A 56419-nucleotide genomic window follows, 5' to 3' on the forward strand; every position below is an offset into this window, starting at 1 on the left:
TTTCAACGTCCCGAAGGGATGCTCCACAGTCTGCCGCCGTAGTTTCATCGCACCAGGCTGGATATCCAGTCGCCTCTGCATCGCTTCCAATGTGGCTTCATGCTCCCAACGACTGACTCGTCGATAATCACTTGGCGTACACCTTTCTTTGATCGGGCAACGTGGGCAGTCTGAGCTCCAGTAACGATTGATTAGCAGGCCAGACTCAATCCGGGCAAATCGCCATTTCAAGCGACTGCCTGCGGGGCAGACGTATTCGCCAGCTACCGGATCAAACACGAAGTCCTCTTTGTCGAAGCGCCCTTCGGCCTTCGCACCAGAGGTCATCGGTTTTGATACCAGTGCAGTAATGCCGGCCTCTTCACATTTTTGAATTTCTTCGCCTTTAAAGTACCCACGATCTGCAATGACTTGCAGGTCCGTGGTATCCAGTGCCGACTGCGCTTGTATGGCCATCTTGGCCAACTGGCTGCGATCACTGCCGCTATTGGTCACTTCATGGGTAACGATGAGATGGTGTCGGGTATCGACAGCGGTCTGCACGTTATATCCCACCAGCCCACGGCTCGTACTAGTCGCCATGGCGCGGGCATCAGGATCGGTCAAGGAAATCTGTGCCGATGGCTCTTGTTCTAACTGAGCCTGAATCTGCTTCAGTCTTTCCATGCTCTTTTTCAGCGTGGCCATCTTTTGCTGGATTCTGATGGCTCGCACTTCTGCTATCTCTGGCGGTTGGCGATCTGCGGTTTCCAATGCGATGAGATAACGCTCAATGCAGTGGTCGATTTCCTGCATCCGCTTCTCCAGTTTGCCTCGCGTGAAGTTACGGTCATGGGCATTTACCGCTTTGAACTTGCTGCCATCAATGGCGACGACTGCGTGCGTGAACAGATTCAGCTCCCGGCACAGCACAACGAACTGCCGGCAGACATTGCGTATACCGCTGCCATTGTCTCGTCGAAAGTCGGCAATCGTTTTAAAGTCGGGAGCAAGTCGTCCCAGCAGCCACATCAACTCGATGTTGCGCTGGGATTCACGCTCAAGACGCCGACTGGATGGGATGCGGTTGAGGTAACCGTAGATGTACAGCTTGAGCAGGATCGCAGGATGGTAAGACGGTCGCCCGGTGGTCTTGGGTTCGATGCCGGCAAACCCAAGTGCGCGCAGGTCGAGTTGTTCGACAAATGCATCGACAATGCGTACCGGGTTGTCTTCGCCAACATAATCATCGAGCAGCGCTGGCAGCAGTGCAGTCTGCGACCTGCAATCCCCTTGGATAAACCGTGTCATAGCGCACCCCTCGGCATGGAGCTGCAGACATCATAATCCCATGGACGTTTTCACACAGCCTCCGGCCAAAGGAGTCATAGAAAAGGTTAATACCTTACGTCTTCTGCCTGCTAAAAGCAGCCAGTATGGTGTGCCACCAATAGGTGGATGTCTTTCGGTGATCTTCCGCATCCACTCTCTGGTGAAGATGGCGCTACGGCAATGACCAGAATTTTATTCATCCGCCCACGGTGTCGCCCGACCGGCACGAGCCTTGCCGCCTAGCACTTCAATCAGATAATCGACGAAGGACGCGATGCGAGACGACACTGCAGTATTGCGGTAGTAAACGGCTTGGATCGGTTGGCGCACGTCCTGGGTGTGGTCCGCGAGTATCTGGACAAGATGGCCAGATTCACGGTCCTGTGCAGTCATGAAGTCTGACAAGCAAACAATGCCCGCGCCATTGAGCGCCAGCTGCCGGAGCGTTTCTCCGCTTGATGTCCGTACCGATGGCTGGATCTGGTACAGCCCGCCATCTGTATTGAGGATAGGCCATGCATTCAGTGACTCGGGCTGATTGAAGCCAAGCAGCGCGTGCCTGTCGAGGTCCTCTACCGTACGAGGCAGCCCATGGGCCTCAAGGTAGGCGGGGCTCGCCAGCATGCGAACCCGGCTATGGCCGATTGGCCGGCTATGCAACGTTGAGTCCTTCAGATGTCCGATCCGGATTGCGACATCAGTGCGCCTCTCGAGCAGATCGATAATGCCTTCATTGCTGTTCAACTCCAGCTCCACCTGTGGAAACCGTTCAAGATAGCCGCGAACCAGCGGTACGACCACGTGCAGCATGAACGGGGTGGCGGCATCGACCCGCAGGCGGCCCGATGGCATTTCGCGGCGGGCGAGCATCTGCTCTTCCGCGTTTTCGACCGAGTTGATGATCGCCCGCGCATTCTGCAGGAAAGCCCGTCCTTCCTCTGTCAACTCCAATCGACGCGTGGACCGTTGGGGCTGCAGTATCCAGAACCGGACACGCCTGCTGCTGGATATCGTGCAGGAAGTACGCCAGGCGACAGGCAACCGCTTTGCTGTTTCGGTAAAACTCAACTCTGCCGATTTCCAGCGCGGTGGCTTTAGCACCGATGACGCCAAACAGGTGGTGGCCATGCTGAACCCACTGGGCGTGGACCTGATCGAGTTGTCCGGGGGCAGCTATGAAGCACCGGCCATGCACGGCCAGACCCGTGATGGCCGTACCCTGACGCGCGAATCCTACTTCCTGGAGTTCGCTCGCGGTATTGCTGCGGTTGCCGACATGCCCATCATGGTGACTGGTGGCATCCGCCGTTATCCAATCGTCGAGCAGGTATTGCAAAGCGGCATTGCCGTGGCCGGCATGGCTACCGCCTTGGCGATTGATCCGTCCTTGCCTCACACCTGGCGTACCGACACCACAGCCACGGCCCGGCTGCGAGCCATTCCGTGGAAAAACAAAGTGCTAGCCTCTGTTGCCTATATGGCCATGGTGAAGTACCAGATGAGCCGTCTTGCACGGGGCAAACACACCCGGCCTGATGTGGCTCCGGCCATTGCACTGGCACAGCAGCAATGGGATACCACCTTCAAGAACTACCGTTACCGCCGCTGGATGCATACCCAGGCCGTTACTGCATGACCACATCAACAGGTGAAATATGACTACACCGCATGAAGCAAATACTCAGGCGGTATTACCCGATAAGCTCAGCACCTTGTTGAAGTCCTGAACTGGCGGGAAAAGCCCCCCGCCGGAGAGTGTCTTTGCTGTTGCCATGGGGAAATAACCAATTTTCGGCCGAAGCTGTCGTTCAAGCCCATTTTTGCAATGTCTGCTTACATCACAGACCGGATCAATCCCTACGAAGAGCCCAACCGTTCGCGCAGAAACTCAATGAACCGTTGCGTCTTGGCTGGAATGAGCCTGGTCTCGGTGATGGCATAGACCGGAAGCGGTGTGCCATACCAGTCGGGCAAGATGCGACGTAGCTTGCCAGATACAACATCGTCGGTGACGATAGCCTCCGGCATCAGGATAATCCCCATGTCCAGCGTGGCCAGGCGGCGGATCATGCCGACACTGTTGAGAGAGAAGCGTCCGCCCACGCTGACCGTTTGCATTTCACCCTCCCGTCCCAAGGTCCATGAACCCGCGCCGGACTTGAGCATGCTCAGGCACTCATGGTTCGACAAATCGGCGGGACTTTCAGGCTCTCCACTTTGCGCAAGATAAGCCGGTGATGCATATAACTGTGCACGTAGTGATGCCAGTGGGCGTGCGATAAGCTGGGAGTTTTCTGGTTCCCCCATGCGGATGGCTACGTCAAACGGTTCACTGACCAGATCTGAACGCCGGGGGGTCAGGTCGAAATCAAACGTCAGCCCCGGATAACGTCGCGCAAATTCTGCAATCAGTGGTGCCAGGTAGGTGACCGAAAAGTCCACCGGCAGCGATGCCCGTAGTACCCCACTCGGTTGCGCCAGCATCTCACTCAGTTGCTCATGGGCAATCCTGGCCTCTTCTACAATGCGCCGACAGCGTTCGTAGTAAATCTGTCCCGCTTCTGTCAGCTCGACTTTCCGTGTTGTCCGGTGCAGCAGTCTTAAGCCAATCGCTTTTTCCAGTGCACTGATACGCCGGGATAGAGTCGAGTTGGGCACGCCGCTGGCTTCTGCAGCGCCTCGGAATCCCTTGGCCTTTACGACCTCGACAAACAAGGCCATGTCATTGAGAAACTCCATCCTATTGCCTCATTTTTGGATCAATTATTTCCAAAATACCATATTTATCCCGACATGAAATCAGACGATGATGACCTCCATCAGAAACACGGGGTAAGTCAGATGGCGTTGGATAAGAAAGTGGCTTGGCGAGCGAAGCCAGTAGCAGCAAGCACACTGCACGGCAAACAAGTTGCTGTCATCGGAGGAACGGGCGGACTGGGAAGAGCGTTAAGCCGCGAGCTGGCTGCTGCAGGTGCAAGGGTGACTGTTGTTGGCCAAACCTTCCGCGACGGCAACAGCGCCAATATTCACTTCATTCAGGCAGACCTGAGCCTGATGAAGGAAGCACAGCGGGTTGCGGCTTTGCTGCCTGCGGAAGAGCTCGACATGCTGGTTTTCACAACCGGCATTTTTGCCGCACCTCAGCGCCAAGAAACGGCCGAAGGTATCGAGCGAGATCTGGCTGTCAGCTATTTGAATCGCCTGCTGATGCTGCAACAGTTGGCACCCCGTCTTGGCATTCGTCGCAAACAAGCGGCATTGAAGCCGCGTGTTTTCCTCATGGGCTATCCCGGTAGTGGCCAAAAGGGTGTGTATACCGACCTGAATGCAGAGCAGTCCTACAGCGCGATGGCTGCCCACATGAATACCGTGGCCGGTAATGAAATGCTGGTGCTCGATGGTGCCAGACGCTACCCCCATGTGACTTTCTTCGGCCTCAATCCCGGACTGATCAAAACAGGTATTCGAGACAATTTCTTTGGCAAAGGCAGCCTCAAGTCTCGTGTCATGGAGACACTGATTGGGTGGCTAACGCCGACGCCGGAACAATACGCACAGCGGATGCTGCCACTGTTGGTCAGCCCGGATCTGGAACGGTATAGCGGTTCATTCTTCAACCGTAAAGCGCAGGCCATTCTTCCTTCTCCCGGCCTGGATGCACAGCACATCCAGCAGTTCATTGCCGCTTCAGAGCATCTACTAGCGAAAACCGGGGTGTATGAAGCAGAACAATCGCTGCCCCCACTCTCTAGCAACACACATCACTCGATGACAAAGGACTTCCACATGAAACAGATCTTCATCCCGACCAAGCTTGGCCGATACACCCTGAAAAACCGTTTTGCCATGGCTCCGATGACACGTAGTCGTGCGGAATTTGATGGCACCCCTGGCAAACTGACTGCTGAGTATTATGCCCAGCGCGCCGAGGTCGGCCTGATCATTGCGGAAGGCACCCAGCCCTCTGATGATGGCCAGGGTTATCTGATGACCCCAGGCATCTATACCGATGCACATGTTGCCGGCTGGAAGCACGTCTCCGGCGCCGTACACGCCAAAGGCAGCCGTTTGTTCATTCAGTTGATGCATGCTGGCCGTATGTCGCACCCCGACAATACGCCGCACCATCGCCAAGGCGTTGCCCCTTCTGCTATCGCACCTGGTGCACAAATGTTTACGCCGACCGGGATGCAGGATGCACCCGTTCCCCGTGCACTTAGTACTGAGGAAGTACACCAGACCATTCAGGACTTCCGTATTGCAGCACGCCGTGCCATTGAGGCGGGTGCCGACGGCGTGGAAATTCATGGCGCTAACGCCTACCTCATTCACCAGTTCCTGGCACCCAGTGCCAACACCCGTACCGATGAATATGGCGGCTCAATAGAAAACCGTGCCCGCTTTGCCATCGAAGTTGCTGCTGCCATCGCTGAAGAAATCGGCGCTGACCGCACGGCAATTCGCCTTTCCCCGGGCATGAACATGTGGGGCATCGAAGAGGGTGAAAACGGCCCCGCGCTTTACCGTTACATGGTTGCCGAACTGAACAAGCTGGGTCTGGCTTATCTGCACCTGATGCACCTTGACAATGAGGACCTGCTGCAAGACATCCGCATTCTGTGGAAACAAAGCCTGATTCTGAACCGTCCGGGCAAGCCGCGCGAGCAAATCGGGGACGATGTGGCTGCCGGACTGGCGGACCTGGAGTCCTACGGGCAAATGATTCTGGCGAACCCGGACTTCATCACAAGACTGGAAGCCAACGCGCCATTCAACGAGGCCGACCGTAGCACCTACTTTGGCGGCACGGAAAAGGGCTTTACCGACTATCCGGCACTCAGCACCACGCACTAAACGGAAACCGATATGCCAGTTATGGCTCCTTTGCAGCGGATGAATCACGGTGGTCATTTCAGAGCCTATACCCTGCGTGCAGAAGGCAACGTGCTCGCTCCTTTCCTTGGTGTTGACCACGCCTGGATGAGCGGACCGACCTTCCCGCCGCATCGACATGCCGGATTCTGTGCCGTGTCCTATGTCTTTCTGGATTCGGAGACCGGTATCGACAACCGGGACTCGCTTGGCACCCACAATCTCATTCGCCTCGGTGGGCTGCATTGGGCAACAGCTGGAAGCGGGATCATTCACCAGGAAGACCCTGCCGAAGAAGGCAAGACCGTGCACTCCTTGCAGATCTTTGTGAGTCTGCCGCCGGGGCTCGAACAGACGGCACCTTCTGCACTCAGTCTTGAGCCAGAAAACATCCCGATGCTGCGGGTGCCGGGCAGCAAGATTCGTGTGGTGCTGGGATCGCTGTCTGGGGTGACGTCACCGTTAAAGCCGCCAACCAATGTGACTTTGCTGGACATCTCGCTGGAGGACGGTGCGGAACTGGATATCCCGGTCCCCGCCGGGATGAACATGTTTGCGATGCCTATTTTTGGCGAGACCAATATTAACGGTGAAGCCTTCTTCCTTGATGGCCATGGGCTTCCTGTCTACACGGCAAGCGAACACCCACGAGAAGTACGCTTAAAAGCAGAGTCTGGCCCCGCCAAAGTGGTGATGTTCTGGGGCGATCCACGGTATTCCACCGCGAACTGAACTGAGAAAAAATCATGACCTTTAAACGCTTTACCGGAAACGATGCAGCCTTACTATTGATTGACCACCAGGTTGGCACGATGGGTTGGGTCAATTCCTTGCCCTTTGAAGAAATCAAGCGTAATGCGCTGATGCTGGCAAAGTCGGCACAAATCCTGCGTATGCCCGTCGTATTGACCTCCAGCATGGAAGAGTACGCGCAGGGCCCCCTGCTTAGTGAACTGGAAGAAATATTGCCCGCTGAGTTTGCTGCACGCATTAAACGCCTTGGCATCGTCAACGCCATGGACGATGAAAACTTTGCGGCTGCAGTCAACGCTACCGGACGCAAACGAGTCATCATTGCAGGCGTCACCAACGATGTATGTACCGTTTACCCGGCACTGAGTCTGGTTAGCATGGGCTACGAAGTTCAGGTTGTAGCAGATGCTGGCGGCTCGCCAAGCAAGCTGGCAGACGACATGGCTTTGCGCCGCATGGAAAAGGCAGGGGTTACGCTGACGAGTACCAATCAGGTCATTGCCGAGCTGGTCGGCAGTTGGAGCACACCAGAAGGTGGTGAGATCGTGCAGCAAGTGATCATGCCTGCACTACAAGCAGGAAACTAAGCATACGTATTGATGCCAGGATGGCCGCTACCCTTAGAGGTGCGGCCATTTCACTTTTATCTCCGGTAGTCCGTTCTGACCGCACGGTCTCCGACCAGGTTGAAGATCGTCAACTGGTCGGCCGAAACGGACATTCCTTTAGAGGGGTGGATACGTCCGGTATGCATGTCATTGCAGATACCTGCTACCCCAAGCGGCACGCCGGCATTCTCACAAGCAATTACTGCAAAATATGCAGCAATAAACTGCATGGTGGCCATATTGCTTACCTGTGATTACATTTCCATAATCGGGGTCTGAAGGTTACAAGGCCTGCTACACCCCAAGGAGATATCAATGGTTGCTGTTGTCCGGCTTGAGCAATATGGTCCGCCCAGTGTCCTGTACATACAGGAACTGGCTCCCGTTTCGCCCGGGGTTGGTGAAGTGTGGGTCGAGCACACAGCCATCGGCGTGAACTATCTGGATGTAATGCAACGCGCGGGTGCGGTAAAGCTACCGCTGCCATCTAGCCTGGGGCAGGAAGGTGCCGGACATGTTACAGCTGTCGGCGAGGGAGTAAGCCACATCCGGGTCGGTGACCGTGTTGCTTATGCAGCCGGGCCGCTTGGTGCCTATGCTACTGGCCGCTCCTACCCTGCCGAACGGCTGGTCAAACTGCCTGACGACGTGTCCTGTGACATTGCCGCAGCAAGCCTGTTCAAGGGAATGACCGCACAATATCTGCTCAAGAGTACTTATCCGGTCGCACCTGGCAGTTGCATCCTGCTATATGGCGTGGCCGGTGGTGTTGGCGCCATCATGGCACAGTGGGCCAAACAGCTTGGGGCCTTCGTGATCGGTGTGGTATCGAAAGCGGCCAGCGTGCCAACAGCTGAAGCGGTGGGCTGTGATGCGGTGCTGGTTTTCAATCCGGCCACACTGGCTGCTGATGTTGCCCATGTCACCCATGGCAACATGGTGGATGTAGTGTACGACCCGATTGGCCGCCTGACATTCGCGGCATCGCTGGACTGCCTGCGCCCCCGAGGGCTGATGGTATCGTTTGGTGCATCCTCTGGCGTGCCCGACCCGGTTGAACTGGCCACACTGAATGCCAAAGGCGCGTTGTTCCTGACACGGCCGTCCCTGGCTGCCCATACTGCCAGTGTTGCTGAGTACCAGCAGCGCGCGCAGGACGTACTGAACGCATTAGGCCAAGGCCTTATCACTCCCCAGATCCGTGGGCGTTATGCCTTGGCCGATGTGGCCAATGCACATGCCGATCTGGAATCCGGCCGGGTTTCCGGCAGCATTATCTTGCAACCATGATCCACGACATATCCGACACGCAACACAGTGATGAAATCGCAGCCCTGCTGGCGGTGGCTGCGGAAGGTTCTTTCGTTGCCGCAGGGCGCTTGCTGCAACGTCATCCCACCGTGATCTCCCGGCGGGTGGCTGCCATGGAAGCCCGTCTGGGCATTCGTCTGGTGCAGCGAACCACCCGGCAGGTTCGCCTGACCGACGCAGGCATTCTGCTGACGCAGAAATTGCGTACGGCCATCAAGCTGATTACCGAAGCCGAGCAAGAGGCGCAGGCGGGAGCCGCCGAAGTGCGCGGCACCTTGCGGCTTGCCCTGCCGGCCGCGATGGGAAGGCAATGGCTGGCTCCGATGTTGCCTGACTTCCTCGCAGCCTACCCGCAGGTTTCCATCGTGGCTGACTACAGTGAGCGCTTTGTTGACCTCATCGCGGAAGGGTTCGATCTGGCAATACGCATGGGCGAATTGCAGGACAGCCGGCTGCTTGCCAAGAAGCTTGGCGACCACCGCCGCATCCTGTGTGCCTCTCCTGCGTACATCGCCGTGCATGGCCAGCCGGCCACACCACAGGTGCTGGTACAGCACAACTGCTTGCGCTTCAGCGGCTTCAGCACCTTTCCGGAATGGCGGCTGACCAACGGGAATCAGCAGCAAACCGTACCGGTTTCCGGATCAATGACCAGCAATGACAGTGAGGCACTGCTGGCTGCAGCCTGTTCCGGCTGCGGCATTCTGGCTGCCGGCGAATGGCTGATGAGCCGTGATATTGCAGCAGGCAAGCTGGTACAAGTTCTGCCGGACTGGCAACTGGATGCACAAGGAGGCATCTATCTGGTGCGTCCATCAGCCAGGTATGCCGCCGCCAGCACGCTGGCATTCAAAGCCTGGATTGAAGAGCGCTTCAGTACCGGGCTGCCCTGGCACATCGGGAGGGACTGACATGCTGCGACTCGTCAATCACGCCCACCCATACCGCGGGGTGGCCCTGTCGGTGACATCATCCTGCCTGTTTGCTGGCTTGTATTACTATGCCACCTTGCTATCACCGCTGACCGGCGTGCAGATCTTTGGCTGGCGCATGCTGCTTACTCTGCCTTGCGTCACCCTGTTCATGTTGCTCAGCCGGGAGTGGAAACATGTCCAGCACTTGCTGACCAGACTCAAGCAGAAACCGGTTTTGTTTCTTGGCCTGCTATGCAGCAGCGCATTGCTGGGCACCCAGCAATGGCTATTCATGTGGGCACCGCTGAATGGGCGTGGCCTGCAGGTATCACTGGGCTATTTTTTGTTGCCGCTGTGCATGCTGCTCTCCGGCAGACTGTTCTACAAAGAACAACTCTCCCGCCTGCAAAAGCTGGCCAGTCTGTTTGCGGCCTGCGGAGTAGGCCATGCGCTTTATCGGGCGGGCGGATTTTCATGGGAGGCGTTGCTGGTTGCACTGGGTTTCCCGGCCTACTTCATGTTGCGACGGCGCCTTTCCACCGAACACCTGGGCGGACTCTGGTTCGACATGTTGCTGACCTTGCCCTTTGCCAGCTGGGTTGTGTGGGGGCAGCAGGCCAGTAGTCATCCGTTTGCACAGCACCCCAGCCTGTATCCGCTGGTCGTCTTGCTGGCACTGATCAGTGCAACGGCATTCATGGCTTATATCACTGCCAGCCGCTTGTTACCGCTAGGGCTGTTTGGCTTGTTGGGATACGTCGAACCGGTGTTGATGCTGTTGGTAGCCCTGGTGCTGGGGGAGCATATCCAGCCCGAAGAGTGGCTGACCTATCTCCCTATCTGGTCAGCAGTCGTATTGATGGTCATTGAGGGTGGGCATCACGTACTGTGTGGGAAGTAGTGACTTCCGCGATACATCAGCCTGGCTGACAGTAGGTCGGCCAAAGTGGCCAGTCTACATGCTGGAGCGTAATGTCTGGTCTGTACCGGATTCAGCAGGCGATAAGAAAAGACTGTTCTCCAAGTGAAAGCAGTCAATGTCGTGCGAAGTTTGAACTTCTGCTTCGGCCGAACTCCTGCCGACCAAGTTGACCAACCGTCAGTTGGTCGGCCATAGCGGTCTTCGGCACCACCTGACCTGAACGACTGCCCAAGGATACATACCAGCCATTCCTGTGTCGCCGGCACTGAATGTCGACTCAAGGCAATCAGGAATGCAAACTATCGACCCGAAGCGGCCGTTTTATGTTTTCGCAGGGCAATGTCGGCTTTCCCTGTATAACCTGCCGAAGCTTTAGCGCTGGCCTAGTGTGACTGGCGTTTTTAGTCGCTCAAGCATGAAATCAATGAACGCTCGAACACGCGCCGACAAATGTCGGTTCTGAGGGTAAGTCACTGAGAACTGGCGCGACCTTCCGCCATACGACTGCAACACCTCAACAAGTTCACCTCTGGCCACGGCAGGGCCCGCAATGAAGTGATACGTCTGGAAGAGTCCACCGCCAGCATTGCCCCAGCTGATGCAACCGAAAGCATCGTCCAGTAGCCGTAGTCTGCTCCGGACCGTGTAGTCCAATTCCTTGCTGTCAGGCGCCGTAAAAATCCAGGGCATTACCCGACCCGTTGTCGGCAAGACAAACTGCAAGCAGTCATGGTTGGCCAGGTCATTCACCGAATGCGGAACACCATGCCGAGCCAGATAGTCCGGTGTAGCAAATACGCCAACGGTAGCGTCTTCCAGTTTGTGCGCAATAAGACGGGAATCCTGAGGCATACCAATTCGAATTGCCAGGTCGTAACCCTCATCGACAATGTCTACCACGCGGTTGGACAGGCTCAATTCGAGTTCAATCTGAGGGTAGGTCTCCGTGAAATACTGGAGGAGTGGAAGCAGACGATAGTTGGCATACAAGGTGCCGACACTGATACGCAACACACCACTGGGCACTTTCTGATTACCCGTGATGGCACGCTCGGCCTCGGCAATTTGCTCCAGGGCCTGCTGACATTGCTGCCAGTACAGTTCACCTTCGCTGGTCAGCCGGACATTACGCGTTGTTCTGGAAAAGAGACGGACCCCCAGCCGTTCTTCCAGGCGCTTGATGGAACGGCTCACTGAGGCTGGGGTAAGCCTGAGAGACTCGGCGGCAACTGAGAAACTGCCCAATTCCGCTGCTTTGCAGAAAAGTTCGATACTGCCCAACTGAATGGCGTCGAATGTCCGCACAATTTATTCTCTGATGTAATAAATAAAGTGATTTTACAGCTATTTATTGACTAATGCGTTGCACGTACAGTCCAGTCATCGCTGGCACCGCATGTACCGGCCTTAGCTTCCCGACAAACAATCATAGGATTTCACCATGAGCGACATTATCTGGCCGGAAGGCTATGTTCCTGGATTTACTGACAACTACTGCTCAAACGAAGTCATCGTTACCGGCCTGACGGTGGCCGAGTTGTGGCCTCTGCTGAATACGCCGCATTTGTGGCCAACCTACTATGCAAACTCGGCCAATAGCCGCTTCTACTACGGCAAAGGGCCTGAATTGGAAAACCAAGTGCGCTTCTATTTCAAGACGTTCGGCTTCCCGGTTGAGGCCGAGGTCGTCGAGCATGTGCCACCCGTTACCGGACAAGCGGCCCGCATGGCTTGGCATGGCTGGGCTGGCACCACTCCGGAAGACCGCCTGGATGTGCACCACGCCTGGCTGATTGAAGAGCTATCAGCCGGACGTGTGCGTATCCTCACCCAGGAAACTCAGGTCGGCAAGCCGGCTCAAGCTCTGGCACTAACCAAGCCGAATCCCATGATTAACGGCCATCAGGACTGGCTGGAAGGCATGGTGGCCGCTGCCCGCCACACAAAATTCTCAAACGAATAATCAGGAGAATTTGCATGTCTAACGTCGCCGTTTTAGGCTTGGGTGCCATGGGTAAGACTGACTGCTTGTGGCCGTGAGCGGGTCACCTTCAATGGCTGAAAACGACCCAAAGCCGCTGTACAACGTCACGGGTCAGGGCAGATACCGTGGGGGTCCGCTCAGGCGGAGCTTGAGGCCTTGGCCCCATATCTCGGCAATGGCTGCGTCTGGCCAATACCTGCAACCTTATTCCCAACCCACAATGCAAAAATGGGTCTGCGCCCCTTCATCCGGGCTACCAATCAGCCCTGTACATAGGTCCTCCTCAGCATCCGGGCGATCCATTCCACGGCTTGCGGCACAACGGCGTTGCCGGCAGCTTGAGCCTCTGCAAAGTTGGTCGCAACCAGTCCGAAGTAAGTGATGTCACCCGGCCTTCAGTTGCCGCTTGTTGGCCTACGGGCATGCTTTGCCTGCTTTCCCCAGCAGGGATGTCACGAAAGCGGTTGCTTTATACCCCACCAACTGTTTTCGTGAGCCTTGCCTTGTTGCCTGCCGCTTTGCCTTTTCTCTTGAGCGAATTGTTTGTGACATGGTGCCACACTATGTCATCGTTATTAAATTTATTGCAAATGGTAATCATTCGCACTAGTATGCACATCTTTCCACTTGGCGGTTGCTTCCAGTCCAAGAAAAAAAATGATGTGGAATGGTTTGCCAGCTTGCTGGCTGCCATCTCCGGCAAGTGGGGAGCACTGCGGTCGTGCTGGCTTGGCCCTTGCTGTTTGGCGCTGAGGGAGGCTGACAGCAGAGGTGCCGGGGCATTTCGCGCCGGTTCTTTGTCCATCGCTCATGGATGGTCGCACCAGCCTGTTCCGTGGTTGGTGTGATTTTTTGCAAGGAGAAGTTATGTCGCTGCGGATGACGCCAATCGCCATTGCATTGGCCGTTGCTACGTTTCCAACTGTTCTGCTGGCAGAAGAAAGCGCGAAGGGGAATGTCGCTGCGGATTCTGCTGAACTTTCTACCGTTGTTGTTACAGCAGAAAAGCCGCCGGTGGCTGCTGCCTATGCGGCAGGGCAGGTGTCAAAAGCTGCTAGTGTGGGGGTGCTGGGCACGCAGGCGGTGCTTGATACGCCGTTCAGCATTACCAGTTACACCGCACAGCTGATTGAGGATCAGCAGGCCAAGACCCTGGCTGACGTGATGCAGAACGATCCATCTGTGCGGTTTACCACCTCCAGCGGCCATGCCTACGAGAACTACCGCATTCGCGGTTTTGATGTCAGCGCCAATGATCTGGCCATCAATGGCATGTATGGTCTGGCCCCGTATGGCCATACGCCGGTGGAGTTCATCGAGCAGGTGGAAGTGCTCAAGGGCCCTAGTGCGCTGTTCAGCGGCATGGCCCCCAGTGGTGGGGTGGGCGGGGTGATCAACCTTGTGCCCAAACGGGCGGCTGATACGCCGCTTACCCGGGTATCCGTTGGTTTTCAGTCGGACTCTCAGTTGGGTGCCATGCTGGATGTGGGGCGTCGCTACGGTGAGGACAATGAATGGGGCGTGCGGGTGAATGCGGCGCTGAGTGACGGTGACACCACGCTCAGCGGCCAGTCCAAGAAGCGCGATTTCCTGTCTGCGGCGCTGGATTATCGTGGCCAGCAGCTGAAAGCTAGCCTCGATACGTATTACAGCAAGGAATCTTTCCGAGGCGGTACGCCGGCCATGTACTGGTTTGCCAGCAGTGCAATTCCTTCTGCACTGGATGCCAGTACCAATCTGTTCCCCAAAGCGCAAGGAACTCTGGAGAGCAAGGCTGCCATCTTGCGTGGTGAATACGCGCTGAATGATGCCGTGTCGCTGTTTGCCGGCCTGGGCAGCATGCGTCACGACTACAACGGCTTCATCAACGGCACCCATGCGCGCAGCATCCAGGCCAATGGCAATTTTACTGGCCGCATGGTGGCACAGCGTGGCTACGACGAGAACGTCTCGGCAGAGGCCGGTATCCGCAGCCGCTTCCAAACCGGCAGCATCGGTCACGAGTTGGTGGTGCATGCCAGCGAGCTGCAGCAGGAAAGCGGCTCTGCGGTCAATATGAGCAGCTTCTCGTCCAACCTGTACAGCCCGGTGACGGCAGTGATGCCGAGCACCCCGGCCTCCGCACCGAAAACCGGCGATGTCACCTTGTCCAGCCTGGCTTTGATGGACACCCTCTCCTTGCTGGATGACCGGCTCAAGCTCACCCTGGGCCTGCGCAGCCAGCGGGTGCAGACCAGTTCATACAATAGCGCGGGCGCAACCACGGCCAGCTATGACAAGTCGGCCTTGTCGCCCGCTGTCGGCGTAGTTGTGAAGCCATGGGGGCCTGTAGTTTCGCTGTATGCCAACTATGTGGAAGGTCTGTCCAAGGGCGATACCGTAACCGATACCGCCGCCACCAACTACAACCAGGTGTTTTCCCCCTACAAGACCGAGCAGAAGGAAATGGGGGTGAAGTGGGATGCCGGCAGTTTCAGCCATACCGCCAGCCTGTTTGAAATCACCAAGCCCACCCTGGTGGCCATCGGCAGCACGGCCAATCCTACTTATGTGGACAGTGGCGAAAAACGGGTGCGCGGGCTGGAGTGGAGTACCAGCGGTGAGCTGACGCGTCTGCTGCGTCTGCTGGGTGGTATCACCTACAGCCAGGGCGTGCAGACCAAGACGGCTTATGGCCAGTACAACGGCAAGCAGGCGGTAGGTGTGCCGCATTGGCAGGGCAATATGGGGGTGGAGTGGGATACGCCCTGGGTGTCGGGCCTGACCCTTAGCAGCCGCGTGATGGCCACCAGCAGTCTGTATCTGGACGCCGCCAATACCCAGCAGATTTCCGGCTGGAGTCAGCTGGATCTGGGGGCGCGCTACACCACCCGTGTGGGCGGCAAGAAAACCGTGTTCCGTGCTGGTGTGGACAATGTGTTCAACCGCCACTACTACTCGGGTAGCTTCAGCGACAGTACGCCGATTGCCACCCTGGGTCAGGCACGCACCTACACCGTGTCAGCCACCACGGATTTCTGAGCGATGGGTAAACTCCGACAGCATCTGCGCCGGAGCGTATGCGGGCTGATGGCCTTCGGGCTGTCAGCCGTATCGGCCGCTGCCGGCTGGCAGGCGCTCACGCCTCAGGCCGGGCAGCAGATCGACCTGCAGTCACGCAGCAACGGCGTATCTTACCGCATCATGGTGTCCCGGCCGGATACGCCAGCCCCAGCTGAGGGTTATCCGGTGCTATATGTACTGGATGGCAATGCTGCCTTTCCGGTTGCGGCCTTTATTGCCCGGGGTATTGCCCGGCGCAGCAGTGAAACCGGCCTGGTGCCGCCGCTGGTTGTGGCGGTGGCTTATCCGCAGCAGGATGATTTCAATTACGACGGTCGGGCCCTGGATTACACCCCTTCACCGCCAGGCAAGCCGCTGGCTGCTGCTTATGGCGGGGCAGAACGTTTCTTCCAGTTTTTGCAAACAGAGCTCAAGCCGCTGATCCGGTCACGTTTTCCGGTGGATCCACGGCGGCAGGGGATTTTCGGCCATTCCTTTGGCGGCTTGTTTGTCAGTTATATCTGCCTGAAATACCCGCAAGCCTTTTCCACCTGCCTGGCATCCAGCCCTTCCTTGTGGTGGGAAAACCAGATGGTGCTCGATCAGCTACCGACAGCAGTACCCGCTGATGGTCAGCCGGCATTCCAGTTGACGGTGGGGGCGTTGGAGGATGAGCTGCCACCAGGAAAACTGTCGGCAGAGCGGCGCGCGGCCTTGCTGTCGCGACCGATGATCGCCCCGGCGCGCAAGCTGGCCCAAGCCTTGAAGGCCTTGTCCGGACAGGCCGGTCGAGTCCGTTTCCAGGTGCTGGAGGGCGAGAATCATGGCTTTGCCTGGCTGCCGGCGCTGGCACGCGGCATGGAGTATTTTGTTCAACAACCCTGATATGGCATGGCTTATGCCGGAAGTCTCGATGATGAATCTTGTATATGGTGTGCTGGCCATCGCGCTGGGCATTACCAGCCTGTTTCTGGCCTCGGCCAACCAGAACTGGTGCTCCCGACCCTTGCCCCGCACAGCGGCGCGGCTGCTTGCCTTGGCGCTATTGCTGGTGGGGCTGCTGTGCTTGTGTGCCGTGTTTCAGTTGCTAAGCGCGGTCTTTGTGCTCATCAGCCTGAGCATGCTGCTGCTGCAGCTCTGCCCTTATCTGGGTGTGCTGCGGCGCAGCGGGAGGGCAGGCTGATGCACCGCTCTCCCATCCGTAAACACTGGCTGGCCAAAACGCTGACCGGGCAGGTGCTGGGCCTGGCGCTGGGGTTTGCCTGTGGTGGACTGTTGTTGCGGCTGCTTGATGAGGTGCCGCTGCCGGTACGCGCCCAGCTTGCCATGTGGCTAGTGGCACCGGTCTGGCTTGGTGTTGCTGGCGGGGTTTATCTGTTTCGCAATGCATGGCGCGCCCTGGTCTGTCTGGGGGGTGCAAACGCACTGGCCTGGCTGTGGCTGGCCTGGCTCAGCCGGAGGGTGCTGGCATGAAAGTCCCCTCGGAAATCATCCGTATCTACAAATCGCTGCATACCTGGGTAGGCATCATTGCCGGTCTGGGCCTGTTCATTGCGTTTTATGCCGGAGCCTTTGCCGTGTTCAAGGAGCCGCTGCGTGCCTGGTTGCAGCCGCCGGCGCAGTTACGCATGGTGGCGCTGGCAGACGCAGGCCGGCTGATGGACGCCGTGCTGAGCAGCAAGCCCGGCGTGGCTGCCGGTTTTACCGTGCATGTAACGGAGCAGGGCGGCATTCCGGCCCGCCTGAGCTGGCAGGAGCGCGATGGTGAAGAAGAGCATGCGGCGGGACGATGGTTCATGGCCGGGCTGGGCGAAGACGGCAGCCTGCAAATCCGCCAGTTGCACGGTGCCGGGCTGCCGGACTTTATCGATACCCTGCACCGGGTAATCGGCCTGCCGGTGGATCATGACTATGCGCGCTGGGTGATGGGGGTGGTTGCCGTCCTGTATGCACTGGCGCTGATTTCCGGTGTGGTGGTGCTGCTGCCTTCGCTGGTGAAGGACTTCTTCCTGCTGCGTACCGGCCGCAACCTCAAGCGCATGTGGCTGGATGCGCACAATATCGTCGGCATTATCAGCCTGCCGTTTCATCTGGTGATGGCCATCACCGCCGTGGTATTTGCCTATCATGACCTGTTCTACGTGATGCAGGACCAACTGTCCGGCAAGCCGCCGCGCCCGGTGCGCAGCATGCAGCATCAAGCCTTGCCCGGCCATCCGCCGGTCAAGCTGCTGAGCCCGCAACAGTTGTTGGCACGCGCGCAGCAAATGGCACCAACCATGCAGGTGGATGCCTTGCAATACCAGGATATTGCGGGTGCGCGCCCGCTGGTGAGAGTGTGGGGACATGACAGCCGGGCGGTGATGCCACGTCCGCGTGGCGGCTTTCTGGTGCTGCAGCCATATACCGGCAAGCTGGTGAGCAAGGAGATGGTGCCAGGCGCGCAATCGCTCTCCAACACCTTCATCAGCAGCTTCTTTGCCCTGCACATGGCATCGTTTGGCGGCGTGTTGCTGCAGTGGCTGTATTTCCTGCTGGCCATGGCTGGTGCCTGGCTGTTTTACAGTGGCAACCTGCTGTGGATAGAGTCGCGCAGGGTAAAGGCCGCACGTGGCGACAGCCGCGTACCGCAACAGCGGCGTGATGTACGCTGCATGGCGGCGCTGTCGGTGGGAATCAGCCTGGGGTGCATGAGTGGTATTTCCCTGTCCTTGGCTGCCAGCAAGCTGCTGAACCATTTTGCCGCCGGGGAGGAATGGTATCTGCCGCTTTACTACGCGGTATTCCTGCTGTCCATTACCTGGGCTTTCCTGCGCGGTGCGGCCTGGGCATCCCGTGATTTGCTGTGGTTCTGCACGCTGGCCACGCTGGCCCTGCCCCTGTCCTCGCTGCTGGTGGCTGTGGCGCAGGGCGGCTATGCCGCCGGGTGGGCCGTCGATGTGACGGCATTACTTGCCAGTGGGCTGCTGGGCTGGCTGGCGGCGTTTGTAGGTCGCCGCCTGTCGGCCGGATCCCCGGACTCTGTGTGGTACATGATGGGCAGGGGGCGTGTCTGAAATTCTGTGTAAAGCAGACATTACGCTCCAGCATGTAGGCTGGCAGCTTTGGCCGAGCAACCGCCGGCCAGGTTGACTTATAGCCAGTTGGTCGGCGCAGGCGCACTTGTTCATGTTTTGTTAACAACGACGGCCACCATGTTGCAAACATGGTGGCTGGGTCAGTTGCTAACGTACTCAATCATGAACAGGGAAGCCCATAGACGGTCACGGATTTGCCGATGGACGCGAGAAAACATTGACGAGATTTCCATCGGGATCACGCAGTAGCAAAGAGCGATTGCCCCATGGCATCGTTGTTGTTGGCATGACAATTGTCGTCCCAATCGATGTCATGCGCTCAAAAACGGTATCTACATCCTCGACTTCAAACTCAAGGATGGCCGATTGATTGGCAGCTGCACTTGCCGCACCTGCATTAAAGCGGGTGATCAACATTTCTGATGAGAGTGCCAGTACAACGCCCTCAAAGCGGATTTCCGCAAAACCTTCAGCCAAGCGATGGGCGGGGATTCCGGAAAGGACTTGGTAGAACTTGATCAGGCTTTCGAGTTCCTGTGTCACGATACGGACCGAGGCAAATTTCATGTTGAGCTCCTGATGGTTAGTGAGGGCTCAGTCTATAGCTACATGCTGTCAGATTCTGGCAGTATCGTAGCACTCGCTTCCTGGTATTTTTTGCGCCAGTTTCGAAGCAATATTGATCGCTTTTCTGGGTAGCGCTCGTTGACTAGCTTAACCTCTGCAATACGATCCACTCGGAAATTACGGTAGTTGTCGCGCAGTTCGCACCAGCACATCAGTACGCGAGCTTGATCGAAATAGACCAAAGCAAAAGGCCACACAATCCGTTGCGTACTCAAGCCGGATCCATCGGTGTAGCAGATCATCAGTTTCTGCTCGTCACGTACGGCTGTACGCAAAATGTCAGGCGAAACTGTCTGGCTCGGTCTGGTGACTGGAGCTCCGACCAGTAAGGCAGACTCCTCCAGTTCTCTCCTGAGCTCATTTGGCAGGACTGACGAGATTTTTGCCAATACATTCACGGCCCCTTCTGCCAGAGCTTGGTCACAGCGGTCTGCCACCCATCGCATGCCCAGAACCAAGGCTTCAAGTTCTTCAGAGCAGAACATCATGGGCGGCAACATGAAACCTGGCTTCATGACATAGCCAATGCCGGGTTCTCCTTCAATCATCGCCCCTTGAGCCTGGAGGCTGGCAATGTCCCGATAGAGTGTCCGTATGCTGATGCCCAGTTCTTCAGCCAAGGTCTGGCCGCTGACCGGTCGGCGATAACGGCGTAAAACTTGCAAGAGGTAAAGCAGGCGCTCGGGACGTGACATGGCGTGGCATCTGATTGACGTGGGTAACATGTAAGGTTAAGAGACTATGAAGGTAGTATCTGGTCTCATCAGTGTAGCCACTCCCCCCAAGGACAGCGGCTCTTGCTTTATGACTTTGCCGTGATATTTAGCTGAAACACCAGCAAAGGGCTCCGGCCAACCTACATGCATCTGTAACAGCCCTGACCACCCGTTGCACCAATACAACGGAAGGAACCGCTTACATAGAGTTCAAGATCGTCCAAAATCGTAGCAGGACAGCAAGCACTCAATGGCATACTGAATGGCATACTGAAAATTACAGACAACAAAAAAGCCCTGAATAATCAGGGCTTTAATGTATATATCTGGCGGAGAGGGGGGGATTCGAACCCCCGTTAGGGTATTACCCTAAACACGCTTTCCAGGCGTGCGACTTAAACCACTCATCCACCTCTCCAGATGGCTGCTGAAGCCTGCTTTACAGCGTTTTGGCCTCAGAGGCTGCGCAGTATATAAGCCCTTATTGCGCAGTGCAAGGGGTTTTGTAGGCGCTATGTAAAAAAAGCTGTTGCTGGTAGTCGTCGATGGCTTCGCGTTCGCGGGCCAGCCAGTTGGCGATGGCGGCGCGAAAACGCGTATCGGCGATCCAGTGGGCCGAGCTGGTCTGCACAGGGGTGAAGCCGCGTGCCAGTTTGTGCTCGCCCTGTGCGCCACCTTCAAAGCATTGCAGGCCATGGCGGATGGCGTACTCGATACCGCTGTAATAGCACAGCTCGAAATGCAGGCAGTCCACGCTTTCCAGCGCCCCCCAGTAGCGGCCATACAGGGTGTTGCCGTCCTGCAGGCACCAGCTGGCGGCAATGGCCTGCCCATCGCGCCGGGCAATGAACAACAGGCAGTGCTGGCCAAGGGTACGCCCTACCCGCTGGAAGAAATCCAGGTTTAGATAAGGTGGCGAGCGGTGTTCCAGATAGGTCTGCCGGTAGCAGCGTTCGAAGAATGCCCAGTCGGCCGCGCTGATTTCCTCGCCCTTCATTACCTGCACGCTGATGCCGGCATCGCGCACCTTGCGTCTTTCCTGCCGGATTTTCTTGCGCTTGCTCTGCGATAACTGCGCCAGAAAAGCATCGAAATCGGCATAGCCCTGATTTAGCCAGTGAAACTGCACGCCATGGCGCAGCAGCCAGCCAGCTTCATGCAGCAAGGCCAGCTCGTCGGCAGCGGGAAACAACACATGGGCGGAAGACAGGCCGTGGTCGGCGACCACTTGCTGCAGCCCCTGAATGAGTTGGCGCTGCCCTGCGGCATCGCCCAGCAGGCGTGGCCCGGTTACCGGAGTGAAGGGTGAGGCCAGCAGCAGCTTGGGGTAGTAATCCAGTCCGGCGCGCTGCCAGGCTTCGGCCCAGGCCCAGTCGAACACATATTCGCCGCGCGAATGGCTTTTCAGCCAGGCGGGGGCCAGCGCTTGCAGATGGCCATCCTGCTGCAGTTGCAGTGGCAATGGCTGCCAGCCGCTGGCCGCGCTGGCGCAGCCGCTGTCTTGCAGTGCAGTGAGCCAGTGCCTTTGCATGAACAGGCCGGCGGGCTGGGCCAATTCATCCCAGCGCTGGTCTTCCAGCTGGTGCAGGCTATCGAGCAGTTGCAGATTCACGCGGTTTCCTTTCGGGCAAGCCGGCATTCTTCAGGTAAAATCCCGCTATCCAAACCCATGGTTATGTTCAACATGCGTATTGCGCTCGCTCAGTTCAACCCGATTGTTGGCGATATCGCCGGCAATACCCGAAAAATTCTCGATCTGGCCCAGGCTGCCATGGCGCAGGGCGCCGACATTCTGGTGACGCCGGAGCTGGCGCTCACCGGCTACAGCCCGGAAGACCTGTTGCTGCGCGACAGCTTTTATCGCGCCTGCTCCGCCGCCATGGACCAGTTGCTGGAGCTGGATGGCATTACGCTGGTGATTGGCCATCCGGTCAAGCTGGGTCACGAGCGCTTCAACGCCGCCACGGTACTGCGCGATGGTAACCGGCTGGGCCAGTATCACAAGATGCTGCTGCCCAATGACGAGGTATTCGACGAATGCCGCTACTTTACCCCCGGTGCCATGCCGCTGGTGTTCCAGCAGGGTGAGCACAAGGTGGGCGTGCTGATCTGCGAGGATGTGTGGTCGGTTGACCCGGCGGCAGAAGCCGCCGACGCCGGTGCGGATGTGGTGCTGGTGCTGAATGCCTCGCCCTTCCACCGCAACAAGATCGAAACCCGCCACGAGGTGGTGCGTTACCGTACCGAGGAAACCGGCCTGCCGTTTGCCTATGTCAATCTGGTGGGCGGCCAGGACGAACTGGTATTCGACGGCGCGTCCTTCGCCACCAACAAGGCGGGCGAAGTGGTGGCCCAGGCCTGCGCCTATGGCGACGAACTGTTGCTGATCGACTTCAACGCCGGCGACCTGCAAGCCGCACCGGCCAAGGCCGCGCTGCCGGGCGAGCTGGAAAGCGTCTACCAGGCGCTGGTGGTGGGCGTGCGCGACTACATCACCAAGAACGGCTTCCCCGGCGTGCTGCTGGGCTTGTCCGGTGGCATCGACTCGGCGTTGACGCTGGCCGTGGCGGTGGATGCATTGGGCGCAGACAAGGTGCACGCGGTGATGATGCCCTCGCGCTATACCGCCGATATCTCGGTGATCGACTCGCGTGACATGATTGGCCGGCTGGGCGTGAAGTATGACGAAATCGAAATCTGGCCGATGTACGAAAGCTTCATGAATGCACTGGCGGCCAATTTCAACGGTCTGGCGGAAGACACCACCGAAGAAAACCTGCAGGCGCGCATTCGCGGCACCTTGCTGATGGCGCTGTCCAACAAGAGCGGCAAGCTGGTGCTGACCACCGGCAACAAATCGGAAATGACCACCGGCTACTGCACGCTGTACGGTGATATGGCCGGTGGCTTCGCCGTACTGAAAGACGTGGCCAAGACCCTGGTGTTTGCCCTGTGCCGCTGGCGCAATACCCAGGGAGAGGTGATTCCGGAGCGCATCATCACCCGCCCGCCCTCGGCCGAGCTGCGCCCGGACCAGAAAGACCAGGACAGCCTGCCGCCCTACGAGGTACTGGACGCCATCATGGCACGCTATGTGGAGGAAAACCTGTCGGCAGAAGAGATCATTGCCGACGGCTTTGCCGAGGCCGATGTGCGCAAGGTAGTGCGCCTGCTCAAGATCAACGAATACAAGCGCCGCCAGGCACCGGTTGGCCCGCGCGTCACCCGCCGCGGCTTTGGCAAGGACTGGCGCTACCCCATCACCAACAAGTTCAGCTGACACCGGGGTGTGGCAGGCAGACCCAGCCTGCTTGCCACACCTCGCCAGCCATGCCAAGCTGCGCGCCATCCTCTTGTCATTTCCGGAAAGCCCCATGAAACTCCGCCCCGCCCTGGCCACCCTGCCCCTTGTCACAGCCCTTGCCCTGCTCGGCGGCTGCGCCAGCCCGCTGGCCGGCAAACCCGCCGATCTGGCCACCCGCCAGGTGCTGCGCGAAAACCTGCAACACGCCAGCTACAACTTCAGTGGCGAGCTGGGCTTCACCGCCCTGCACGGCAGTAGCGAGGACGATGCCAAGCCGCAACTGCGCTACACCATCAACGAAGTCGCCCGCTCCACCAAGGTATCGGTCACCGGTGCGGTTGATCAGGCCAGCAAGCGCATGGAGCTGATCCCGGCCTTCCGCTTCGAACGGCGCAATCTGCAAGCCAGCGTCACCCTGCCGCTGGAGCTGAACCTGCAGGACTTTTCGCTGCTGGTCGATCCCTCGGCCTTTGACTTGTTCGTACCGGAGCTGCACAGCGAGCAGCCGCGCTTTGTCCGCTTCCAGCTGCCGCCGGACATTGCCGGCAAGATACCGCTGGACGCCATGCTGCAAGCCCTGCCCGGCCTGGTCGACGAAGGCTATGGCAAGGTCGACCAGCAGGCATTTGCGCTGGAAACGCTGGACGCCACCGCCAAAGAGCTGGGTGCCAGCTATCAGCTGCGCATTGCCATGAGCCCGCAGCAGGAAAACCAGGTGCTATTGCACGTGCTGGACGGCCTGGCCAAGGTAGTCACCCAGCAAGCCGAACGCAATGGCCGCCCGCAAGACGGCAAGCAAGCCGAACAACTGCTGCAACTGGTACGCGAACTGACCAAGAGCAAGGCCAGCGAGCAGCCGCTGAGCAAGTCGGTATCGCATCTGTATGCCAACCGTCGCGGCCAGTTGCTGGGCGTCAACCAGAGCGTGGAGCTGAATACCCCGCAACTGCGTGGTGAGGCTTACATCCACCTGCGCTACAGCAATCACGGCAAGCCGGCGTTTGTACATCAGCCGACTGCAGCCAGCATCATCGACTACGACAAGCTGCCCAAGCCGCAATGGCTGAAAGGGCTGCAGGAGCCGGAGCAGCAGTAAGCGCTGCGCCATACTCCTTAACAGCAAAGGCAGAACCCCCCGCCTGCCTTGCTGTCACACTGTGCTGCACTGTACTCACGCAAGCGCAAGCCCTGGCGGCCTGCTCCAAGGATTCCCATGAAAAAAATTGCCCTGGCCTTACTGGCCACCCTGCTGAGCGTGCCGGCCCATGCCAGCGCCATCGCCCAGCTCAAGGCCTTTGTCAGCGACACCAAAACCCTGTCCGCCAACTTCAACCAGCTGGTCAGTTCCAAAAACAAGCGCGAAGAAGCCAGCGGCACGCTGGAAATCTCCCGCCCCGGCAAATTCCGCTGGAGCTATAACAAGCCCTACGAGCAGCTGATTGTCGGCGATGGCAAAACGCTGTGGATCTACGACAAGGACCTGTCTCAGGTCACCCGCAAGAACCTGGACGGCGCACTGGGCTCCAGTCCGGCGGCACTGCTGGCCGGCAACAATGCCATCGAGCGTGACTATGTCCTGAAAGAAGCCGGCAAACAGGGCGAAGTGGAATGGCTGAGTGCCAGCCCGAAAAAGGCCGACAATACCTTCAACGCCATCCGCATGGGCTTTAGCAACAAGATGCTGGTGGAAATGGAGCTGACCGACAGCTTCGGCAACAACACCCGCATCCGCTTCAGCGCCCAGCAAAAGAACCCGGCGCTCTCAGCCAGCCACTTCAGCTTCACCGCCCCCAAGGGCGTGGACGTGGTCAGTGGTGATTGAGGCAGCGCCCCGCCCAGTGCTGATATACTCAGCGGCTTCCCCCTGCCGTATTAGCCGCCATGAATGATCTGTTTGCCCAGGAAGCGAAAAAACCGCTGGCCGAAGCCTTGCGCCCGGCGTCGCTGGCCGAGGTCATCGGCCAGCAGCACCTGATCGGCCCCGGCAAGCCACTGCGGCTGGCAGTGGAATCCGGCACCCTGCACTCGATGATTCTGTGGGGCCCGCCCGGCGTCGGCAAAACCACGCTGGCGCGCATTCTCGCCGGCAGCTTCGATGCCGAGTTCATCCCGCTGTCGGCCGTCTTCTCTGGCGTAAAGGACATCCGCGACGCGGTGGAACAGGCCCATGCCGCGCTACAGCGCTCCGGCCGCCACACCATCCTGTTTGTCGACGAAGTGCACCGCTTTAATAAAAGCCAGCAGGATGCCTTTTTGCCCTTTGTCGAATCCGGCCTGCTCACCTTTATTGGTGCCACCACGGAAAACCCGTCGTTCGAGGTGAACTCCGCCCTGCTGTCGCGCGCCCAGGTCTATGTACTGAACAGCCTGAGCGAAGACGAACTGGTGCAGTTATTGCAGCGAGCGCGTGACAAGGGCGCACTGGACGGCCTGGAGTTTGACGAGCAGGCCATCGCCGCCCTCAGCGGCTACGCCGATGGCGATGCACGACGCTTTCTCAATCTGCTGGAGCAAACCCGCACCGCCGCGCTGGCCCGCAAAACCAGCCAGATCACCCAGGACTTTCTGGCCGAAGTGCTCAGCGTCAACGCCCGCCGCTTCGACAAGGGCGGCGACGCCTTTTACGACCAGATTTCTGCCCTGCACAAATCGGTGCGTGGCTCCAACCCGGATGCCGCGCTGTATTGGCTCACCCGCATGCTGGATGGCGGCGCAGACCCGCGCTATCTGGCACGCCGCTTGGTGCGCATGGCCTGGGAAGACATCGGCCTGGCCGACCCGCGCGCCATGCAGATCTGCAATGATGCGGCCGCCACCTTCGAACGGCTGGGCAGCCCGGAAGGCGAACTGGCGCTGGCGCAGGCCGCCATCTATCTGGCCGTGGCCGCCAAGAGCAATGCCGGCTACATGGCCTACAACCAGGCCCGCGCCTTCGTGAAGCAGGACAAGAGCCGCCCGGTGCCGGTACACCTGCGCAATGCCCCCACCAAGCTGATGAAAGAACTGGGCTACGGCCACGAATACCGCTATGCCCATGACGAGCCCAATGCCTACGCCGCCGGCGAAAGCTATCTGCCGGATGACATGCCGGAGCCGGGCTGGTACCAGCCGGTACCGCGCGGGCTGGAAATCAAGATTGGTGAAAAGCTTGCCCTGCTGAAGAAGTGGGATGAAGAGGCTGGTAAGAAGTAGAAATATCAGGCTGAAGATGCGCAATATTTCAATAACTTATGACACCACTCGCTTATTGAGTAGCAGATGTAGACACCAGATTGACCACCAAGGCCTACCCGGCGTGCCGCAATTTGCTGCCCAACACGCCAACCACCGCAGAACAATACGCCCCTACCTCCTGGCCGCCTTCTCCCGCAAAGCAGGTCGCCTGTCAGCATCTACAAGCCTGCTTGCAGCGCTTATAATGCGCGTTTGGCCTGCAACAGGCAGGACAAAGCCTGTCGCTTGCCGGTACACTTGCGCATTGCAGCACGCTGTATGATGTCTGCACGCTTGCAACACCCGGCATCAGACACTGTACTCGCGGGTAAAACCGCCGCCAGCATGGCAGGTACCGCAATACAGCAAGGCAGCGCCAGTTTCGCCAAGCGGTCGGCAAGACCGCCAACAAGACACAGCCGCCGGATCAGCAAGCCCGGAACAAGCAAGACACTTAAATACCATCAGGATTTTCCATGCTAGACATTCAATCGCTCCGTAACGACCTGGACGCCGTCGCTGCCCGCCTGGCCAGCCGTGGCTACACTCTGGACACCGCCGCTTTCGTGGAAATGGAAGCCGACCGCAAGGCGCTGCAAACCCGCATGCAGGAACTGCAATCGCGCCGCAATGCCACCTCCAAGCAAATTGGCGAAGCCAAGCGCAAGGGCGAAGATGTGTCCGCCATCATGGCCGAAGTGGCCAATGTGGGTGATGAACTGAAGGCAGCCGAAGCCGCTTTCGAAGCGGTGCAGGCCAAGATGGACGCCCTGCTGATGAGCATTCCCAACCTGCCGCACGAATCGGTGCCGGCAGGCAAGGACGAGTCGGACAACGTGGAAGTGCGCCGTGTCGGCGTGCCGCGCCAGTTCGACTTTGAAGTAAAAGACCATGTCGACATCGGCACCCCGCTGGGCCTGGATTTCGACACCGGTGCCAAGCTGTCCGGTGCCCGCTTCACCGTGCTGAAGGGTGACATCGCCCGCCTGCATCGCGCACTGGCGCAGTTCATGCTGAACACCCACACCGGCGAGCATGGTTATACCGAGCACTACACCCCTTACATCGTCAACGACAGCGCCTTGCTGGGCACCGGCCAGCTGCCGAAGTTTGCCGAAGACATGTTCAAGGTGACCAAGGGTGGCGAAGAAGGCACGGTAGACCAGTACCTGATTTCCACCTCGGAAATCACCCTGACCAACACCGTGAGCAACAGCATCCTGAAAATGGAAGACCTGCCGCTCAAGCTCACCGCCCACTCGCCTTGCTTCCGCTCCGAAGCCGGCAGCTATGGCCGTGACACCCGTGGCATGATTCGCCAGCACCAGTTCGACAAGGTGGAAATGGTGCGCATCGAGCACCCGGACCATTCCTATGCCGCACTGGAAGAGATGGTCGGCCACGCCGAAAACATCCTGAAGGCGCTGGAACTGCCCTACCGCGTGATTACCCTGTGCACCGGCGACATGGGCTTTGGCGCGGCCAAAACCTACGATATCGAGGTATGGCTGCCGGCGCAGAACACCTACCGCGAAATCTCCAGCTGCTCCAACTGTGAAGCCTTCCAGTCGCGCCGCATGCTGGCCCGTTTCAAGGACGAAAACGGCAAGAACCAGTTGCTGCACACGCTGAACGGCTCCGGCCTGGCCGTGGGTCGCACCCTGGTGGCGGTACTGGAAAACTACCAAAACGCCGACGGCAGCGTGACCATCCCCACTGCACTGCGTCCCTACTTTGGCGGCAAGGAAAAGATCGGCGGCTAAGCAGCCATCTGCACCTCAGACAAAAACCGGGAGCTTGCTTCCGGTTTTTTCTTGCCCAGCGCCGACACACAGGGTGATTTTGTTCAATACCCGCTGGCTGGCCGGCTTTATCTTCGGGGCCTTGTTCATCCCGAAGGATTACCATGCAGCTTTTCCTGTCAATGGCCGCCTTTGCCTTGGCGGCTTCCATTTCGCCCGGCCCGGTCAATATCGTGGCTTTCGGCTGTGGGGTCAGTCACGGCTTTTGGCCCAGTCTGCGCCATGTCAGCGGTGCCACCATCGGCTTTACCCTGCTCTTCTTGCTTACTGGTCTGGGACTGGCCGGCTTGCTGGCAGGCCAGCCACAGGCCAGCCGCTTCATTCAGTATGCCGGGGTGGGCTTTCTGCTTTACCTGGCCTGGCAACTCGCCCGCACCAGTGGCGAACTGGGTGCGCAGCAGCGGCAGCCCTCGTTTCTTTACGGCGCGCTGATGCAATGGCTGAACCCAAAGGCCTGGCTGGCTTCGCTGGCCGGCATGGGGGCGTTTGTCAGCCATGGCGAAGCACAGTTGGTGTGGCAGTTTGCCGCCATCTATTTTGTTGTCTGTTACCTGTCGATTGCCTGCTGGGCCTGGGCCGGTGCGCGCTTGCAAGGGCTGCTGCGCCATCCGCCACGCATGCGGCTGTTTAACCGCCTGCTGGCCCTGTTGCTGGCGGGCAGCGCGCTCTATTTGCTGCTGGAGTGATTCAGCCCACGCTGCGGCAGTACTGACCGGGCGTGGCTGCCACCAGCCGCTTGAAAGTGCGCTGGAAATGCGCCTGGTCGGCAAAACCTAAAGCCTGCGCCACCTGGGCAATCGGCTGGCCGCTGCGCAACAGGCTTTTGCCGCGCTGGATGCGCCGGTTGAGCAGGTATTCGTGCGGCGTCATGTGATAGCGCTGGCGAAAGGCGCGAATCAGGTAGGACGCGGACAAGGCGGAGGCGCTGCAGATAGCCTGCAGGCTGATGTCGTCGGCGTAGTGGTCGTTGATGTAGTCGGCCGCCAGTTGCAGCCGCGGGTGTATCGGTGCAGCCGTACGGCGCTCGGCTGGCCATGGCTGCTGCAAATCGGTAAAAAAGGCCGTGGCCGTTTCCTGCCGGCCCAGCAAACCACCCGCGCCAGCATGGCAGGCGGCCACCAGTTGCAGCAGGCCACGATACAAGCCGGGGTCCTCGCTCAGCCTGAGCTGGAAACCATGAAAATCCTGATTGGCACTCAGCCCCAGTTCGGCTTGCAGCCCGGCCAGCCACGGCGTATCGACATACAGCATGTGATAAGACCAGGGCTGGTCGGCTATGGGATTGCAGGCGTGGACATCACCCGGATTCATCAGCACCACGCTGCCACGGCCCACGCGGTAACGGTCTTGCAGGCTCAGATAAGTGCTGCTGCCGCCGGTAATGGCTCCGATGGAAAAGTGCTCGTGCGAATGGCGGGCATAGCACACCTGCCTGCCATCCGGCACGCTGCGGATTTCCAGAAATGGCAACTGCGGATCGCGCCAGAACAGTGGCGCGGCGGGCATGACTTCCGGGTTGGGGGAGACGGATCTGGGCATCTGCCCAGCATAATGCAGCACAGGCAGCAGCGACAAGCCGCGCTGTCGCCCATCACTCAGCCCGCTTGTTGTCGCAGTAGCGCCTCGAACTCGCTGCCCGGCACCGGTCGGCTGAACAGATAGCCCTGACCGCAGTCACAGCCCTGCTCCAGCAGGAAGCGGCGCTGCTCTTCCAGCTCCACCCCTTCGGCCACCAGCTCCAGCCCCAGACTGCGGGCAATCGAGATGATGGCCTGGGTGATGGCGGCATCGTCGCGGTCCTGATGCAGGTCCATGATGAAGCTCTGGTCGATTTTCAGGCCGCGCACCGGCAGGCGCTTGAGATAGGACAGGCTGGAATAGCCGGTACCGAAGTCGTCGATGGACAGATAAATGCCCAGCGCCTGCAAGCGGTGCAGCACCTCGACCATGCCGCTGTCTTCATCCATCGCCACGCTTTCGGTGATTTCCAGTTCCAGCGCACTGCTGGGCAGGCTGTGACGTTCCAGCACCTGCGCCACGCTGTCGACGATGCTGGAATACTTCAGCTGGCGGCCGGACACATTGACCGCGATGCGCCCTTGCAGCAGGCCGGCATCGCGCCAGCGGCGGATGGCGGCGCAGGTGGTATCCAGCACCCAGTCGCCCATGCTGGTGATCAGCGAACTTTCCTCGGCAATCGGAATGAACTGGCCGGGCGAAATCAGCCCCAGGTCGGGATGGTGCCAGCGCAACAGCGCCTCGGCACCGATGATGCGGCCGGAAGCCAGCTCCACCTTGGGCTGATACCACACTTCCAGCTCGTCCTGCGCCAGTGCGCGGTGCAGGCTGTATTCCATTTTCAGCCGCTCGATGGCGCGGGCATTCATGTCGGCGGTGTAGAACTGGAAATTGTTCTTGCCGCGCTCCTTGGCCCGGTACATGGCGGTGTCGGCATTCACCAGCAAGGCATCGGCCATGGCACCGTCTTCCGGGAACATGCTGATGCCGATGCTGGCCGAGATGAACACACCCTGCCCGGCCACGGTGGATTCGGCCGAAATCGCATCCAGAATGCTCTGCGCCCGGCTGGCCACTTGCTGCACCGTCACCACGTTTTCCAGCAGCACGGTGAATTCGTCACCCGACAGGCGGGACACGGTGGACAGATTGGGCACGATGCGTTGCAACTCGCTGGCGATGCGCATCAGCAGCTCGTCGCCGGCATGGTGGCCCAGGGTGTCGTTCACCATTTTGAAACGGTCCAGATCGATGAACAGCAAGGCAAAACGGCGATCAAACTGCCGGGCCTGCTCCACCGCCGATTGCAGCTTTTCGATGAACAGCGTGCGGTTGGGCAGGCCGGTCAGCGCATCGTGGTTGGCCAGGAAATGCAGCCGTTCCTCGGCCTGCTTGCGCTGGGTGATGTCGGAAAACACCGCCACATAATGCAGGCACTCGCCGCGTTCGTCGCGGATTGCCGTGATGCTGAGGTGTTCGGTGTACAGCAGGCCGTTCTTGCGCCGGTTCACCACCTCGCCCTGCCAGAAGCCGTCGTGGCGCAGACAGCGCCACAGGTATTCGTAGAATTCGGGAGATTGCTTGCCGGACTTGAGCAAGGCCGGCGTCTTGCCGATGGCCTCCTCGCGCGAGTAGCCGGTGATGCGGCTGAACGCGGGATTGACCGACTGGATAAAGCCATTGCCATCGGTAATGACAATGCCTTCCATGGTGGCTTCGAACACCTTGTCCGCCAGCAGCAGGCTCTGGCGCGACTGCAACAAGGCCTCGTCGCGCTCGCGCAGCGCGCCATGCAGTTCCAGCAGGAATTCGTGTTCTATGCTCTGGATGATTTCGCGAAAGCCGATGATGTGCACCAGTTTCTGCTCGGCATCGAATACCGCCAGATGGCGGATCTGATGCTGCAGGATCACCCGTCGCGCCTGTAGCAGGCTGCTGCTGCTGGCCACGCCGATCACCGGGCGGGTACAGATGCTGCCCAGCTCCACATCGCCCTGCCCGCCGGCCACCATGCCCACCACATCGCGCTGGGTGAGGATGCCGTAGCTGCCATCGGCAAACTGTACACCCAGTGCCGTCAGCTGCTGTTCGCGCATGCTGGAGAGTGCGGCGGAAAGATTGTCGCCTGCCTGCAGGATGACCGCCGGCGGTGCCAGGATGCCATCCAGCCGCTTCAGCCCGAGAAAGGCTTCGGTGCCCTGACACAGCACCACGTCCGACAGCGACACCAGGCCGACAATCGCCCCGTCCTTCTCTACCAGCGCATGGCGGATGCCCTGGCTGCGAAACTGCCCCAGCACATCGTGCACGCTCAGATGGTGCGCCAGTGTCACCACCGGCTGGCTCATCACCTCGCTGATCGGGCGGCAGCGCGCCGCCGCGTCATCCAGATCGACTGCCAGCGCATCGGTTTCGGTCCAGATGCCCACAGGCTCGCCAGCGGCGGCAAACACCACGATGGAGCCACAGCCGGACTGCACCATCAGGTTGGCCGCCTGATGGATAAGCGTCTCCGGCGTGCAACTGAGAATATCAGTCGAGGCAATCTGCTCTATTGGCTGCATCAGCGGGGACATCATCGGACACCTGTAAGCAATTTAGCGTTCACAACAACGGCATTATACATTTATTACTTAACATCCAAAGGGCAAACCAGCTGCATTTAATGCATTCTGCGTATCGCGCTTGTTTTCCACTTTGCCAGCAAACTGCAAAGCAAGTTTACACCCACTCGCCCGCACGCTCCTGCCAAACCACTGTTTTATCGACATTTTTTCATGGCACCGCTCTGGCACGGATATTGAAAGCGTTGGTCAGGTTGCAACACCGCCAGCCTGTCCGGACAGATCTCAAAAAAACGATCCGGCACAACAAGAAAACACATCGAATGCCATATGCATGGCATGGAGGAGCGTAAACACATGGAGACTTTCTATCAAGCCATGCGTCGCCAGGGCGTGACTCGGCGCAGCTTTCTTAAGTTCTGCAGCCTGACCGCCACCTCGCTGGGCCTGGGCTCAGCCTTCGTCCCCCGCATTGCCTACGCACTGGAAACCAAGCCACGCGTGCCGGTCATCTGGCTGCACGGCCTGGAGTGCACCTGTTGTACCGAGTCCTTCATCCGCTCGGCCCACCCGCTGGCCAAGGACGCCATCCTGTCGCTAATCTCGCTGGATTACGACGACACCATCATGGCGGCCGCCGGACATCAGGCCGAAGCCATTCTTGACGACCTGATCAAGAACCACAAAGGCAATTACATCGTTGCCGTGGAAGGCAACCCGCCGCTGAACGAGGATGGCATGTTCTGCTTCCCCGGTGGCGAACCTTTCGTGGAAAAACTCAAGCGCGTATCGGCCGATGCCAAGGCACTGATCGCCTGGGGTTCCTGTGCCAGCTGGGGCTGCGTGCAGGCCGCCAAACCCAACCCCACCCGCGCCACGCCGGTACACCAGGTGATTCTGGACAAGCCGGTGATCAAGGTGCCGGGCTGCCCGCCGATTCCGGAAGTCATGGCGGCCGTCATCACCTATATGGTGACCTTCGACAAGATTCCTGAACTGGACCGCCAGGGCCGGCCCAAGATGTTCTACGGCCAGCGCATCCATGATAAATGCTATCGCCGCCCACACTTTGACGCTGGTCAGTTTGTCGAGAGCTGGGACGACGATGGCGCGCGCAAGGGCTACTGCCTGTACAAGATGGGCTGCAAAGGCCCCACCACCTATAACGCCTGCTCCACCGTACGCTGGAACGACGGCGTGTCCTTCCCCATCCAGTCCGGTCACGGCTGTATCGGCTGCTCGGAAGAAGGCTTCTGGGACAAGGGCTCCTTCTACGACCGCGTCACTTCGATTCCGCAATTCGGCGTGGAAGCCAATGCCGACAAGATCGGCTTTGCCGTGGCCGGTACCGCCGGGGCTGCCATTGCCGCCCATGCCGCCGTCAGCGCCATCAAGAGCACCATGCTGAAAAAGCAGGATCTGCAGCCGCTGGACGCCGCCGCCCCCGCCCAGAATAAAGACAAGAACGAGGAGAATGTCTGATGTCCTACCAGACCCAAGGTTTTACCCTGGACAATAGCGGCCGCCGCGTGGTGGTGGACCCGGTGACTCGCATCGAAGGTCACCTGCGCTGCGAAGTGAACATCGACAGCAACAACATCATCACTAATGCCGTCTCCACCGGCACCATGTGGCGCGGCCTGGAAGTGATTCTCAAGGGCCGTGACCCGCGTGACGCCTGGGCCTTTGTCGAACGCATCTGCGGCGTGTGCACCGGCACCCACGCACTGACCTCGGTGCGCGCGGTGGAAGATGCGCTCAAGATCAAGATTCCCGAAAACGCCAACCTGATCCGCAACATCATGCAGGCGGCGCTGTATGTGCACGACCACCTGGTGCACTTCTATCACCTGCACGCACTGGACTGGGTGGACGTGGTATCGGCGCTGAAGGCCGACCCGAAGAAAACCAGCGAACTGGCACAGAGCATTTCCGACTGGCCGCTGTCCAGCCCCGGCTATTTCCGTGACCTGCAATCGCGGCTGAAGCGCTTTGTCGAATCCGGCCAGCTGGGCCCCTTCCGTAACGGCTACTGGGGTCACCCGGCGATGAAACTGCCGCCGGAAGCCAACCTGATGGCGGTGGCCCACTATCTGGAAGCGCTGGATTTCCAAAAGGAAATCGTCAAGATCCACACCATCTTCGGCGGCAAGAACCCCCACCCCAACTGGCTGGTGGGCGGCATGCCCTGCGCCATCAATATCGATGATGTAGGCGCAGTGGGCGCCATCAATATGGAGCGGCTGAATCTGGTATCGCAGATCATCGACCGCACCATCACCTTCTGCGAACAGGTGTACATTCCGGACGTCATCGCCATTGCCGGCTTCTACAAGGACTGGGCAGCCATCGGTGGCGGCCTGGCCAGCCAGAGCGTGATGTCCTACGGTGATTTCCCCGACCATGCCAATGACTACAGCGAAAGCAGCCTGCTGCTGCCGCGTGGCGCCATCATCAACGGCAAGTTCAACGAAATCCACCCAATCGACCTGTATGCCCCGGATGAAATCCAGGAATTCGTCACCCACAGCTGGTACAGCTATGGCGACGACAGCAAGGGCCTGCATCCTTTCGATGGCATTACCGCGCCCAAATTCGAGCTGGGTGCCAATCACAAGGGAACCAAGACCCGCATCGAACAGCTGGACGAATCGGCCAAGTACTCCTGGATCAAGTCGCCGCGCTGGAAGGGCCACGCCATGGAAGTGGGTCCGCTGGCGCGCTACCTGATCGGCTACCACCAGAACAAGCCGGAATTCAAGGAGCCGATCGACAAGCTGCTGCACACGCTGGGCGCGCCCAAGGAAGCCTTGTTCTCCACCCTGGGCCGTACCGCCGCGCGCGCGCTGGAATCGTCCTGGGCTGCCAACAAGATGCGCTACTTCTTCGACCGCCTGATCAGCAATATCAAGAACGGCGACACCGCGACGGCCAATGTGGAGAAATGGGACCCGGCCAGCTGGCCGGCAGCCGCCAAGGGCGTGGGCTTTACCGAAGCACCGCGCGGCGCGCTGGGCCACTGGCTGAAGATTGCCGACACCCGCATCGACAGCTACCAGTGCGTGGTGCCCACCACCTGGAACGCCGGCCCGCGCGATGCCAAGGGCCAGATCGGCGCTTACGAGGCTTCGCTGATGGGTACCAAGATGGCGGTGCCGGATCAGCCGCTGGAAATCCTGCGCACCCTGCACAGCTTCGACCCTTGCCTGGCCTGCTCCACCCATGTGATCGGCGCGGACGGCGGCGAGCTGGTAAGCGTGAAAGTACGTTGAGTTCGTCGCTGCGCCGGCCTGCCCATTCCCCCGGAACGGCTGGCAAGGCGACGATTGACCAGTCCACATGGCCTCGCTCCCCCCGCAGGCCATACGGGCGAACTTCCTGATCGACCGCCACGTTGGCCGGGGTGCGCATCACTCCCGGGATGTCCGGCAGCGTGGCGGTGCGGCAGGAAAACAGGAGATTCGGCATGAAAAGCTACGGCTTCGACGGCAACGCCCCACAGGGCCTGGGCCGCAAGGTCACATCCGTCTATGTGTATGAGGCACCGGTGCGTCTGTGGCACTGGGTGACGGTGCTGTGCATCATCACCCTGTCGGTCACCGGTTATCTGATCGGCAAACCCCTGCCCTCGGTACCGGGTGAGGCCACCTTCAACTTCGTCATGGGCTATATCCGCTTTGCCCATTTCACCGCCGGCTACATTCTGGCCATTGGCCTGATCGGCCGGCTGTACTGGGCGCTGGTGGGCAATCACCATGCGCGCGAGATCATTCTGGTGCCGGTGTGGGACAAGGCCTGGTGGAAGGAATTTTTCTTCGAAGTGCGCTGGTATCTGTTTATCGAGCGCTACCCGAAAAAATACATCGGCCACAATCCGGTGGGGCAGATCGCCATGGCCACCTTCCTGTGGGTGGCCGTGTTCATGTGCTTTTCCGGCTTTGCGCTGTATGGCGAGGGTCTGGGCACCAAGAGCTGGGCCTATCAGGCTTTTGGCTGGGTGATTTCCGCCTTTGGCGGCAATAGCCTCACCGTGCACAACTGGCACCGGCTGGGCATGTGGTCCATCATCCTGTTCGTGATGATCCATGTGTATGCGGCGATCCGCGAGGACATCATGTCCAAGCAGAGTATGGTATCGACCATGATCAGCGGTTTCCGCATGTTCAAGGATTAAGAAGAGGGAAAACGTCCGCTACCGCGTTGCGCCTCCTTGCCGTACTCAGTGTACTGTCTGCGTCGGCGCGCCTTGTCCCGGACGTTTTCTTTTCCCCGTCCAGATCGTGGGGTTCATTAAACCGCCGCCAGTCTTGCACTGGTAGCAAACCTCCCCACCCGCAAGCCACCCAAAACCCAGCCCGCCACCATGACCACCCCGCTCGTCAGTGCCCGCACCCCGCTGCACCCCGGCCGTTTTCTGGATAGCCGCTTTCTGGCCCCGGCCGGACTGAGCCAGACCGAAGCCGCACGCCGGCTGGGCATTTCCCGTCGCCGTCTGAACGAGCTGATTGCCGGCAAGCGCGGCATCAGCCCGGACACCGCCATCCGGCTGGCCTGCTTGTTCGGGCAGGATGCGCAGTTCTGGATGGCGCTGCAAAGCGCCTGGGACCTGGCCCAAGCACGCCGCCTACTGCGGCGGCAACGCCATTCACCCACTGCATAGCAAGTTTCCACTTCGCTTTCCATTTGCCACCAGCATGTCCTTGCACCCGACAGGGGCATGCCGACAAAGCGCTGATTTCGCATGCTTTTCACCCGACAGTCACGCTGGCACGAAACTTGATCTGTAACCAACTCCGTTACAGGGCCATCACAGCATGCATACCGACAACATCATCATCATGGGGCTGGGCAATCTGCTCTGGGCCGACGAAGGCTTTGGCGTCCGTGCGGCCGAACAGCTCTATGCCCGCTATCAGCTGCCGGCCAATGTCGAGGTGGTCGACGGCGGCACCCAGGGGCTGCTGCTCTTGCCCTATGTCGAAGAAGCCGACCGGCTGATCCTGTTCGATGCCATCGATTTCGGCCTGGAACCGGGCACGCTCAAGGTTTACCGCGACGACGCCGTGCCGGCCTACCTCACCGCCAAGAAAATGAGCCTGCACCAGACCGGCTTTTCCGAGGTGCTGGCGCTGGCCGACCTCAAGGGCAATCTGCCGGCCAGCATCGTGCTGATCGGCGTGCAGCCGGTGCAGCTGGAAGACTATGGCGGCAGCCTGACCGCGCCGGTACGCGCCCGGCTGGAGCCGGCCCTCACCCTGGCGGTGGAGCAATTGCAGCAGTGGGGCGTGTCGCTGGCACCGCGACAGGATGGTGAGCGGCTGAACCATGCCAGCCTCGACATGCAGCGCTATGAAGACGAACGTCCGTCAGCCGCAACGGCCTGTCGCATCGGCGATGGCCGTGTGCTGGGAGAACAATGATGTGCCTGGGCATTCCCATGCAGGTAGAGCGCTGCCACGGACTGGTGGCTGACTGCCGCCAGGGCGAGCGCTGGCAAAGCGTCGACCTGTCGCTGGTGGGCGAGGTGCAGCCCGGCGACTGGCTGCTGGTGTTTACCGGTGCGGCACGCGAAGTGCTCAGCCCGCAACAGGCGGCCGACATCCTGGACGCGCTGGCGGCGCTGGATGCCGCCATGAACGGCCGCTTCGACCCAAGCATTCATCTGGCCGACCTCAATCAGCGCGAGCCGCAACTGCCACCGCATCTGCAAGCGCAATTTGACGCACAAAGGAAGACTTCCTGATGTCCACCCCGCAAGACAATCTGCTGGAGCGGCTGGCCGCCACCGGCTACGCGCAAATCGACGCCGCTGGCCTGGACAGCCTAGCCGCTACCACGCCCCACCTGATCGTGATGCTGAACGCCGACCCGGTCAAATATCCCGAGGTGCTGGACAATGTCGTCATCGTGCCGGAAGTGCTGCGCGAGTTTCCCGCCGACACCTTCCGCGTCGCCTATGCCGACCTGCCGGCCAGCCAGGCCATTGCCAAGCGCTACGGCATCCTGAAATTTCCCGCCCTGCTGTTTTTGCGCCAGGGCGAATACGTGGGCATCATCGCCGGCCTGCAAGACTGGCCGGACATCGTGCATGCCTTTGCCGACAAGCTCACCGCCCCCACCCGTCGCCCGCCTTCGGTCGGCATTGCCGTGACCAGCGCCAACAGTGAGAAAGGTTGCGCATGAATATCAAGCCCTTCCCCGTCGCCGTGGTCGGCCTTGGCCCCGGTTCGCAAGCGGAAGACCCGGATCTGGCCTATATGCCGCTGCCGCGTGAAATCGACAGCTTCGACCAGCCCACCCTGCCCACCTCGGAAGAAGTGGAACACCTGCATGCTGCCAAACAGGTGATCGCCGCGCTGATCACCCAGTTGCAGGGCTACCAGGGCGATGCCGAGGCTTACCCGGTGCAGGACATCAGCACGCTGGATGTGGCCAACCGCCAGTTGATCAACCAGCTATTGGGCGAAGGCGAAGTCTCCTGCCGGGTGAAGCTGCTGGACGGCCGCGAACTGGACATGCAGGAATCGGTGTTCGCCGGCGTCTGGCGCGTGCTGGAAAGCAGCGCCGATGGCCAGCTGCTGGCCGACCGCATCGAAGCCTGTCCGATTCCGGCAGCGGTGTGGCAGGCGGCGCAGGCCTTTGGCCGGCCGCAGCTGGATATCCCCACCCTGCCCGATCAATTGATGAATGCCGGCCCGGTGCTGACCGAAATCGCCGCCGCCATGCAAAACCCCGGCGACGAGGCCCACATCATCAACTTTTCCCTGCTGCCGATGAGCCCGCAAGACATGGACTGCCTGGATGCCCTCCTCGGGCCGGGCAATAGCGGCGTGTTCTCGCGTGGCTACGGCAAATGCCGCGTCATGGCCACCTCGCTCGCCAATGTCTGGCGCGTGCAGTACTTCAACGGCATGAACGCCATCTTGCTGGATACCCTGGAAATCACCCGCATTCCGGAAGTGGCGCTGGCCTCGGAGGATGATCTGGCCGACTCGCTGGACCGCCTGCAGGAAGCCTGGCAGTGGCTGCAGGGAGAATACTGATGGACGGCCGCTTCGAAGGCTCCTACCTGGGCCGCGATGCCAGCCTCGCCGACGATGCCCGCATGGAGTGCAAGATCTGCTGGTGGGTGTACGACCCGGCGCTGGGCGACGATGTGTGGCAGATTCCGCCCGGCACACCGTTTTCCACCCTGCCGGAGCACTGGCGCTGCCCGGAGTGCGACGGCGCACGCGATCAGTTCATGGTACTGGCCGAACCAACATGAACCCTTGCACGCAGCCCTTTGCGGCCACGCCCGCCCCGCAGCTGGAGGCGCTGTTCCGCGATATCGCCGCCACCCGCATGCAGGGCATTCCCATCCTCAACCCGGCGCTGCAGGTGGAGGCCATCGGCTTCCAGCTATGGGATGGCCCGCAAGGCCGGCTGTGGGTCGGAGTGCTGCTCACGCCCTGGTTCATGAACCTGCTGCTACTGCCGGCGGAAGCCGACAGCCTGCCCGCAGTGCCACCGACCGGCGAAACCGTGATTGCCCTGCCCGGCGATGCCCTGCCCTTCATGGCCGGCCATGAAGCCGCGCTGGGTGATTACCGGCTGTGTTCGCTGTTTTCGCCGGTACTGCAGTTTGCCGACCAGGACAGCGCCCGCGCCACCGCGCTGGAGGTGCTGAAACTGCTATTCCCCGCCCCGCAAGCCGCCGCGCCGGACTTGTCGCGGCGTCGTCTGTTCGGGCTGGGCAAATGAAACAGGACGCAATCCGCATTCTCCTGAGCCAGAACAAGGACAAGGGCCAGGCCGTATCGGTAAGCTGGCCACGGCTGGAGGCTGAGCGGGTGTTCATCGGCCAGAGCGCAGCGCAGGCGGTGCACACCACGCCCCTGCTGTTTGCCCTGTGTGCCCGAGCCCAAACCCTGGCTGCACAACTGGTGCTACAACAGGCCGCTGGCCTGCCGGTCAGCGTCAGCCCGGAGCAGCGCAGCAGCATCACGCTGGAAGCCGTGCGCGAAACACTGCGCAAGCTGCTGCTGGACTGGGCGCAGGCATTCGATGGCCGCCCGGCAGACGCAGCCTGGATGGCACGCTGGCGCGCCGCCCGCGACTTGCCGGCACTGCGCGCACTGGCCGAAGATTTTGTTTACGGCGAAGACTGCCGCCACTGGCTGCAACGCGGCGAGGCCGGCTGGCAAGCCTGGCTGCAACAAGGAGCCACGGCGCCTGCGCGCTGGTTGGCCACACTGCAGCAAACACTGCCGGCTTGCCCGCTGCTGCCAGCACTGGATGCCGCCGCACTGGCCAGCCATCTGGCCGACTGGCTGCGTCCCGGCGGGCCGGTGTGGCAGGGTCAGCCGCAGGAAGTGGGCGCGCTGGCACGCGAAGCGCCACAACTGCCCGGCCTGCTGGCTGCCGGCCTGCTGCCACAGGCGCGATTGCTGGCGCGGCTGCTGCAACTGGCACGCTGGCTGGATGGCGCGCTATTGCACAGCAGTGTCGCCAGCCTGGCCGATGGTGCGCTGGCGCTGGTGGAAACCGCGCGCGGCCCGCTGCTGCATCTGGCGGCACTGGATGCCAGCGGCCGCATCAGCCGTTACCGGGTGGTGCCGCCCACCTTGTGGCACGCCCACCCGGAAGGGGTGCTCAGGGTAAGTCTGGGTTTTCTGGCTGACGCCACTGCCGCAGAATGGCAGCGGCAGATCAGCCTGATCGACCCCTGTGTGCCGTACAGCGTAAGCAAGGATGTGGAATATGCATGAAATGTCACTGGCCGAAGGCATCATCCAGTTACTGGAAGACCAGGCCAAGGCGCAGGATTTCAGCCGGGTAAAGCAGGTATGGCTGAGCATAGGCGAGCTGGCCGGCGTGGAAGCCGAGGCGCTGGAGTTCTGCCTGGACGTAGTCAGCCGCGACACGCTGGCCGACGGGGCGCGCTTTCACTTTGTGCGCCAGCCGGGTAGCGGCTGGTGCCTGGCCTGTAGCCAGAGCGTGGCCATTCACGCCCGCTTCGATGCCTGCCCCTTGTGCGGCAAGCATCAGGTGCAAGTGAGCGGTGGCGACGAAATGCGCGTCAGCGAACTGGAAGTGGAATAAACAAGCAGTGCAATGGATACCGGCAGGCGGCCACTGGCCGCTGCCATCAGAACGAAAAATCAAGGAGAGGCAGCAATGTGTACCGTTTGCGGCTGCAGCAAAGGCAATGTGAAGATTGAAGGCCGGGCTCCCGGCGGCGTGAAGTTTCCCTATCGCTCGCACCATGCGCATTCTCATGATCATGGCCATTCCCACGACCACGACCACGACCAGCATCATGACCATGCCCACCACCCGCATCAGGCCAAACCGCATGGCGCGCAGGAACACCAGCCCGCCCTCAGCCAGCAGGCTGGCGGTGCGGCGCTGCACTATGGCCAGGGCGCGGCGCACGCCCATGCACCGGGGCTGAGCCAGGCACGCATGGTGAAAATCGAGCAGGACATCCTGTCGAAAAACGATGGCTATGCCGCAGCCAACAGGCAGTGGCTGCGCGACCGTGGCATCTTTGCGCTCAATCTGGTGTCCAGCCCCGGTTCGGGCAAGACCAGCCTGCTAGCCGAAACCATCCGCCAGCTGGGCCGCGACACCCTGGTGTATGTGGTGGAAGGCGACCAGCAAACCAGCAACGACGCCGAGCGCATCCGTGCTGCCGGTGCGCCGGCCATCCAGATCAACACCGGCAAGGGCTGTCATCTGGACGCCCACATGGTGGGCCAGGCCCTGGAGCAACTGAACCCGGCCGACGACAGCCTGCTGCTGATCGAAAACGTCGGCAATCTGGTATGCCCGGCGGCCTTCGATCTGGGCGAGGCGCACAAGGTGGCCATCCTGTCGGTGACCGAGGGCGAGGACAAGCCGCTCAAATACCCCGATATGTTTGCCGCCGCCGACGTGATGCTGCTGACCAAGATCGACCTGCTGCGCCATCTGGATTTCGATGTGGACGTGTGCATCGCCAATGCCCGCCGCATCAACCCGAAAATCAAGGTGCTACAGCTATCCAGCAAGAGCGGCGACGGCATGGACTTGTGGATAGACTGGCTGCTGCTGGAAATGAACGAAGCGCAGCTGGTGAAACAGCGCGAAGTGGCACGGCTGCGCCAGCACATTGCCGCGCTGGAACAGCAGTTGCAGGAGCGTAGCTGAATCATGCCCACACAAAGACTGCGCCTTACCGTGCGGGGCCGGGTACAGGGGGTAGGTTTCCGCCCCTTCATCTGGCGTACCGCCCAGGCCCAGGGCCTGTCCGGCTTTGTGCACAATACCGGCGAAGGCGTCACCATTGAACTGCAGGGCAGCAGCAGCCAGCTGGCCGCCTTTCGCCACCAGCTGCAGCACGATCTGCCGCCGCTGGCGCAGATAGACAGCCTGCAGCAAAGCCTGCTGGACCCACTGCCCGAGGCCGGGCCGTTTGAAATCCGCGACAGCAGCGGCAGCATCACCCACGCGCAGCTGCCGGCCGACAGCGCCACCTGTCCGGCCTGTCTGAACGAATTGTTCAACCCCGATGACCGCCGCTATCGCTACCCCTTCATCAACTGCACCGACTGCGGCCCGCGCTATACCGTTACCCATCGCCTGCCCTACGACCGCGCCAACACCAGCATGCTGCCCTTCCTGCTGTGCCCGGCGTGTCGCAGCGAATACCAAAGCCCGCACAGCCGCCGCTTTCATGCCGAACCCACGGCATGTCCGGAGTGCGGCCCGCAGCTGCAACTGACCGACCGCTTCGGCCAGCCGCTGAAGGGCGACCCGGTGCACGGTGCCTGGCAGATCCTGCAAATGGGCCGCAGCATCGCCATGAAGGGCCTGGGTGGTTTTCACCTGGTATGCGATGCCACCAGCGCCGAAGCCGTGGCGCGGCTGCGCCAGCTCAAGCATCGCCCCGGCAAGCCGCTGGCGGTGATGGCGCTGAATATCGATTCCGTGCGCGCCTTCTGTGAAGTCAGCCCGGCCGAAGCCGCCTGGCTGCTGCGCCCGGAGCGGCCCATCGTGCTGCTGCAGAAGAAAGCCTGTGCCGACCAACTGCTGCCAGACATCGCCCCCGGCATTGGCTGCATCGGCGTGATGCTGCCGTATACCCCGCTGCAGTGGCTGCTGTTCTACCAGGCGCTAGGCCGCCCGGCGGGCCACGACTGGCGTCGTCAGCCTTGCGAACGCATCTGGGTGATGACCAGCGCCAACCTGTCCGGCGAACCCATCGTCACCAGCAATCAGGAAGCACGCGAGCGGCTGAACAAGGTGGCCGATGTTTTCCTGCTGCACAACCGCAACATCGTCACCCGCTGCGACGACAGCGTGCTGGCGGTGCAGGCCGGCCAACCCTTGTTCTATCGCCGCGCCCGTGGCTTTGTGCCCGATCCGCTGCCACTGGCCGAAGACGGCCCGGATGTGCTGGCGCTGGGGGCTTATCTCAAGACCACGGTCAGCGTATTGCGCGGCCCGCAAGCCTTTGTTTCGCAGCATGTGGGCGATCTGGATCACCCGCTCAGCTGCGAATCGCTGGAACAGACGGCGCAGCATCTGCTCGACCTCACCGGCGTGGCACCGCAAGCCATCGCCTGCGACTTGCAGCCCGACAGTTTTTCCAGCCAGCTGGCGCAGCAATGGTCGCAGCGGCTGGGCATTCCCTTGCTGCCTGTACAACACCACCATGCCCATCTGGCGGCGGTCATGGCCGAACACGGCCTGCACGGCCCGCTGCTGGGGCTGGCACTGGATGGTTATGGTCTGGGCAAGAACGGTGGTGCCTGGGGTGGCGAACTGATGATGCTGGAAGGTGCCAGCTGCGAACGCATGGGGCATATCAGTCCACTGCCGCTGCCCGGCGGCGACAAGGCGGCGCGCGAGCCATGGCGCATGGCCGTGGGTTTACGGCAACGCCATTGCCCCGACCTGCCGCTGCCGCCGCATCTGGCCGAACAAGCCGGCCTGCCGCAGCTGTTGCGTCAGCTGGAAACCGGGCTCAACTGCCCGGACACCACCAGCATGGGGCGCTGGTTTGATGCCATTGCCGGCCTCACCGGACTGTGCCCGGTGCAAAGCTTCGAAAGCGAGGCCGCGCAAAAGCTGGAAGCGCTGGCCGCAGACTGCGCCCCGCTGGCCGCTGGCTGGCAGGTATCACCGGCCAATCTGCTCGACCTCGCCCCGCTGGCGCGGCAACTGCTGCAATTGAGCGACCCGGTGGCCATCGCCAGCCTGTGGCACGCCACCCTGGCCCATGCACTGGCCGACTGGGCGGTACGCGCAGCCAGCACCACCGGCATCCGCCAGCTGGTACTGGCCGGCGGCTGCTGTGCCAATCGCCGCTTGCTGAACACCCTGCTGCCGCTGCTGCACGATGCCGGACTGCAAGTCCATACCGCACAGCAGCTGCCACCCAATGATGGCGGCCTCAGCCTGGGACAAGCCTGGGTAGCCAGACAACGCCTGCTGCAACAATAAGGAAAACACCATGTGCCTGGCCATGCCGGTAAGAATCAGCCAACTGCTGCCCGATGACATGGCAGTCGTTGATATGGATGGCGTCAGCCGCGAAGTATCAGTCGCCCTGATCGACACCCCGCAGGAAGGCGATTACGTCATCCTGCATGTCGGTTACGCCATCGGCAAACTGGATGCCGAGGAAGCCGCCCGCACCCTGGCCTTGATGGACCAGCTGGCGGCCAGCCAGAGCGAGGCCACACCATGAAATATGTAGACGAATTCCGCCGTGGCGACATCGCCCGTGGCATGGCCGCCCACATCCACACACTGGTGCAGCCGGACAGGCAATACCGGCTGATGGAATTCTGCGGCGGCCACACCCATGCCATTGCCCGCTACGGCCTCACCGGCCTGCTGCCGGACAATATCCGGCTGATTCACGGCCCCGGCTGCCCGGTGTGCGTGCTGCCGATTGGGCGGGTGGATTCGGCCATCGAGCTGGCACTGCGGCCGGATGTCATCCTGTGCAGCTATGGCGACACCCTGCGTGTGCCGGCCTCCAACAAGATGAGCTTGTACCAGGCGCGGGCCAAAGGCGCGGACGTGCGCATGGTCTACTCCACCAGCGACGCGCTGCAGATCGCCCGTGATAACCCGCACAAGCAGGTGGTGTTTTTTGCCATCGGCTTCGAAACCACCACTCCGCCCACTGCCCTGGCACTTATCCAGGCGCGGCAGGAAAAGCTGGCCAATTTCAGCGTGTTCTGCAACCACGTGCTCACCCCGCCGGCCATGCGCCATCTGCTGGCCGCTGGCGATGCGGTGCAGCTGGACGGCTTTATCGGCCCCTCGCATGTCAGCACCGTCATTGGCAGCGCACCCTATGCCGCCGTGGCCGCAGAGTTTGCCAAGCCGGTGGTGATTGCCGGTTTCGAACCGCTGGACGTGCTGCAATCGGTGGCCATGCTGGTAGAACAGATCAATGCCGGGCGTACCGAGGTGGAAACCCAGTTCACCCGCGCCGTCACCGCGCAGGGCAATGCCAAGGCGCGCAGCCTGGTGGCGCAGACCATGACGCTGCGCGACAGCTTCGAATGGCGCGGGCTGGGCCAGGTGCCACACTCGGCACTGGCCATCCACCCCGACTTTGCCGAATTCGACGCCGAGCTGCGCTTTGCCCTGGCCTATCGCCACGTGCCGGACCACAAGGCCTGCGAATGCGGAGCCATCCTGCGCGGGCAGAAACGGCCACAGGACTGCAAGGTATTCGCCATCGTCTGTAATCCGGACAATCCGCTGGGTTCCTGTATGGTCTCCAGCGAAGGGGCTTGTGCCGCCCATTACCACTATGGCCGCTTCGTGGAAGGACAACCGGCATGAGCAAAAGCTATTCCCGTCCGCTGGACCTCAAGCATGGGCTGGTCAACCTCACCCACGGCAGCGGTGGCCGCGCCATGGCGCAACTGGTGAGCGAGCTGTTCGCCGCTGAGTTTGCCAACGACTGGCTGGCACAGGGCAATGACCAGGCCATCCTGCCGCCGCCCGGCGGACGCATCGCCATCGCCACCGACAGCCATGTCATCTCCCCGCTGTTCTTTCCCGGCGGCGACATCGGCAGCCTGGCGGTGCATGGCACGGTGAATGACCTGGCCATGGGCGGGGCTACCCCGCTGTATCTGTCCGCCGGTTTCATTCTGGAAGAAGGCCTGCCGCTGGCCGATCTGGCGCGCATCGTGCGTTCCATGGCAGCCGCCGCCCGTACTGCCGGCGTAGCCATCGTCACCGGCGACACCAAGGTGGTGGAACGCGGCAAGGGCGATGGCGTGTTCATCAGCACCACCGGTGTGGGCGTGGTGGCCGACGGGGTCAACCTGTCCGGCGATCAGGCCCGCCCCGGCGATGTCATCCTACTGTCCGGCACGCTGGGCGACCACGGCATGGCGGTGATGTCGCAGCGCGAAGGGCTGGGCTTTGCCAGCCCCATCCTGTCCGACAGCGCGGCGCTGCACACCCTGGCCGCCGCGCTGCTGGCCGCCTGCCCCGGCCTGCGGCTGATGCGCGACCCCACCCGTGGCGGACTGGCCACCACGCTCAACGAAATCGCCCAGCAATCCGGCGTGGGCATGCGGCTGCAGGAAAACGCCATTCCGGTGCAGGCCAGCGTGCGTGCCGCTTGTGAATTTCTCGGGCTGGACCCGCTTTACATCGCCAACGAGGGTAAACTGGTCGCCATCTGTCCGGCAGAACAGGCGGCGGCGGCACTGGCCGCCCTGCAAGCCCACCCGCTGGGGCAGCAGGCCGCCATCATCGGCCAGGTGGTGGCCGATGCCCACCAGTTTGTCCGGGTGGAAACCGATTTTGGCGGCGAACGCCTGCTGGACTGGCTCAGCGGCGAAATGCTGCCGCGCATTTGCTAGGCTGAACAAGGCCGCCAGCCACCGACCCGGGCGACACAGTCCGGGCGCACAGACAATAACAACGCTTGACTGGGATTAGAACAATGCGCGCAAAACCCGCCATTTTGCTGGTGGACGACGAAATCCGCTCGCTGGAAGCACTGGAACGGACACTGGAGGACGACTTCACCCTGTTTACCGCGCAGGGGGGAGCAGAAGCACTGGCCATTCTGGAATCGGAATTCATCCAGGTGGTGGTCAGCGACCAGCGCATGCCGGACATGAGCGGCGTGGAATTCCTCAAACAGGTGCGCGAGCGCTGCCCGCAGATCATCCGCATCATCCTGTCCGGCTACACCGACAACGCCGACATCATCGCTGCCGTCAATGACGCCGGCATCTACCAGTACCTGCTCAAGCCATGGCGACCGGAATCGCTGCTGCTGACAGTACAGGGCGCGGTGGAGCTGTTCCGCCTGCAGCAGGAAAACGAACTGCTCAATGTCGAGCTGAAAGCCTCCGAACCCTGGCTCAAGGTCAAGGTGGACAGCAAGCGCGAGCAGATGCGCGAACGTTCGGCCATGGACAATATCGTGCGAGCGCCGGACAGCAGCATGAGCAAGATCTGCGCGCTGCTGGCGCGGGTGTCGCCCTTCGACATCTCGGTGCTGATCGAGGGCGAATCCGGCGTGGGCAAGGAGTTGCTGGCGCGCGCCTTGCACTACGCCAGCCACCGCCGCGACCGCCCCTTTGTGGTGGAAAACTGCGCCGCCATGCCGGAACAACTGCTGGAAAGCGAGCTGTTCGGCCACAAGCGCGGGGCGTTTACCGGCGCTTATCAGGACCGCATCGGCCTGTTCCAGCAAGCCGATGGCGGCACCATTTTCCTGGATGAAATCGGCGAAACCTCGCCTGCCTTCCAGGCCAAGCTGTTGCGTGTGCTGCAGGAAGGCGAAGTCCGCCCGGTGGGCAGCCCGCGCCCGCTGAAGGTGAATGTGCGGGTGGTTTCCGCCACCAACAAGCTGCTGCCGGAACTGGTGCGCGCCGGCCAGTTCCGCGAAGACCTCTACTACCGGCTGTCGGCTTTTACCGTGCATGTGCCACCGCTGCGCGAACGGCCACAGGACATTCCGCTGATCGCCCAGGCCTTGCTGGAAGAAGCCCGCCACCACTACCAGCGCCCGGCCGCCCGCTTTGGCGAGGACACCCTGCAAGCCCTGCAGGACTACCGCTGGCCAGGCAATGTGCGCCAGCTGCGCAACGAGATCAACCGCATGCTAGTGCTGAGCGACGACGACCTGCTGGGTGCCGAACTGCTGTCCGCCGAGGTGCTGCAAGCCGCCGCCGAGGAACAGGTGGCCGAGCTGGCCTTTCTCACCGGCTTGCCGGGCGATCTGAAAACCCGCATGGACGAACTGGAAAAGCAGATCCTGCGCGAAACCCTTACCCGCCAGCGCTGGAACAAGACCCGCGCAGCCGCCGAGCTGGGCCTGTCCCGCGTCGGCCTGCGCAACAAGCTGACCCGTTATGGCCTCGAAAAATAAACGCCTGCTGTGGCTGCAATCCGGCGGCTGCGGTGGCTGCACTCTGTCACTGCTCAATACCGAAGCCCCCAGCCTGTTCACCGCGCTGGCCGACATCGGCATCGAGCTGATCTGGCACCCGAGCTTTGCCGAGCAAAGCCTGGATGAAGCCATGCACTTGCTGCAGCGGCTGGCCGATGGCAGCGAGCCGCTGGACATGCTCTGCCTGGAAGGCTCGGTGATGACCGGTGCCGCCGGCCGTTTCCACTTGCTGCCAGACGGCCAAAGCATGAGCACGCTGATCGAGCAGCTGGCCCGCCGCGCCAGCCAGGTCATCGCCGTGGGCACTTGCGCCGCGTATGGCGGCATCAGCGCTGCCGGTGACAATCTCACCGGTGCGGTGGGGCTGGACTATGCCGGCAATCATCCCGGTGGCCTGCTGGGTGGCCATTTCCACACCGCCAGCGGCCTGCCGGTGGTGAATATTTCCGGCTGCCCCACTCATCCGGGCTGGGTACTGGAAACCCTGGCCTTGCTGGCCAGCGACAGCTTGTCGGCAGCCGATCTGGACCCGCTGGGCCGGCCACGCTTTTACGCCGACAAGCTGGTACACCACGGCTGCGACAAGAACGAGTTTTACGAATTCAAGGCCAGCGCCACCGCGCCCGGCCAGATGGGCTGCCTGATGGAGCATGTCGGCTGCAAGGGCACCCAGGCCCATGCCGACTGCAATAGCCGCAGCTGGAATGGCGAAGGTTCCTGCCTGACCGGCGGCTATCCCTGCATCAACTGTACGGCACCGGATTTTGCCGATCCCGGCCATGGTTTCTTCAGCACGCCGCAGGTGGCCGGCTTCCCGGTGGGCCTGCCCACCGACATGCCCAAAGCCTGGTTTGTTGCCCTGTCCACGCTGTCCAAATCCGCCACCCCAACACGGGTACGGCAGAACGCCGTGCTGGACCGCCTGACCGTTCCCCCCTCGCTACCGAAAAAGGGCAAAGCATGAGCCGTCGCATTCTTGGCCCCTTCAATCGTGTCGAGGGCGACCTCAACATCACGCTGGACTTTGCCGATGGCAAGGTCAGCGCCGCCCGCGTCACCGCACCGCTGTTCCGTGGTTTCGAACGCATCCTGCTGGGGCGCGAGCCGCTGGACGCGCTGGCCATCGTGCCGCGCATCTGCGGCATCTGCTCGGTATCGCAATCGGTAGCGGCAGCGCATGCGCTGTCGCAGCTGTATGGCATCACGCCACCGGCCAATGGCCAGCGGGTGCTGAACCTGATCCACGCGGTAGAAAACATCGCCGATCACCTCAGCCATTTCTACCTGTTTTTCATGCCGGACTTTGCCCGTGCCGACTACCAGCAACATGGCTGGCACGGCGAAACGCTTGCCCGCTTCAAGGCCCAGTCTGGCAGCGCCGTTGCCCCCATGCTGGAGGCGCGTGCCATCCTGATGCGCTTCATGGGCAGCCTGGCCGGCCACTGGCCGCATACTCTGTGCCTGCAACCCGGCGGGGTGACCAAGGTGGTCAGCGCCGCCGAGCGGGTACGCTTGCAACAATGGCTGCGCAGCTTCCGCCGCTTTCTGGAGCAGCGCACCTTTGGCCAGCCACTGGAAGCCATCGCCGCGCTGGATGGCCAGGCCGCGCTGGAACACTACCGCGCACAGACACCGGCTGCGGACTTCGCCCATTTCCTGCACATTGCCGACAGCCTGCAATTGCAGCAGCTGGGCCGCAGCTACGACCATTTCATCGCGGCGGCAGCCTATGCCGGCCCGGATGGCCCCTGGAGCCCGGCCGGGCTGTGGCAACAGGGCCTCAGCCAGCCGCTGCCGCAGGAGCAGATCAGCGAAGACAACCACAGCAGCTGGCTGGCCGGCGATGGCCCGAGCGCCCCGCTGCACACCGATACCGTGCCACTGCCGGACAAGGCCGAAGGCTATAGCTGGAGCAAGGCCCCCCGCGTGGCTGGCCTCGCGGCAGAAACCGGCGCACTGGCGCGCGGCCTGCTGCGGGGCGAGCCGCTGCTGAACGAGATGGTGGCCAGCGCCGGCGGCAATGTACTGAGCCGGGTGGTGGCACGCCTCACCGAAGTGGCGCGCATCGTGCCGCTGATGGAGCACTGGCTGGCCGCACTGGAGCTGGAACAGCCCTTCCAGCAACCCTGCCCGGCCAGCGCCGTGCACAACAGCGCCGTCGGCCTGACCGAAGCGGCACGCGGCATGCTGGGCCACTGGGTGACGCTGGATGCCGGCCGTATCAGCCGCTACCAGATCATCGCCCCCACCACCTGGAATTTTTCACCGCGCGACAGCAAGGAGCTGCCCGGCCCACTGGAAAAAGCGCTGGAAGGCGTGGACGCCAGCGACCCGCAAGCCCTGCAGGTTCAGCACATTGTCAGGAGTTTCGATCCATGCCAGGTCTGCACCACGCACTGAACGCGCCGGTCTGCTTGCCGGATGACAGCATGGCCGCTGCCGGCCAGGAGCTGGCCGAAGCCGCCTGGATCGATGTCATCCAGCGCATGGACGAGGTATACAGCGAGCTGGTGGCTTCACAGGAAACGCTGGAAACCAAGCACCGCGAGCTGGCCGAAGCCCATCACTTTACCGAGGGCGTACTGGCTGCCATGACCGATGTGCTGGTGGTGTGCGATACCGTGGGCAAGGTGCGCCAGGTCAATCGCGCCATGCTGCAGCTGACCGGCCACACGGAAAGCGAGCTGGTCGGCCGCGAACTGGCCGAGCTGGTGGAAGACAACCAGGCACGCAGCCAGATCGCCACCCTGCTGGCGGCAGGCCGCAGCGATGTGCAGGATGTGGAAATCGCCCTGCCCCGGCAACAGGGCGAGCCAGTGCCGGTGACCTGGAATGTCAGCCCGCTGTACGACGGCGAAGGCCGCTACAGCGGCTTTGTCGCCGTGGGCCGCCCCATCGGCGAACTCAAGCGCGCCTATGCCCAGCTGCAAGCGGCGCATCAGGCACTGAAATCAGCGCAGGCGCAGCTGGTGCAGGCCGAAAAAATGGCCTCGCTCGGCCGGCTGGTAGCCGGCGTGGCGCACGAGCTGAACAACCCCATCAGCTTCATTCTGGGCAATGCCCACGCCATGCAGCGCTATGCCGGCAAGCTCGCCCGCTATCTCAATGCCATCCACGCCCATGACCTGAGCAGCGACAATCAGGCGCTGCGCATCGAGCTGAAAATCGACCGTCTGCTGGCCGACCTGCCCTCGCTCTGCGCCGGGCTGATGGAAGGTGCCGAGCGCAGCGGCCATATCGTGGATGCGCTGAAACGCTTTTCCGCCGTGGAAGAAAATACCCGGCAGCGGGTGGATCTGGCCGACCTCACCCAGCGCGCCGTGCACTGGGTCAGCCGGGCAGCGCCCTTTCGCGTCGAGGTCAGCAGCAGCGGGCTGGATGAGCCGGCCTGGGTGTGCGGCTCGGCCAACCAGTTGCAGCAGGTATTGGTCAACCTGATCCAGAATGCTTTCGATGCCATCGAGAAAACCCCGCAGCCCACACTGCAGCTACGGCTGGAACGCGCCGGCGACATGGTGGAACTGGGCCTGCAGGACAATGGCCCCGGCATCAGCGAAGACGCGCTGCCGCTGATTTTCGACCCCTTCTTCACCACCAAGCCCATCGGCAAAGGCACCGGGCTGGGCCTGTCCATCAGCTATGGCATCGTCGAACGCCATGGCGGCCAACTGAGCGCCGACAATCCGCTGAGCGGCGGTGCCTGCTTTACCTTGCGGCTGCCGGCCTTCCGCAACTGAATCGCCCGGCACCATGAAAAACGGCCTGCCCACAGGGCAGACCGTTTTGCTGAGCAGAGCGCTGCACATCAGACAGACACGCGTTCGCCCCACAGGTCGTGTTCGCTGCAATCCACGATATCCACCTCGACAAACTGGCCAGCTTCCAGGCCGACCGCATCATCGATGAACACCAGGCCGTCGATTTCCGGCGCATCGGCATAACTGCGGCAAATCGCCGTGCCTTCGTCGTCGATTTCATCCACCAGCACGGTCAGGCGCTGGCCGATGCGGGCTTCCAGTTTGCGGGCGCTGATTTCGGCCTGTACTTCCATGAAGCGCTCCTTGCGCGCCTCTTTCACCTCTTCCGGCACCTGATCCGGCAGTTCGTTGGCGGTTGCGCCCTCGACTGCGGAATAGGTGAAACAGCCCACGCGGTCCAGCTGTGCTTCGCGCAGGAATTGCAGCAGCTCTTCGAAGTCTTCTTCGGTTTCGCCGGGGAAGCCAACGATGAAGGTGGAACGGATCACCAGCTGCGGGCAGATTTCGCGCCATTTCTTGATGCGGGCCAGCACATTGTCGCTATTGGCCGGACGCTTCATCAGCTTCAGCACTTTCTGGCTGGCATGCTGGAAGGGGATATCCAGATAAGGCAGGATCTTGCCGTCGCGCATCAGCGGGATGACTTCGTCCACATGCGGGTAGGGATAGACATAGTGCAGGCGCACCCAGATGCCATGCTTGCCCAGCTCTTCGCACAGCTCGGTCATGCGGGTCTTGACCGGGCGGCCATCATGGAAGCCCAGCTTGTACTTCACATCCACGCCATAGGCCGAGGTGTCCTGCGAAATCACCAGCAGCTCCTTGACGCCGACACGGGCCAGGCTGGCAGCTTCGCGCAGTACATCGTGTACCGGGCGGCTTTCCAGATCACCACGCATCGACGGGATGATGCAGAAGGTGCAGCGGTGATTACAGCCTTCGGAAATCTTCAGGTAAGCGTAGTGCTTGGGCGTGAGTCGCACGCCGACATCCGGCACCAGATCAACAAAGGGATCGTGCGGCTTGGGCAGGTAGCTGTGTACCGCCGTCATCACCTCGTCGGTGGCATGCGGGCCGGTCACTGCCAGCACCGAGGGGTGCGCGCTCTGCACCACGCCATCCTTGGCCCCCAGACAGCCGGTGACAATCACCTTGCCGTTTTCGCTCAGGGCTTCGCCAATGGCGTCCAACGATTCGGTGACGGCCGAATCGATGAAACCACAGGTATTCACCACCACCAGGTCGGCGCCATCGTAGGAGGAGGAAATTTCATAACCTTCCGCGCGCAGGCGGGTGAGAATCTGTTCGGAATCACTCTGGGCCTTGGGGCAGCCAAGCGAAACCATACCGATACGAGGAGCTTTGGACATGTGGCGTAGTGCAAAAAATGAAAAACGCCAGATTATACAGCCATTTGCCACTTGATACCCAAGCATGCTTGAGCGGGAAATGGCAACAGAGTACCGCCTGGCATCGTAGCCTGTGCCGGCTGCTTTTTATCTGCAGACTCTGCAATCCAGCGCCCCAGCCGGCCTCATCAGTCAGAGCGACTGACAAAACACCTGCGGCAAAGCCAGCCAACCCAAGAAGTCCAGAGGCAGGAGGCATCGCAACAGCGCATAGCCAGGCCCTTGCTCCCGTCCATTTTTGCGCGAACCGGATGCAGAGGAAATTCGGCGACGATGCCACCGCAGGTTTGTGAGGAAAAATCAGGAGCGACAAAAGAAAAAACCCGTCTGGAAACGGGCTTTGTCAGCAGAGTGGATTGATCAGGACTTGCCTGCATCATCCTTGCCGGGCGGCACATAACCCGGGAAAGTGAAACCACTGAACAACTGCTTGGTCTGCTCCTGCATGCGGTTCTGCATTTCCAGGAACATGCCGGTACTCTGTTCCATATAGCTGGACATGACATTCTGGATCGCCGGACCCTGCAGCTTCATGAACTCGCCCCACATGGTGGTGTTGAACACTGCCTTGTCACCATACATGGCGCGGGTTTGTTCCTGCAGTTTCTGCTGCATCTGACCAAACAGCTGCAGGTTTTTCTCCAGGAAGGGGCCCATCATGCCCTGCATGGCCTGACCGTAAAAGCGGATGAACTGCGTCAGTACTTCATAGCTGAACATCGGCATTCCGCCATTTTCCTCCTCCAGGATGATCTGCAGCAGCACGCTGCGCGTGATGTCATCCTGTGATTTGGCATCGACAACCTGGATATCCACGTTTTCGAGCACCAGTTGCTTCACGTCTCCCAATGTGATGTAGGAACTTGTCGCCGTGTCATACAGGCGGCGGTTCGGGTACTTCTTGATGACCCTTTTTTCAACACTCATGTAACACTCCCGGATTATTGTCGTTGGTGTTGTGCACCCGCAATTTATCATAAATACAACAAGCTAGAGCAAAACTTCTATGCCCCTTGCACCGTGCATGCTACATTTCGCACTTATTGTGCAGTGCAATATAAAACAAGAAAAAAAATCTCAGTCAACACAGAGCTTGTCGGTCTTTTCTACGAAATTTAATGATGAGGGTTAAAAATATGTTCAATACCAACGATCAACTCAGCAAGATCTCCCTGTCCGGCTTTGAAGCCGCCCTGCGCGTCGCCCAGATCTCTCTGGACAGCGCCGAGCGCCTGGTCAAGCTGAACCTGGAAGCTTCCAAGCAAACCCTGGAAGAAAACGTCAAGGTTGCCAAGGCACTGGCCGGCGCTGGCGATGCTCAGGAAGCCCTGAACCAGTTCAACCAACTGGCCAGCCAATCCGTAGACAAGGCCGTTGCCAACTCCCGCAACGTATACGAAATCGTATCCGCTGCACAAAGCGAACTGTCCAAGCTGGCTGAAGAAAACCTCGGCAGCTTCAACAAGAACCTGATCACCGCACTGGAAGGTGCTGCCAAGAACGCCCCGGCAGGTTCCGACAATGCACTGAACGCCGTCAAGACCTCGCTGGCTGCCGCCGCTGCTGCCGTAAACAGCTTCAGCAAAGCTGCCCAGCAAGTTGCCGAATTCACTGACAGCAGCATCAAGGCTGCCAGCAGCGCCACTGCCGATGCAGTAAAGACTGCCACCAAGCGCGCCTGATTCACGGCCACGCTGACTGAAAACCCCGCTTTGGCGGGGTTTTTTGCTTTGCATGATGCAAGCAGGCCGGGGCAGGTTTACAATTATCTCTTTAGAGTTCCAGCAAAGACCACAGGTTCAACGCATGAAAATCAGCAGCAACTTTGACGCAGGCAGCATCGAAATCGTTTCCATGGAGAGTTTCGACGACATCCAGCTGCGAATTCCACATGACAATGCCTCGGACTTTGCTCAATGGTTTTACTTCCGGCTACAAGGCGCTGCCTATCAGGCATGTACGCTGCGTTTTCTCAATGCCGGCGAATGCGCCTACCCGGAAGGGTGGACTGATTACGAGCTGATGGCATCGTACGACCGTATCAACTGGTTCCGCGTGCCGGCTCATTTTGACGGCCAGACCATGACGGTTGAACACGTGCCGCTGGCCAATAGCGTGTATTACGCCTACTTCGAGCCCTACTCCCATGAGCAGCACCTGAATCTGCTGGGGCAGGCGCAAGGATCCGGCCTGTGCCAGATTCATGATCTGGGCTTTACCGTACAGGGCCGCGACATCAATTTGCTGACCATTGGTCATGAAGTCGAGTCTGATCTGAAAATCTGGGTAACCGCCCG

The 56419-nt window shown here is 60.6% G+C and carries 55 protein-coding genes and 1 tRNA gene (2 of these 56 cut by a window edge); 43 read left to right on the top strand and 13 right to left on the bottom strand.

What is annotated here, in order from left to right:
* Both FAZ30_RS17795 and FAZ30_RS17800 read right to left on the bottom strand, forming a co-directional pair.
* A protein-coding gene (locus tag FAZ30_RS17795; protein WP_137009962.1) for an IS1182 family transposase crosses the window boundary here: on the bottom strand, nt 1-1290 show its 5' portion. Its footprint begins 144 nt before the window's first position; only the first 1290 of its 1434 coding nucleotides appear in the window; its start codon is at nt 1288-1290; its stop codon lies off the left edge, out of view.
* A gap of 213 nt (nt 1291-1503) precedes the next feature.
* Nucleotides 1504-2256 (bottom strand): LysR substrate-binding domain-containing protein, encoded by a 753-nt coding sequence (locus FAZ30_RS17800; RefSeq protein WP_246043375.1) that lies wholly within the window; start codon nt 2254-2256, stop codon nt 1504-1506.
* Nucleotides 2257-2269: 13 nt separating this feature from the next.
* Between FAZ30_RS17800 and FAZ30_RS17805 the strand changes: the two genes are divergently transcribed.
* A complete protein-coding gene (locus FAZ30_RS17805; protein WP_246043376.1) occupies nt 2270-2947 on the top strand; it encodes an oxidoreductase in 678 nt (225 codons plus the stop codon).
* 221 nt (nt 2948-3168) lie between these two features.
* Here FAZ30_RS17805 and FAZ30_RS17810 read toward each other — a convergent pair whose 3' ends face one another.
* Nucleotides 3169-4050, bottom strand: coding sequence for a LysR family transcriptional regulator (locus FAZ30_RS17810; protein WP_137009965.1), 882 nt, complete (start codon nt 4048-4050; stop codon nt 3169-3171).
* Nucleotides 4051-4104: 54 nt separating this feature from the next.
* Here FAZ30_RS17810 and FAZ30_RS20645 point away from each other — a divergent pair, with 54 nt between their 5' ends.
* From FAZ30_RS20645 to FAZ30_RS17830, 3 genes are read left to right on the top strand one after another with little or no spacing between them, the layout of a single operon-like run.
* A complete protein-coding gene (locus FAZ30_RS20645) occupies nt 4105-6168 on the top strand; it encodes an SDR family NAD(P)-dependent oxidoreductase (RefSeq protein ID WP_205676617.1) in 2064 nt (687 codons plus the stop codon).
* A gap of 12 nt (nt 6169-6180) precedes the next feature.
* Nucleotides 6181-6918: a pirin family protein gene (locus FAZ30_RS17825; protein WP_137009966.1), complete on the top strand. Its 738-nt coding sequence runs from the start codon at nt 6181-6183 to the stop codon at nt 6916-6918.
* Between the two features lie 14 nt (nt 6919-6932).
* Nucleotides 6933-7526, top strand: a complete 594-nt coding sequence (locus tag FAZ30_RS17830) for an isochorismatase family protein (RefSeq protein ID WP_137009967.1) — start codon at nt 6933-6935, stop codon at nt 7524-7526.
* A 56-nt stretch (nt 7527-7582) separates the two neighbouring features.
* Here the strand turns inward: FAZ30_RS17830 and FAZ30_RS17835 are convergent, their stop codons facing one another.
* Nucleotides 7583-7786, bottom strand: coding sequence for a hypothetical protein (locus FAZ30_RS17835; protein ID WP_137009968.1), 204 nt, complete (start codon nt 7784-7786; stop codon nt 7583-7585).
* 76 nt (nt 7787-7862) lie between these two features.
* On the opposite strand from FAZ30_RS17835, the gene FAZ30_RS17840 reads away from it, so the two are divergent.
* Genes FAZ30_RS17840 through rarD form a run of 3 tightly spaced genes read left to right on the top strand, consistent with a single transcriptional unit; the run spans nt 7863 to nt 10673 of the window.
* A complete protein-coding gene (locus tag FAZ30_RS17840; protein ID WP_137009969.1) occupies nt 7863-8837 on the top strand; it encodes a quinone oxidoreductase family protein in 975 nt (324 codons plus the stop codon).
* Nucleotides 8834-9769, top strand: a complete 936-nt coding sequence (locus FAZ30_RS17845) for a LysR family transcriptional regulator (RefSeq protein ID WP_137009970.1) — start codon at nt 8834-8836, stop codon at nt 9767-9769. The genes FAZ30_RS17840 and FAZ30_RS17845 overlap by 4 nt, the downstream gene beginning before the upstream one ends.
* A gap of 1 nt (nt 9770) precedes the next feature.
* Nucleotides 9771-10673 (top strand): EamA family transporter RarD, encoded by a 903-nt coding sequence (gene rarD, locus FAZ30_RS17850; protein WP_137009971.1) that lies wholly within the window; start codon nt 9771-9773, stop codon nt 10671-10673.
* Nucleotides 10674-11066: 393 nt separating this feature from the next.
* Here the strand turns inward: rarD and FAZ30_RS17855 are convergent, their stop codons facing one another.
* Entirely contained in the window at nt 11067-11999 is a 933-nt protein-coding gene (locus FAZ30_RS17855) for a LysR family transcriptional regulator (protein WP_137009972.1), read from the bottom strand.
* A gap of 136 nt (nt 12000-12135) precedes the next feature.
* On the opposite strand from FAZ30_RS17855, the gene FAZ30_RS17860 reads away from it, so the two are divergent.
* The 7 genes from FAZ30_RS17860 to FAZ30_RS17890 all read left to right on the top strand — a co-directional run bounded on the left by FAZ30_RS17860 (nt 12136) and on the right by FAZ30_RS17890 (nt 18776).
* Entirely contained in the window at nt 12136-12657 is a 522-nt protein-coding gene (locus FAZ30_RS17860) for an SRPBCC family protein (protein WP_137009973.1), read from the top strand.
* 443 nt (nt 12658-13100) lie between these two features.
* A complete protein-coding gene (locus tag FAZ30_RS17865; protein WP_137009974.1) occupies nt 13101-13526 on the top strand; it encodes a hypothetical protein in 426 nt (141 codons plus the stop codon).
* A gap of 193 nt (nt 13527-13719) precedes the next feature.
* Nucleotides 13720-15699 (top strand): TonB-dependent receptor, encoded by a 1980-nt coding sequence (locus FAZ30_RS17870; RefSeq protein WP_205676618.1) that lies wholly within the window; start codon nt 13720-13722, stop codon nt 15697-15699.
* Nucleotides 15700-15702: 3 nt separating this feature from the next.
* Entirely contained in the window at nt 15703-16605 is a 903-nt protein-coding gene (locus FAZ30_RS17875) for an alpha/beta hydrolase (protein ID WP_137009976.1), read from the top strand.
* A 28-nt stretch (nt 16606-16633) separates the two neighbouring features.
* Nucleotides 16634-16903, top strand: coding sequence for a hypothetical protein (locus tag FAZ30_RS17880; RefSeq protein WP_137009977.1), 270 nt, complete (start codon nt 16634-16636; stop codon nt 16901-16903).
* Nucleotides 16903-17193, top strand: a complete 291-nt coding sequence (locus FAZ30_RS17885) for a hypothetical protein (RefSeq protein ID WP_137009978.1) — start codon at nt 16903-16905, stop codon at nt 17191-17193. The genes FAZ30_RS17880 and FAZ30_RS17885 overlap by 1 nt, the downstream gene beginning before the upstream one ends.
* Nucleotides 17190-18776, top strand: coding sequence for a PepSY-associated TM helix domain-containing protein (locus tag FAZ30_RS17890; protein ID WP_137009979.1), 1587 nt, complete (start codon nt 17190-17192; stop codon nt 18774-18776). The genes FAZ30_RS17885 and FAZ30_RS17890 overlap by 4 nt, the downstream gene beginning before the upstream one ends.
* Nucleotides 18777-18983: 207 nt before the next feature.
* Here FAZ30_RS17890 and FAZ30_RS17895 read toward each other — a convergent pair whose 3' ends face one another.
* The 4 genes from FAZ30_RS17895 to FAZ30_RS17910 all read right to left on the bottom strand — a co-directional run bounded on the left by FAZ30_RS17895 (nt 18984) and on the right by FAZ30_RS17910 (nt 21752).
* Nucleotides 18984-19364 carry a VOC family protein gene (locus FAZ30_RS17895; RefSeq protein ID WP_137009980.1) on the bottom strand — a complete coding sequence of 127 codons (381 nt, stop codon included), beginning with the start codon at nt 19362-19364 and terminating at the stop codon, nt 18984-18986.
* A 38-nt stretch (nt 19365-19402) separates the two neighbouring features.
* Nucleotides 19403-20119, bottom strand: a complete 717-nt coding sequence (locus FAZ30_RS17900; RefSeq protein ID WP_137009981.1) for a helix-turn-helix transcriptional regulator — start codon at nt 20117-20119, stop codon at nt 19403-19405.
* A gap of 348 nt (nt 20120-20467) precedes the next feature.
* Nucleotides 20468-20558 (bottom strand) — tRNA-Ser (locus tag FAZ30_RS17905).
* 63 nt (nt 20559-20621) lie between these two features.
* Nucleotides 20622-21752: a GNAT family N-acetyltransferase gene (locus FAZ30_RS17910; RefSeq protein WP_233578450.1), complete on the bottom strand. Its 1131-nt coding sequence runs from the start codon at nt 21750-21752 to the stop codon at nt 20622-20624.
* Nucleotides 21753-21824: 72 nt separating this feature from the next.
* Between FAZ30_RS17910 and FAZ30_RS17915 the strand changes: the two genes are divergently transcribed.
* The 6 genes from FAZ30_RS17915 to FAZ30_RS17940 all read left to right on the top strand — a co-directional run bounded on the left by FAZ30_RS17915 (nt 21825) and on the right by FAZ30_RS17940 (nt 29145).
* Complete coding sequence (locus FAZ30_RS17915) at nt 21825-23420, top strand: NAD+ synthase (RefSeq protein ID WP_124643825.1); 1596 nt, start codon at nt 21825-21827, stop codon at nt 23418-23420.
* A 94-nt stretch (nt 23421-23514) separates the two neighbouring features.
* Nucleotides 23515-24540, top strand: coding sequence for a hypothetical protein (locus FAZ30_RS17920; protein WP_124643824.1), 1026 nt, complete (start codon nt 23515-23517; stop codon nt 24538-24540).
* 117 nt (nt 24541-24657) lie between these two features.
* The gene (gene lolA / locus FAZ30_RS17925) at nt 24658-25266 is read left to right on the top strand and encodes an outer membrane lipoprotein periplasmic chaperone LolA (RefSeq protein WP_124643823.1); all 609 of its coding nucleotides are present in this window, start codon (nt 24658-24660) and stop codon (nt 25264-25266) included.
* A 59-nt stretch (nt 25267-25325) separates the two neighbouring features.
* The gene (locus FAZ30_RS17930) at nt 25326-26636 is read left to right on the top strand and encodes a replication-associated recombination protein A (protein WP_124643822.1); all 1311 of its coding nucleotides are present in this window, start codon (nt 25326-25328) and stop codon (nt 26634-26636) included.
* A 497-nt stretch (nt 26637-27133) separates the two neighbouring features.
* Entirely contained in the window at nt 27134-28420 is a 1287-nt protein-coding gene (gene serS / locus FAZ30_RS17935; RefSeq protein ID WP_124643821.1) for a serine--tRNA ligase, read from the top strand.
* A gap of 143 nt (nt 28421-28563) precedes the next feature.
* On the top strand, nt 28564-29145 hold the full coding sequence (locus FAZ30_RS17940; RefSeq protein WP_137009982.1) for a LysE family translocator: 582 nt from the start codon (nt 28564-28566) through the stop codon (nt 29143-29145).
* A gap of 1 nt (nt 29146) precedes the next feature.
* Here FAZ30_RS17940 and FAZ30_RS17945 read toward each other — a convergent pair whose 3' ends face one another.
* Both FAZ30_RS17945 and FAZ30_RS17950 read right to left on the bottom strand, forming a co-directional pair.
* Entirely contained in the window at nt 29147-29998 is an 852-nt protein-coding gene (locus FAZ30_RS17945; protein ID WP_124643819.1) for a helix-turn-helix transcriptional regulator, read from the bottom strand.
* A gap of 56 nt (nt 29999-30054) precedes the next feature.
* Nucleotides 30055-32556, bottom strand: a complete 2502-nt coding sequence (locus FAZ30_RS17950; RefSeq protein ID WP_246043377.1) for an EAL domain-containing protein — start codon at nt 32554-32556, stop codon at nt 30055-30057.
* A gap of 342 nt (nt 32557-32898) precedes the next feature.
* Here FAZ30_RS17950 and FAZ30_RS17955 point away from each other — a divergent pair, with 342 nt between their 5' ends.
* The 21 genes from FAZ30_RS17955 (at nt 32899) to FAZ30_RS18055 (ending at nt 52692) form a co-directional block, all read left to right on the top strand.
* Nucleotides 32899-34023, top strand: coding sequence for a hydrogenase small subunit (locus FAZ30_RS17955; protein WP_137009983.1), 1125 nt, complete (start codon nt 32899-32901; stop codon nt 34021-34023).
* On the top strand, nt 34023-35813 hold the full coding sequence (locus FAZ30_RS17960) for a nickel-dependent hydrogenase large subunit (RefSeq protein ID WP_137009984.1): 1791 nt from the start codon (nt 34023-34025) through the stop codon (nt 35811-35813). The genes FAZ30_RS17955 and FAZ30_RS17960 overlap by 1 nt, the downstream gene beginning before the upstream one ends.
* 194 nt (nt 35814-36007) lie before the next feature.
* Complete coding sequence (cybH, locus tag FAZ30_RS17965; protein ID WP_110313513.1) at nt 36008-36715, top strand: Ni/Fe-hydrogenase, b-type cytochrome subunit; 708 nt, start codon at nt 36008-36010, stop codon at nt 36713-36715.
* A 189-nt stretch (nt 36716-36904) separates the two neighbouring features.
* Nucleotides 36905-37201: a HigA family addiction module antitoxin gene (locus FAZ30_RS17970; RefSeq protein WP_137009985.1), complete on the top strand. Its 297-nt coding sequence runs from the start codon at nt 36905-36907 to the stop codon at nt 37199-37201.
* A gap of 154 nt (nt 37202-37355) precedes the next feature.
* Complete coding sequence (hybD, locus tag FAZ30_RS17975; RefSeq protein ID WP_124643814.1) at nt 37356-37961, top strand: HyaD/HybD family hydrogenase maturation endopeptidase; 606 nt, start codon at nt 37356-37358, stop codon at nt 37959-37961.
* Nucleotides 37958-38284 (top strand): HypC/HybG/HupF family hydrogenase formation chaperone, encoded by a 327-nt coding sequence (locus FAZ30_RS17980; RefSeq protein WP_205676619.1) that lies wholly within the window; start codon nt 37958-37960, stop codon nt 38282-38284. The genes hybD and FAZ30_RS17980 overlap by 4 nt, the downstream gene beginning before the upstream one ends.
* Nucleotides 38284-38724 (top strand): thioredoxin domain-containing protein, encoded by a 441-nt coding sequence (locus FAZ30_RS17985; RefSeq protein ID WP_137009986.1) that lies wholly within the window; start codon nt 38284-38286, stop codon nt 38722-38724. Before FAZ30_RS17980 ends, FAZ30_RS17985 begins: the two co-directional genes overlap by 1 nt.
* The gene (locus FAZ30_RS17990; protein WP_137009987.1) at nt 38721-39584 is read left to right on the top strand and encodes a hydrogenase expression/formation protein; all 864 of its coding nucleotides are present in this window, start codon (nt 38721-38723) and stop codon (nt 39582-39584) included. Before FAZ30_RS17985 ends, FAZ30_RS17990 begins: the two co-directional genes overlap by 4 nt.
* A complete protein-coding gene (locus FAZ30_RS17995) occupies nt 39584-39808 on the top strand; it encodes a rubredoxin (protein WP_137009988.1) in 225 nt (74 codons plus the stop codon). Before FAZ30_RS17990 ends, FAZ30_RS17995 begins: the two co-directional genes overlap by 1 nt.
* Nucleotides 39805-40284: a [NiFe]-hydrogenase assembly chaperone HybE gene (gene hybE, locus FAZ30_RS18000; RefSeq protein WP_137009989.1), complete on the top strand. Its 480-nt coding sequence runs from the start codon at nt 39805-39807 to the stop codon at nt 40282-40284. The genes FAZ30_RS17995 and hybE overlap by 4 nt, the downstream gene beginning before the upstream one ends.
* Nucleotides 40281-41291: a hypothetical protein gene (locus FAZ30_RS18005; protein WP_137009990.1), complete on the top strand. Its 1011-nt coding sequence runs from the start codon at nt 40281-40283 to the stop codon at nt 41289-41291. The genes hybE and FAZ30_RS18005 overlap by 4 nt, the downstream gene beginning before the upstream one ends.
* Entirely contained in the window at nt 41284-41625 is a 342-nt protein-coding gene (gene hypA, locus FAZ30_RS18010; RefSeq protein WP_205676620.1) for a hydrogenase maturation nickel metallochaperone HypA, read from the top strand. Before FAZ30_RS18005 ends, hypA begins: the two co-directional genes overlap by 8 nt.
* A 75-nt stretch (nt 41626-41700) precedes the next feature.
* Nucleotides 41701-42714: a hydrogenase nickel incorporation protein HypB gene (hypB, locus tag FAZ30_RS18015; RefSeq protein ID WP_137009991.1), complete on the top strand. Its 1014-nt coding sequence runs from the start codon at nt 41701-41703 to the stop codon at nt 42712-42714.
* 3 nt (nt 42715-42717) lie between these two features.
* The gene (hypF, locus tag FAZ30_RS18020) at nt 42718-45012 is read left to right on the top strand and encodes a carbamoyltransferase HypF (RefSeq protein ID WP_205676621.1); all 2295 of its coding nucleotides are present in this window, start codon (nt 42718-42720) and stop codon (nt 45010-45012) included.
* 10 nt (nt 45013-45022) lie between these two features.
* On the top strand, nt 45023-45259 hold the full coding sequence (locus FAZ30_RS18025; protein WP_124643806.1) for a HypC/HybG/HupF family hydrogenase formation chaperone: 237 nt from the start codon (nt 45023-45025) through the stop codon (nt 45257-45259).
* Nucleotides 45256-46374, top strand: a complete 1119-nt coding sequence (hypD, locus tag FAZ30_RS18030) for a hydrogenase formation protein HypD (protein ID WP_137009992.1) — start codon at nt 45256-45258, stop codon at nt 46372-46374. Before FAZ30_RS18025 ends, hypD begins: the two co-directional genes overlap by 4 nt.
* On the top strand, nt 46371-47411 hold the full coding sequence (gene hypE / locus FAZ30_RS18035) for a hydrogenase expression/formation protein HypE (protein WP_137009993.1): 1041 nt from the start codon (nt 46371-46373) through the stop codon (nt 47409-47411). The genes hypD and hypE overlap by 4 nt, the downstream gene beginning before the upstream one ends.
* Nucleotides 47412-47494: 83 nt before the next feature.
* Complete coding sequence (locus tag FAZ30_RS18040) at nt 47495-48934, top strand: sigma-54-dependent transcriptional regulator (protein ID WP_124643803.1); 1440 nt, start codon at nt 47495-47497, stop codon at nt 48932-48934.
* Nucleotides 48918-49919, top strand: a complete 1002-nt coding sequence (locus FAZ30_RS18045) for an NADH-quinone oxidoreductase subunit B family protein (RefSeq protein WP_124643802.1) — start codon at nt 48918-48920, stop codon at nt 49917-49919. The genes FAZ30_RS18040 and FAZ30_RS18045 overlap by 17 nt, the downstream gene beginning before the upstream one ends.
* Nucleotides 49916-51355, top strand: coding sequence for a nickel-dependent hydrogenase large subunit (locus FAZ30_RS18050; protein ID WP_137009994.1), 1440 nt, complete (start codon nt 49916-49918; stop codon nt 51353-51355). Before FAZ30_RS18045 ends, FAZ30_RS18050 begins: the two co-directional genes overlap by 4 nt.
* Nucleotides 51331-52692, top strand: a complete 1362-nt coding sequence (locus FAZ30_RS18055) for a sensor histidine kinase (RefSeq protein WP_205676622.1) — start codon at nt 51331-51333, stop codon at nt 52690-52692. Before FAZ30_RS18050 ends, FAZ30_RS18055 begins: the two co-directional genes overlap by 25 nt.
* 68 nt (nt 52693-52760) lie before the next feature.
* On the opposite strand, the gene rimO is transcribed toward FAZ30_RS18055, so the two are convergent.
* Nucleotides 52761-54083: a 30S ribosomal protein S12 methylthiotransferase RimO gene (gene rimO, locus FAZ30_RS18060; RefSeq protein WP_124643800.1), complete on the bottom strand. Its 1323-nt coding sequence runs from the start codon at nt 54081-54083 to the stop codon at nt 52761-52763.
* Nucleotides 54084-54482: 399 nt separating this feature from the next.
* Nucleotides 54483-55049, bottom strand: coding sequence for a polyhydroxyalkanoate synthesis repressor PhaR (phaR, locus tag FAZ30_RS18065; protein WP_059286019.1), 567 nt, complete (start codon nt 55047-55049; stop codon nt 54483-54485).
* Nucleotides 55050-55258: 209 nt separating this feature from the next.
* Between phaR and FAZ30_RS18070 the strand changes: the two genes are divergently transcribed.
* Both FAZ30_RS18070 and FAZ30_RS18075 read left to right on the top strand, forming a co-directional pair.
* Nucleotides 55259-55804 carry a phasin family protein gene (locus tag FAZ30_RS18070; RefSeq protein WP_103525256.1) on the top strand — a complete coding sequence of 182 codons (546 nt, stop codon included), beginning with the start codon at nt 55259-55261 and terminating at the stop codon, nt 55802-55804.
* Between the two features lie 124 nt (nt 55805-55928).
* Nucleotides 55929-56419: the beginning of a M14 family metallopeptidase gene (locus FAZ30_RS18075; RefSeq protein WP_124643799.1), read on the top strand. The gene runs 637 nt beyond the window's last position; the window shows 491 of its 1128 coding nt (coding positions 1-491); it begins with the start codon at nt 55929-55931; its stop codon lies beyond the right edge, outside the window.

Origin of the sequence: Aquitalea aquatilis (assembly GCF_005155025.1) — a bacterium.
Lineage (GTDB): Bacteria > Pseudomonadota > Gammaproteobacteria > Burkholderiales > Chromobacteriaceae > Aquitalea > Aquitalea aquatilis.

Bases quoted from the DNA above. Each gene is read 5' to 3' on its own strand.
- lolA (WP_124643823.1), top strand. From the start codon at position 24,658: ATGAAAAAAATTGCCCTGGCCTTACTGGCCACCCTGCTGAGCGTGCCG.
- FAZ30_RS17830 (WP_137009967.1), top strand. From the start codon at position 6,933: ATGACCTTTAAACGCTTTACCGGAAACGATGCAGCCTTACTATTGATT.
- hybE (WP_137009989.1), top strand. From the start codon at position 39,805: ATGAACCCTTGCACGCAGCCCTTTGCGGCCACGCCCGCCCCGCAGCTG.
- FAZ30_RS18040 (WP_124643803.1), top strand. From the start codon at position 47,495: ATGCGCGCAAAACCCGCCATTTTGCTGGTGGACGACGAAATCCGCTCG.
- hypA (WP_205676620.1), top strand. From the start codon at position 41,284: ATGCATGAAATGTCACTGGCCGAAGGCATCATCCAGTTACTGGAAGAC.
- FAZ30_RS17895 (WP_137009980.1), bottom strand. From the start codon at position 19,364: ATGAAATTTGCCTCGGTCCGTATCGTGACACAGGAACTCGAAAGCCTG.
- FAZ30_RS17890 (WP_137009979.1), top strand. From the start codon at position 17,190: ATGAAAGTCCCCTCGGAAATCATCCGTATCTACAAATCGCTGCATACC.
- FAZ30_RS17990 (WP_137009987.1), top strand. From the start codon at position 38,721: ATGAATATCAAGCCCTTCCCCGTCGCCGTGGTCGGCCTTGGCCCCGGT.
- FAZ30_RS18050 (WP_137009994.1), top strand. From the start codon at position 49,916: ATGAGCCGTCGCATTCTTGGCCCCTTCAATCGTGTCGAGGGCGACCTC.
- phaR (WP_059286019.1), bottom strand. From the start codon at position 55,049: ATGAGTGTTGAAAAAAGGGTCATCAAGAAGTACCCGAACCGCCGCCTG.
- FAZ30_RS17950 (WP_246043377.1), bottom strand. From the start codon at position 32,556: ATGATGTCCCCGCTGATGCAGCCAATAGAGCAGATTGCCTCGACTGAT.
- hypB (WP_137009991.1), top strand. From the start codon at position 41,701: ATGTGTACCGTTTGCGGCTGCAGCAAAGGCAATGTGAAGATTGAAGGC.
- rarD (WP_137009971.1), top strand. From the start codon at position 9,771: ATGCTGCGACTCGTCAATCACGCCCACCCATACCGCGGGGTGGCCCTG.
- FAZ30_RS17920 (WP_124643824.1), top strand. From the start codon at position 23,515: ATGAAACTCCGCCCCGCCCTGGCCACCCTGCCCCTTGTCACAGCCCTT.
- FAZ30_RS17945 (WP_124643819.1), bottom strand. From the start codon at position 29,998: ATGCCCAGATCCGTCTCCCCCAACCCGGAAGTCATGCCCGCCGCGCCA.
- rimO (WP_124643800.1), bottom strand. From the start codon at position 54,083: ATGTCCAAAGCTCCTCGTATCGGTATGGTTTCGCTTGGCTGCCCCAAG.
- FAZ30_RS17930 (WP_124643822.1), top strand. From the start codon at position 25,326: ATGAATGATCTGTTTGCCCAGGAAGCGAAAAAACCGCTGGCCGAAGCC.
- hypD (WP_137009992.1), top strand. From the start codon at position 45,256: ATGAAATATGTAGACGAATTCCGCCGTGGCGACATCGCCCGTGGCATG.
- FAZ30_RS18045 (WP_124643802.1), top strand. From the start codon at position 48,918: ATGGCCTCGAAAAATAAACGCCTGCTGTGGCTGCAATCCGGCGGCTGC.
- FAZ30_RS17860 (WP_137009973.1), top strand. From the start codon at position 12,136: ATGAGCGACATTATCTGGCCGGAAGGCTATGTTCCTGGATTTACTGAC.
- FAZ30_RS17915 (WP_124643825.1), top strand. From the start codon at position 21,825: ATGCGTATTGCGCTCGCTCAGTTCAACCCGATTGTTGGCGATATCGCC.
- FAZ30_RS17810 (WP_137009965.1), bottom strand. From the start codon at position 4,050: ATGGAGTTTCTCAATGACATGGCCTTGTTTGTCGAGGTCGTAAAGGCC.
- FAZ30_RS17970 (WP_137009985.1), top strand. From the start codon at position 36,905: ATGACCACCCCGCTCGTCAGTGCCCGCACCCCGCTGCACCCCGGCCGT.
- FAZ30_RS18055 (WP_205676622.1), top strand. From the start codon at position 51,331: ATGCCAGGTCTGCACCACGCACTGAACGCGCCGGTCTGCTTGCCGGAT.
- FAZ30_RS17980 (WP_205676619.1), top strand. From the start codon at position 37,958: ATGATGTGCCTGGGCATTCCCATGCAGGTAGAGCGCTGCCACGGACTG.
- hybD (WP_124643814.1), top strand. From the start codon at position 37,356: ATGCATACCGACAACATCATCATCATGGGGCTGGGCAATCTGCTCTGG.
- FAZ30_RS17940 (WP_137009982.1), top strand. From the start codon at position 28,564: ATGCAGCTTTTCCTGTCAATGGCCGCCTTTGCCTTGGCGGCTTCCATT.
- FAZ30_RS17835 (WP_137009968.1), bottom strand. From the start codon at position 7,786: ATGGCCACCATGCAGTTTATTGCTGCATATTTTGCAGTAATTGCTTGT.
- FAZ30_RS17825 (WP_137009966.1), top strand. From the start codon at position 6,181: ATGCCAGTTATGGCTCCTTTGCAGCGGATGAATCACGGTGGTCATTTC.
- cybH (WP_110313513.1), top strand. From the start codon at position 36,008: ATGAAAAGCTACGGCTTCGACGGCAACGCCCCACAGGGCCTGGGCCGC.
- FAZ30_RS18070 (WP_103525256.1), top strand. From the start codon at position 55,259: ATGTTCAATACCAACGATCAACTCAGCAAGATCTCCCTGTCCGGCTTT.
- FAZ30_RS17865 (WP_137009974.1), top strand. From the start codon at position 13,101: ATGCTTTGCCTGCTTTCCCCAGCAGGGATGTCACGAAAGCGGTTGCTT.
- FAZ30_RS20645 (WP_205676617.1), top strand. From the start codon at position 4,105: ATGAAATCAGACGATGATGACCTCCATCAGAAACACGGGGTAAGTCAG.
- hypF (WP_205676621.1), top strand. From the start codon at position 42,718: ATGCCCACACAAAGACTGCGCCTTACCGTGCGGGGCCGGGTACAGGGG.
- FAZ30_RS17840 (WP_137009969.1), top strand. From the start codon at position 7,863: ATGGTTGCTGTTGTCCGGCTTGAGCAATATGGTCCGCCCAGTGTCCTG.
- FAZ30_RS17845 (WP_137009970.1), top strand. From the start codon at position 8,834: ATGATCCACGACATATCCGACACGCAACACAGTGATGAAATCGCAGCC.
- hypE (WP_137009993.1), top strand. From the start codon at position 46,371: ATGAGCAAAAGCTATTCCCGTCCGCTGGACCTCAAGCATGGGCTGGTC.
- FAZ30_RS17875 (WP_137009976.1), top strand. From the start codon at position 15,703: ATGGGTAAACTCCGACAGCATCTGCGCCGGAGCGTATGCGGGCTGATG.
- FAZ30_RS18005 (WP_137009990.1), top strand. From the start codon at position 40,281: ATGAAACAGGACGCAATCCGCATTCTCCTGAGCCAGAACAAGGACAAG.
- FAZ30_RS17955 (WP_137009983.1), top strand. From the start codon at position 32,899: ATGGAGACTTTCTATCAAGCCATGCGTCGCCAGGGCGTGACTCGGCGC.
- FAZ30_RS17985 (WP_137009986.1), top strand. From the start codon at position 38,284: ATGTCCACCCCGCAAGACAATCTGCTGGAGCGGCTGGCCGCCACCGGC.
- FAZ30_RS17900 (WP_137009981.1), bottom strand. From the start codon at position 20,119: ATGTCACGTCCCGAGCGCCTGCTTTACCTCTTGCAAGTTTTACGCCGT.
- FAZ30_RS17960 (WP_137009984.1), top strand. From the start codon at position 34,023: ATGTCCTACCAGACCCAAGGTTTTACCCTGGACAATAGCGGCCGCCGC.
- FAZ30_RS17995 (WP_137009988.1), top strand. From the start codon at position 39,584: ATGGACGGCCGCTTCGAAGGCTCCTACCTGGGCCGCGATGCCAGCCTC.
- FAZ30_RS18025 (WP_124643806.1), top strand. From the start codon at position 45,023: ATGTGCCTGGCCATGCCGGTAAGAATCAGCCAACTGCTGCCCGATGAC.
- FAZ30_RS17885 (WP_137009978.1), top strand. From the start codon at position 16,903: ATGCACCGCTCTCCCATCCGTAAACACTGGCTGGCCAAAACGCTGACC.
- serS (WP_124643821.1), top strand. From the start codon at position 27,134: ATGCTAGACATTCAATCGCTCCGTAACGACCTGGACGCCGTCGCTGCC.
- FAZ30_RS17880 (WP_137009977.1), top strand. From the start codon at position 16,634: ATGATGAATCTTGTATATGGTGTGCTGGCCATCGCGCTGGGCATTACC.